The following is a 57021-nucleotide window of genomic DNA, read 5'->3' as shown; positions in this document are numbered from 1 at the left end:
TTTTTTCATGCTTTTTACAATATCACTGATCATGTTTTCATCAGGATAGACATAAATACAGGGAATGGATGTATCCCGCATATTTTCAATCACGCTGTAGAAATAAGTGATGATCATATCCAGTTTGTTCTGGGCTGCCAGCTCCCTGTACTTTACGGAGAGCGCAGCCTCCCGTTCATCCAGATCCACAGAGGAAGAGAAGTCTCTCCACTCCTCCTCGAACTCACGGATGCGCTGGGCGAACCGGTTGCTGACAAGAAGCTCTTTCAGGGTATGGCCGTCCTGAATAAAATCCATACCGATTCTGGAGAGTTTCAGGTGTTCATCCAGCACAATCTGCTGGAGCAGAATATGGTAGGTGTTCTCCACACTGATGTGGAAATAATCCACCACAGCGTCGGCTGCCTGCTCGCCAAGGGAATATATGGCTTTCATGGGGGCAATACCGCTGACAAGAAATCCTTCAAAATCATCTTTGATTTTCAGATAAATATTTTTAAGCTCGTCCAGAGTATCATAAGTGAAGTATTCTACGGAGACATCTTCGCTGATTCCAGGGAGATGATCATTATAATGCTGATAATAGTGCTGTTTCAGCAGCAGTGCAATTCGGTATCCCATAAGTTTTCCCCTTTAATATATAACAATAGTAAATCAGCCGGGCATATTTCTATTGTTTTGTTACAAAGCGATCATAAATATACCGGTTGGCCTCAATCTCCTGGCTGTCGTCGAGAGGGGCAAGTTCTGCCTTACCGTATTTGCGCTCCAGAGCGTTTGCAATGAGGTAATCGCAGATATGCGGGTTTTTGGGAAGGAGGGGGCCGTGGAGATAGGTGCCCACTACATTTTTATAGAGCACGCCCTCGGCTTTGTCTTCCCCGTTATTGCCGTTTCCGTAGAGGACTTTTCCGAAAGGCTCATTGTCTCCGATATAGGTGCGGCCTCCGTGATTTTCAAAGCCGACGATGGGAAGGCTGAATTTATGGTTTTCCAGGACGATATTGTCAATCAGACGGGGGCTGCCCTGCTCTGTATACAGGTCAACAAGGGAAAGACCCTCAATGCGCCCGTCATCCGTGTCGTAATAATGGCCCAGAAGCTGATAGCCGCCGCAGACAGCGATCACTACGCCGTTGTCCTCCACATAGTCTTTGAAATCTTTTTGTATGCTGCGGAGTCTGTCGCAGACCAGCATCTGCTCCCTGTCGGAGCCGCCGCCCAGAAGCACAATATCAAGGGCGGAAAAATCAATGTTGTCCTCAAGCTGGAATTCCACAGTTTCTGCCTCGATGCCTCTCCACTGGCAGCGTTTCATCATGCACTGGATATTTCCCCTGTCCCCGTACAGATTCAGGAGGTCCGGATATAAATGTCCGATTGTGATTTTCATGATTTTCTGCCCTCCATTTTCTTCAGTATGTTGTGAGTGGTATAAAGGCCGGTATAGTTTACAAGCAGGTACAGGTTTTTAGTTCCGTTTTTGAGTTTTGAGAGGATGGCCTTTTCAATATCCGGTTCCAGAGTGGACGGGATATCCACGTATTTCAGACGCAGGCGCATATCCTGGCAGCGGATGCCGCTTACGGTAATAGAGGCGGCATTGGCGTCCTTCAGCCTGTCAAAATCCACATCCCAGAGCCAGGATACATCTGTGCCGTCCTGACTGTTGTCATTGATCAGGATGATGATATCTTTTGGAGCCGTGTCTGTCATGACCGCGCCGATATTCTGGTTAAATCCTGCCGGGTTTTTAGCCAGGTTGAGCATGACCCTGGTGCCATCAATCTCAAAGAGTTCGTTTCTTCCGAACTGGGGCGTGTAGTCCCCCAGAATCCGGTTGAAGCTGTCAAGAGGGATACCCGCCAGGGAGGCGGCTCCGTAAACGGCCAATATATTATAAATATTGTAGAAACCGCGGTAATTTGCTTTTACATGAAAATCACCCACATCAAAGGACAGACCGTCTGACATATCAATATGGCTGCCGTCAAACTGGGGCACAGGGCGAGCAAATCCGCATTTGGGGCAGTGATAATCTCCAAGCTGGCTGTAGTGATAGAAGTTGTATTCCATCTTTTCCCCACAGCGTTTGCAGAAACGGCCTTCCCGGATCTCCCTGGAGTCCTGTTCCTGATATACCTGCTCACTGATGCCGTAGGTGGTGTACGCATTGTCATTGTCCATGGCAAGGAAGGTGGATAAGGAGTCATCCGCATTGACCAGAAGTTTCATGTCCGGCGCCATCTTCATGGCCCGGGACAGGAGATTCATGGTAGTGTCAATCTCCCCGTACCGGTCAAGCTGGTCACGGAACAGATTGGTGAGTACCATATAGTCAGGTTTGAAATGAGGAAATACACGGACTGTGGATGCCTCGTCAATCTCAATACAGGCGTAATCCGCCCGCAGATGTCCGTTTGCCCGGGCATTCAGGACAAAGGCGGAGACGACTCCGTTCAGCATGTTGGAGCCGGTGCGGTTGCAGACAACGCGGCAGTTATTTGCTTCCAGAACAGAGGCTAAAAGGTTGTTGGTGGTAGTTTTGCCGTTGGTGCCGCAGACAACGAAAATGTCTTTTTTGACCTCAGACGCCAGTTCTTTTAAAATTGGGGGATAGATGGACAGCGCTATCTTACCGGCCAGTGTCACACCCTGCCTGCCGGTGATCTGGCAGGCTGTCTTTATGAGCTTGGCGCTCCATACAGCGAAAAGTCTTCTTATATTCATATACAAAAGTTCCTTTGTTTTTATTTGCGGTTTATCGAGCCGCATTCAGGGTTTCCAGATTCCCCATTTATTATACATAAAGTGAGGAAAGAGTACAAGCGGCATTCTGAATTGAGAAAAAAATCCCCGGCCCTTTTCGGCCGGGGCAGGGCTAATCGTCGAAAAGCCCCATCTCTTTTGCTTTTTTAATGATGTTTTCCAGTATCTTATCTTCGTACCTGTCACAGATTTCGATAAATTGTTTTTTGTCGTATTCTGATGAATACTTTGGCTCCTCATGATTTGTCATAAAATATTCCCCCATTCCATTCTTTTGTTTTAAATATACTCAATATTTTGAGTATAGTCAAGAGATTGAGTATGATACTATTCAATAAATGCACTGGATAGGAGAAGGGATTATGATAAGCTACAAACCATTTTATGAGACACTGTTCAGAAGAAACTTCACAGAGTATCAACTAATCCATCACCATGGTGTATCAGCGAATACCTTACACAGAATTAAAAAAGGTGAGGCCATAACCACAAAGACGATTGATACACTGTGTGCCATCCTCAATTGTGAGGTACAGGATATTATACTTCATATATGAGGAGAGGCAGCAAAATGGGGGGAGAGAAAAAAGAGAAACACAGCTTTTACAGTGTGTTTCTCTTTTTTGCTATCTTACCAGCATATAAGCGGCGGCAGCCAGTATTACCTGGATGATCAGGAAGCGGACCACTACTTGTGTATCTGACCAGCCGCATTTTTTCCTTACGTGGTCATGAATGGGAGTTCTTGTATTTTTCAGGATAGAGATTTTCAGAAATCTCTTCAGAAATACTTTTACAAGACCCAGGCCGCCGTCAATGATCAGTACGCCTGCCAGCAGAAGGTAAATAACCGGGTGCTGGGATTTGATGGCGATCACTGCAATATAAAAACCAAGGGCCCTGGAACCGGCATCTCCCATGAGCATGCTGCTGGGCGAGGAATTAAAGTACAGGTATGCCAGCAGAACTGCGGCAAAAAGGAAGTTGGCGATCACATAAGTACCCAGAGTTTCTTTGAAAATCAGGCCAAAGGACAGCATGACAATAACACAGAGGCTGGCGCACAGCCCGTCCACACCATCGGTACAGTTTGTCACATTGATGGAAACCCAGAAGAGGATAATGCCCAGTATGGCATAGACAGCTTTGGGGATTTCCAGCTCGGTGAAGCCAAGGGAGATGGTGGTGCTGTTGAAATTCAGGAAAGTGAAGACCGCTACGGCTGATATGATGAGGTCAATCAGCCCCTTTTTGTATTCGTTCCATGGTGTCTCGGCGGCATCATCCAGATAACCGCTGAGCATAATGCAAAAAAGCAGTATGGCATAGACAATGTACTCTTTGCCAAGAGGCATAAAAAGTACGGTGCCGATAATAAAGCAGATGACAAATGTCAGTCCAACGCCTCTCGTTTTTCCTTTTGAGAGTGCGCCGTTTAGGGCAAAATCACGCCCCTGGTCACTGGGGAGAAAGGAAAACGGGTGCTTCAGTGCAAAAAATGTGATGAGAAAGGTAAGGATGATCCCCAGCATCACAATCTGTTTGGTGTCTAAATATTGATTCAGTAAATGGTACATAAGATTTTTTTTGCTTTACAGCAATCCTCCTTCTTTGTTTTAAAACACTTTTAGTATACCACATCCGGAAATGAGGGGAAACAAAAAATTTATCAGATATGTAGACCCGGAAAAGGCCAAAAAACCGGCTGTGCGCTGCAGGTAATTCTGCGTGTCACAGCCGGCTTGGAGAGCAGCGCATCTCAGGGGCGGAACATGGATTCCACATATTCCCGCATCTCGTGGCGGGAATTTACCTGTCTTGCCTTGTCTACCAGAGGCTTCTGTTCCGACTTGGAAAGTCTGGCAAAATGGTTCAGGATATCTGAATGCATGGCCAGTTCCATGGTGAAGCCGATGGGAAGTTCTTCGTTGTCAATCATTTCAGGTCACCTCGCTTCCTGTCAGCCTTCTCCGCCGGGGCCGTCTTTGCGCGGCACTTCGTCGGGGATCACGTCAGTGGCGTCAGACTCCCTGGGAAGGTCGATTTCAGGAATGTTTCCGTCATCATAGTCATTTCTGTAAGGTTTTTCTTTTAACATGGCAGTTTCCTCACTTTTTTTACTTGTGTTGGGAGGCAGCAATGTTGACCGCGCTGCAGAATTAGTATGCGGAAAAAAATTTTTTCTATGCAGAGTGTCACCTTTTGTCGTTTTCGTGCGTCTAATATATGGTTGGTTCATTCCCAGCAGAATTCTGTGACAGGATAGAATATGAAGAAAAATTTTCACATACAATAAAAAAATAGAAAGTATGACAAAAGCTTTAAATTTTTTTAAGGATTGATTTATATTTATCCGGTTGTAGAATTTTGTGTTATAATAGACAAGTGTTCGCGCTTATGTCGAATACTGGCGGCTGCGGCATGGAAAATCAGGTGAAAATAGCTGCAGGCCGGACAGAAATGTAATATCGGGGAGCAAATTAAATGAAGAAAAAAACACAGCAAAAGAAGATGCAGCAGGCAGAGAAAAAGGCAGAAGCTGCTGTCCGTCAAGGGGAGAAAAAGCAGACACAGCCTAAGTCAGAGATGGAAGCGAAAATCGACTCTGCCATGGAGAAGATCATCCAGGATACCATAGGAAGCCAGGAGGAAGCGGCTGCTTACCGGGAACCGGATAAAAAAGCTGAGAAAAAGCAGAAAAAGGCAGCTAAGAAAGAGATAAGGGCTGAGAAAAAGAAGGGTAAAAAGACCGGAATAAAAATTGCACTGGGCATCACAGGAGCTGTCATCATATTGGCAGCAGCCGGCTATGGCGCAGGTGCTTACTATTATAAAGATAAATTCTTCAAGGGAACGACCATCAACCATATAGCCTGCGAAAATATGACCGTGGAGCAGGCAGAAGACCTGATCCGGAAAAAAGTGGAGGATTATTCCATCCGTGTGCAGTTCAGGAATGACCAGACAAGAGAGATCAAAGGCCAGGATATCAGCTATGCCTATGTCAGTGACGGAAGTGTGCAGAAGCTTTTGGATGACCAGAACCCATTTACCTGGATCAAGGGATATTTCAGAGGAACGGACTATGAGACCGCAGAAAACATACAGTATGACAAGGAGGCCTTAAGGGCGCAGCTTCAGTCCTTTGACTGTATGCAGGCGGCCGGTATGGAGGCTCCCACGGATGCGTACATTGATTTCCGGGAAAATCAATTCGTCATTGTGGATGAGACGGCAGGGACCACTGTGCAGGAGGATGTCATGTTCTCTGCCCTGGAAACAGCAGTGGCAGGCAGTCAGGAATCCGTCTCCGCTGAGGAGGCAGGTGCCTATGCGGCTCCGGCTGTCACAAAGGAGGACCCCACGCTGCTCCATCAGAGGGATGTGTGGAATTCCTGTGCGGCGGTGACAATTACTTACACCTTCGGAGACAAAACGGAAGTGTTGGATGGCATGACCGTGAAAGACTGGATGACGTACGATGAGAACGGAAATTATGTGGAGGACCCGGCAACCCTGGAGGCCAGAGTGACGGAATTTGTGGCCTGGCTGGCTGAGAATTATGACACAGTGGGCAGAGACAGGACTATCACGAGCACTGCCACAGGGGAACCGATCACGGTCTCCGGCGGCAATTACGGTTTCCAGATCAACCAGTTAAAGGAAAAGGCACAGCTTTTGGAGGATATAGCAAACCATGTGGTGACGGTCCGTGAGCCTGTATACTCCAAGGCAGGCGTGACCTACGGGGATAATGATATCGGAGGCACCTATGTGGAGATTGACCTGACAAGCCAGCACCTGTGGTTCTACAGGGACGGCGCGCTTTTGATGGATACTGACTTTGTGTCCGGTACTTATGTCATGAGGGACAGAAGAACACCGGGAGGTGTGTATTCTCTCATGTATAAACAGACAAACCAGGTGCTTAGGGGACGTAAACTGGAGGACGGCACCTATGAGTATGAGCAGCCCGTAAAATACTGGATGCCCTTTAACGGCGGTATCGGCCTGCATGACGCCAACTGGAGATACAGCTTTGGCGGTTCCATCTACCGGACCAGCGGTTCCCATGGCTGTATCAATCTGCCGACCTCGGCGGCGGCAACCATATATGAAAATATAGAAGCCGGCTGTCCTGTGGTATGTTTTTACAGGGAATAGGGAAGAAATTAAGTCTTGCAGGGCACAGAGGATTGTGCTAAGATATAAGAAGAGACAGGAGACAAGAGGATAAAGCCGTATCACGGCTTTATTGTCTTGTCTTTTTAGAATCAAATGGTTTACTAGTTTACAGTACAGAAATGGAGCGTCTCATGAAACAACAGGAAATTCTGGAACAATTTGAAGACTGCCCTGTGGTGGCAGCCATTAAGGATGAACAGGGACTGAAGCAGTGCCTGGAGTCAGAGATTGGAATCGTCTTTGTGCTCTATGGGGATATCTGTAATATCGGAGATATTGTAGAGCGTCTGAAAAAGGGCGGCAAGACGGTTCTGGTACATATTGACCTTATCGGAGGTCTGAGCAGCCGGGAGGTTGCCGTGGATTTTTTGAAGAATACCACAGAGGCTGACGGTGTGATCTCCACCAAGCCGGGAATCATCAAACAGGCAAGGGAACTGGGGCTGTTCGCAGTCATGCGTTTTTTTGTCATTGATTCCATTGCTTTTGAGAGTATCAGAAGACAGACGGAGAGTGTGCACCCGGATATGATCGAGGTGCTGCCGGGGGTTATGCCGAAGATCATTGCAAAAATCTGCACGCACAGCAGAACACCTGTCATAGCAGGGGGACTGATCGCAGATAAGGAGGATATCGTGGCAGCGCTCAGTGCAGGAGCCGTATCCATATCCACCACCAACCAGAAGGTCTGGTTTATGTAAAAACATAGATATAACGCTGGAGAACAGAGACAAAGCGGAGGACACATGTAAGAAGCATGTGTAGTCGTTTTGTCTCTTTTTATTTTTTATGGAAAACAGGAGGAATGAAGAGATGAAGTATGATGTGGTGATTATCGGCGCAGGTGTTGTGGGAAGCGCTGTGGCAAGGGAACTGTCCAGATATGATTTAAAGACAGCCGTTCTGGAACGGGAGGAGGATGTGTGCTGCGGAACCTCCAAAGCCAACAGTGCCATTGTGCATGCCGGTTTTGACGCTGAGCCCGGTTCCATGAAGGCCAGGATGAATGTAAGGGGAAGCAAAATGATGGAGGCTCTGTCAAAGGAACTGGATTTTCCATATAAGAAAAACGGTTCTCTGGTCCTGTGTTTCCATGAAACGGACATTCCGAAGTTGGAGGCGTTAAAGACGCGGGGAGAAGAAAACGGCGTGGAGGGTCTCAGGATCGTGACGGGAGAGGAGATCCATAAATTGGAGCCGAACATTTCCCATGATGTAAAAGCCCTGTTATATGCGCCCACCGGCGGTATTGTATGTCCGTTCAAGCTGACCATTGCCCTGGCGGAGAATGCCAGTGTGAACGGTGTGGATTTCTTTTTGAACACAGAGGTTAAGGCAGTCAGAAAGCTTGAAAAGGGCGGTTATGAGATCGAGACTGACCGGGAATGTTATGAGACAGCCTGTGTCGTCAACGCGGCAGGCGTGTACGCGGATGTTTTCAACAATATGGTAAGCGGGAGGAAGCTTTCCATCACCCCAAGAAAGGGAGAATACTGCCTGCTGGATAAAAAGGCCGGAAATTTTGTGTCACATACCGTATTCCAGCTCCCCACCAAGATGGGAAAAGGTGTCCTTATCACCCCGACAGTTCACGGCAACCTTCTCGTAGGTCCTACTGCGGATGACATTGAGGACAAAGAGGGAATCCAGACAACAGCCCGGGGACTGGGAAAAGTGGCATCTCTGGCACGTGTCAGTGCCGCGGATGTGCCCCTGCATATGGTGATCACCTCCTTTGCAGGACTACGGGCCACGGAAAAAGACGAGGATTTCGTACTGGGTGAGGCAGAGGACGCGGAGGGATTTTTCAATGCAGCGGGCATTGAGTCACCGGGTCTGTCAAGTGCCCCGGCCATAGGGGAATATCTGGCGGAGCTTGCGGCAGAGCGTCTGCAGGCCAAAAAGAAAGAGAATTTCATCAGCACCAGAGAGGATATCCCCAATGTGGCACAGGCATCCCCGGAGGAGATCGCAGAGCTGATCAAAAAAGACCCGGCTTACGGCAATGTGATCTGCCGCTGTGAGACTGTGACAGAGGGCGAGATCATAAATGCCATCAGGCGGCCTCTGGGCGCCAGGTCCTTAGACGGTGTAAAGCGGAGGACAAGAGCGGGAATGGGCAGATGCCAGTCCGGCTTCTGTGCGCCCAGAACCATGGAGATCCTGGCAAGGGAGCTGCACATGGACCCACTGGAGCTGACCAAGGCGGGAAAAGGCTCAAAGCTTCTGACCGGCGTGATCAAAGAGGACGAAACGGGAATTACAGAGACATTCTAAATGGGGAAAGAGAGGAAGAATCATGCAGTATGATCTGATTATAATAGGCGGAGGCCCTGCAGGCCTTGCAGCCGCTGTATCTGCCAAAAAAGAAGGGGTGGAGAACATCCTGATATTAGAGCGTGACAGAGAACTGGGAGGCATATTGAACCAGTGTATCCACAATGGTTTCGGTCTTCATACCTTTAAGGAGGAGCTGACAGGGCCGGAATATGCCTGGCGTTTCATTCAGCAGGTGGAGGAGCTTCAGATTCCTTATAAGCTGCACACCATGGTGCTGGATATCCGGGATGGGGAAAACGGCAAAACAGTCATGGCTATGAACCGGGAGGATGGTCTTATGATGCTTACAGCCCGCGCTGTTATCTTAGCCATGGGCTGCAGGGAGAGGCCGAGAGGTGCCCTGAACATTCCGGGATACCGGCCGGCGGGCATATACACCGCAGGAACCGCACAGAGACTGGTAAACATGGAGGGATATATGCCGGGCAGGGAAGTTGTGATCCTGGGTTCCGGTGATATCGGTCTGATCATGGCCAGAAGAATGACTCTGGAGGGAGCCAAAGTAAAAGTGGTGGCAGAGCTGATGCCCTTCTCCGGCGGTCTTCAGAGAAATATCGTACAGTGTCTGGATGACTTTGACATCCCCTTAAAACTCAGCCATACGGTGATCGACATTCAGGGAAAAGAAAGGGTGACGGGAATCACATTGGCAGAAGTGGATGAGAACAGAAAGCCGATTCCGGGAACAGAGGAATTTTACGCCTGCGACACTCTGCTTTTGTCCTGCGGCCTGATTCCGGAAAATGAACTGTCAGGAAAAATCGGTGTGGAACTGTCCCGCATCACCTCAGGTCCAGTGGTGAATGAAAGTCTGGAGACAAATGTGCCCGGTGTATTCGCCTGCGGCAATGTACTCCATGTACATGACCTGGTGGACTATGTGTCCGAGGAGGCGGCAAGGGCAGGCGCCTGCGCGGCAGCGTATATCCGGGGTGAGAAGGAGAAAGAGGATACAAAAGAGATTCCCGTCTTCGCTGTGGACGGTGTGCGCTATACCGTGCCCCAGACAATACGTCCTGCCTGTATGGAGGATACCCTCACACTGCGTTTCCGTGTGGGCGCTGTTTACCGGGACTGTTATGTGAGTGTGTATCTGGGAGACCGGCGGATCTGGCATAAAAAGAAGAGAAAACTGGCACCCGGCGAGATGGAACAGGTTGTCCTGAAAAAATCGGATTTGACAGACCGGGAAAGTTTCGATAAGATTACTGTGAAAGTGGAGGAGGCATAGAGATGGAAACAAGAGAATTGATCTGTATTAACTGTCCTCTGGGATGCAGCCTCACTGTGACCATGGAGAAAGGAGCTGTGAAAAAGGTGGAGGGAAACACCTGCAAAAAAGGCGAGGCATATGGAACGAAAGAAGTGACCAATCCCACAAGGATCGTGACCTCCTCTGTCCGTGTGACAGGAGGCACACTTCCCGTAGTGTCTGTCAAGACAGCTTCCGATATTCCAAAAGGAAAGATTTATGACTGCGCGAAAGCTTTAAAAACCGTGGCAGTGAATGCCCCGGTACATATCGGTGACGTGGTACTTAAAAATGTGTGCGGTACCGGTGTGGATATGATCGCCACAAAGAACATTCCGGCGGTATCAAAATAAACAGGTTTTACAAGGAGAAAAAAATGCTGACAGATAAGAACGGTAAAAATGCAGAGAGCTTAAGAGACAAGAAACTGTATCTTCTGGATATGGACGGAACCATCTATAATGAAGATGAGATTTTTGAGGGGACACTGGATTTCCTGGATGAGATTGAGCGAAGGGGCGGACAGTACATATTTATCACCAACAATTCCTCCAAGTCAGTGAACGACTATGTGGATAAAGTGGCAAAGATGGGCATACGGGCCGGATACGAGAACTTCTACACATCCAGCCAGGCGACTGCCATGTACATCCATGAAAATTATCCGGGCCAGGTGGTCTACTGTATGGGAACCCGTTCTCTTGTCAAGGAGCTGCGCGAGGCAGGTATTCAGGTGGTTACAGAGGTGGATGACAGAGCATCCATTGTCCTCATCGGATTTGACACGGAAAATACTTCGGAGAAGATCAGGAATACCTGTATCATGCTTGGTAAGGACGTGGTGTATCTGGCTACGAATCCGGACTTTGTATGTCCGGTGAGCTTTGGATATATCCCTGACTGCGGCTCTATGAGCATAATGCTGAAAAATGCCACAGGAAAAGAACCATTTTTTATTGGTAAACCTGAGCCGATTATGGTAAACTGTGTATTAAAGAAGCTGGGAATGAAGGCAGAGGATGCTGTCATCATTGGAGACCGGCTTTACACAGATATCAAAACCGGAGCAAATGCCGGAGTGGATACCATCTGTGTGCTTTCCGGTGAAGCGACTACACAGGACATAGAAGAAGGAGATGTAAAGCCAACCTATGTCTTTGACAGCGTTAAAGAGATTTATGAGGGACTGACAGAAGCATGAGATATAAGAATATCAGGGAAGGGCGCTTTGTAAGCCGCCCCAACCGTTTTATTGCCCGTGTGGAGATTGACGGGCAGGAAGAAATCTGTCACGTAAAAAACACTGGAAGGTGCCGGGAATTGTTAGTTCCCGGTGCCTCTGTTTTTTTGGAGAAAAGTGACAAAAAAGAACGGAAAACAGCGTATGACCTGATCGCTGTGAGAAAAGGGGACCGCCTGATCAACATGGATTCCCAGATTCCCAACCGGGTAGTGGAAGAGTGGCTGCGAAATGGCGGCCTTTTTGGTGAAGGCGCATACATCCGGCCTGAGACAAAATACGGAACTTCCCGTTTTGACCTGTACATAGAACAGGGAGAGCGGAAAATTTTTATGGAAGTAAAAGGCGTGACCCTGGAGGAAGAGGGAATCGTCCGCTTCCCGGACGCGCCTACGGAGCGCGGCATCAAGCATATAAAGGAGCTGTGCCAGTGTATAAAAGACGGCTATGAGGCGTATATTATGTTTGTTATCCAAATGAAGGACGTGAGATATTTCGAGCCGAACAAAAAGACACAGGAGGCGTTTGCCCGGGCACTTTTGGAGGCAGAACAGGCCGGTGTGCATATTCTGGCCTATGATTGTTTTGTGGAACCGGATTCCATCTTTCTGGGGGAACCGGTGGAGGTACAGCTTATATGAAACTGGAAGAGATAATAAAGCCCCTGCTCTCCTGGTATGAGGAGAATAAGCGGGACCTGCCCTGGCGCAGGGAACCGACTCCCTACCATGTGTGGGTTTCTGAGATCATGCTGCAGCAGACTAGGGTGGAGGCTGTAAAGGGATACTATGAGCGTTTCCTTACAGCTCTTCCGCAGATTGAAGACCTGGCTGCCTGCCCGGAAAATAAACTCTTGAAATTGTGGGAGGGTTTGGGCTATTATAATCGTGTGAAAAATATGCAGAAGGCAGCTAAAGAGATTGTTTTGAAGTACGGAGGAGAGCTTCCCGCTGATTACGAGGAGATTCTGGAGCTTCCCGGCATCGGCAGTTACACGGCAGGTGCCATTTCTTCCATTGCCTACGGCCTGAAAAAGCCGGCCGTGGACGGCAATGTACTGCGGGTCCTTTCCCGGATCACAGAAAACGGGGAGGATATCCTGAAGCAGTCCGTAAAGCGCCGGGTGGAGCAGGAGCTGGAGGCAGTCATGCCTGCAGACAGGCCGGGGGCCTTTAACCAGAGCCTGATGGAGTTGGGGGCTGTGGTGTGTATACCGAACGGTATGGCAAAATGCCAGGTCTGTCCGGTACAGCATCTGTGCAGTGCCAGAGCTCACGGCACGGTTTTGGAGTATCCGAAAAAGGCAGCGAAAAAGCAGCGCAGGATTGAGGAAAAGACAGTCCTTCTCATACAGAACGGACAGGAATACGCTGTCTGCAGGCGTCCGGACAAAGGGCTTCTGGCAGGTCTGTATGAATTTCCGAATATGGATGGCTGGCTGACCGAGGAGGAAGTGATCAGGGCGGTTGAGGCGTTAAAGCTCATGCCTCTTCACATAAAACACGCCGGAGAGGCGAAACATATCTTTTCTCATGTGGAGTGGCATATGAAAGGATATGTGGTCAGAGTAGCCTCCACAGAGAAGAGGGCAGGAAATCTGCTCTTTATTGACAAAAAAGAGTCGAAGGGAAAATACCCGATTCCCTCCGCTTTTTCCGCATATAGAAAATATATTGAGGAGGACTAATAAAATGAAATTATTGTCCGTAACAGTTCCCTGTTATAATTCACAGGCATACATGGAGAAATGCGTGGATTCCCTGCTGGAGGGCGGGGATCAGGTGGAGATTCTGATCGTCGATGACGGGTCCGTGGATGACACGGCGAAGATCGCAGATGATTATGCAGCCAGATTTCCCGGCATTGTAAAGGCCATACACCAGGAGAACGGCGGCCACGGGGAGGCCGTGAACACAGGTCTTAAAAACGCCACAGGAATCTTTTTCAAAGTGGTGGACAGCGACGACTGGGTGAACAAGGAGGCTTATGACGCGATCCTGACAAAGCTTTCAGAGATCGTGGGAGGGCCCCAGACCCTGGATATGATGATCAGCAATTTTGTCTACGAAAAGCAGGGTGCCAGACGGAAGAAAGTCATGCGCTATAAGAAATACCTTCCCCAGGGAAAAATTTTCACCTGGGAGGAGATCAGTAAGATGCCGGTGGGCAAATATATCCTGATGCATTCCGTGATCTACAGGACCGGACTGCTGAGGGAATGCGGCCTGGAGCTGCCGAAACACACCTTTTATGTAGACAACCTGTTTGTCTACCAGCCCCTGCCCTCTGTGAAGACCATGTATTATATGGACGTGAACTTCTACCGGTATTTTATCGGCAGGGAGGACCAGTCAGTACATGAGGATGTGATGATACGCAGGATTGACCAGCAGCTTCTGGTGAACCGTCTCATGATCGATTCCGTGGCCGGCAAGAGGATCAGCGACAAACATCTGCGCCAGTATCTGCTCCGGTATCTGGACATTATCACAGCCGTATCCTCCATCATGCTGATACGCTCCGGCACGGAGGAAAATCTGGAGAAGAAAAAGGATCTGTGGAAATACCTGAGAAACGAAGACATCCATATCTACAGAAAACTCCGCCTGGGTATTCTGGGCAGAAGTGTAAATCTGCCGGGATGGAGCGGAAGGAATATTTCTGTGGCGATCTATAAAGTGGTGCAGAAGTTCTATGGGTTTAACTAAAGGATAAAGGGCAGCGGCATTTGCCGGTGAAGCCATATAAAAAGGACGTTCCAAAAGCGGAACGTCCTTTTTATATGCAGAATTGTGAATTGTTATTTTACAAAAGCAGGCTGTTTCTGTCGTGCCGGATGTTCTTTGTAGAACATCTGGTAGCAGAAGACATTCAGCGCAAATGCCGCCACCACATCCACAAGTGTATGCTGCTTCAGGAATACGGTAGCCATGATGATAAGTATGGTCAGAAGCAGGGTACCGCCCAGAAGGACGGGATGCTTTCTTGCTTTTGCGTTTTTAAACACTGCGGTACAGCAGGCCACGGAATTAAACACATGAATGCTGGGCAGTATATTGGTTGGAGTGTCGATCCGGTATAAATGCCTCACCAGCTCTATGAAGATGCTGTCACCCGTAAGCTTGGGACGCAGGTCCTGTCCGTTGGGGTAAATGTAGGAGATGACGAGAAACAGTGTCATGCCCACTCCAAGGGTAAATATAAGCTGGTAAAATTCCCGCTTGCTGTCATTAAATAATGAGAAGTACAAAACGGTCACTGCGATGTAGGCAAACCACAGCAGATACGGGACGATGAAATATTCACAGAAAGGGATATAGTCATCAATCTTCATATGGATGATATGAGGCCGGACATCGCGCTGTTCCAGATACTGGAAAGCTGTAAGATAAAAGATGCCGTATACCGGGATAATCCAGGTGTGTTTGTATTTTTTCAGCAGATTCACATAATCACCTTCTTTTCGATGCCGGAGCCTTTCTTTGTCCTGCCCATTATAGCACAGGAAAATCAAGATAACAATGGGATTTACAGTAAATTCAGAAAAGCTTCACATCCCATTCACACTCTGAAAAAAACGTCTGTTCATGCCTGTTTTGGCGGAAGAAAGCTGTCAAAAATGACGGAATCAAAACGCTTTTTACAGGTTTCATAGGCTTCCGGCGTGCGCAGTGTCCAGGCAAATACAGGTGTTTTGTACAGATGGCGGTTCAGACAGAAGCTCAGGTTTCGGCTGTCCTTATAGCAGTAGGCAATGAAGTCAGGGCGTCCGATGCAGTTGGTGAGCAGATGCTTGACCAGAAAGCTTAAGACATATCCGCCCTCAGCTACCGGACTTGTCAGGTTGGAGGAGAGCTGTCCTCTCACAACATCCGGCCGGTTGCGGCGGTACCAGAAAAGTGCCAGGGAATTAAAGGATTCGATACAGTAGCTTCCCTGATACCCTTGTAACAGTTTATCCACCAACGCACATGGATATGTATGGTGAGAGTGAAGTTTTATCTCGATCAGCAGGGGAACCCGTCCGTCCACAAGCTTCAGTACGTCCGAGAACAGCGGGATCTTCTCACCGGTATTCTGCAGGGAGAGCTTCTGCAGCTCCTCGTACGTCTTTGTCTCCAGCGGGAGGTCAATGCCGCACATACGGCCCAGTGTGTAGTCATGGAATACTACGATCTTGTTGTCCTTAGTCACCTGGACATCCAGCTCAATGGGATATCCGCACAGAACTGCCCGTTCAAATGCCGGCATGGAATTTTCCGGGATGCCCTCCCCGGGGTCGAACAGGCCCCGATGGGCAAAAAGCCTGTGCATAAAGGCGCGCGTCTGCGATTTTCTTGTAAAACGCGGCATGATACAGTAAAAGTAAAGTAAAAAACCGAGCAGTACAATGGAAGCGGTTATCAGCAGTAATTTCATAAGTTAAACCTTCTTTCAACTATCCGGTGATGACTGAGATCTGTTCCCGGGCTGTCGTTAGGGAAAGAGAATCCCTGAATCCAAAGGATTCCCCGTCACAGTGTACAGGGAGAGGACGCTGGCTGATGATCTCCACCACATGCCCCTTTTGTATTTCTATGCCGCGGAACCATATATGTTTCCCGATAAAGGCAGTGGGCAGCATGGTGATGATCTTTAACTTGGAGAGTTTCCCGGCTACACAGATATGTATATTTCCGTCTGCGTGATCCGCGTCCGGACAGAATTTGCATCCTCCGCCCTCATATTTCAGATTCATGCCCGCCACGAAAAAGCAGCGGGGAAAACGGCAGATCCTCTGCCTGTCCAGCCGGATATCCACACGGCAGGGGCGGTAGAGAAATAATTGTTTCAGGGCAATGGCAGCGTAGGTGAGCTTGCCCAGATGGTATTTGTTCAGAAAATCCTTGAGGCCGGAATTCAGCGCCTCGTGGCAGATGGAGGCATCAAAGCCAATGCCTGCACTGATGAGGAAATACCGCTTCTCCCCGTTCGACTGCGCGATTCCAATGTCCATCTTCTCTATGTCTGCCGGGGCCAGGATCTGTTCCACGGCTTTTTCGGTGTCTTTGGTAAGCCCAAGGCCTCTGGCAAAGTCATTGCCGGAGCCGGTGGGGATATAGCCCAGGGTAATGTGGGTGTACACGGTTTTCACAAGCCCGTTCACCACCTCGTTCACGGTGCCGTCACCGCCCACAACAACCAGGGTGCAGGGTATGGAAAGGGCAGCAATCTGGTGTGCCAGCTCAGCAGCATGTCCCTGCTTCTGGGTAAAATAGGCCTCATATTCCAAATTTTCCTCATCCAGACGTTTTTTTACACGGTCCCAGATCTCCTGTCCTTTGCCGGAACGGGAGCGGGGATTGATGATAAAATAGTACATATGCTTCTCCTTCTTTGCCATTATTGTAGCAGTTTCCCGTTGTGAGGACAAGTAAAATATGTTATGATAAAAAAACAGTGAGCTGAAAGGAGTTAAGATACATGGACAATGAATTTGTAACCTTTACAATAGGTAAGAAAAAACATATTGCGCTGATCGCCCATGATAATGAAAAACCGAAACTCATCGAATGGTGCAAAGAGAATTATGATATACTGAAAAACCACAGCCTTTACGGAACCGGCACCACAGCCAGACTGATCGCGGACAAAGCAGGGCTTCGTATCAAGGGATACAACAGCGGCCCTCTGGGCGGTGACCAGCAGATCGGCGCCAAAATCGTGGAAGGTGTTATTGATTTTGTGGTGTTTTTCTCAGACCCTCTGACGGCGCAGCCCCATGATCCGGATGTGAAAGCCCTTATGCGTATCGCACAGGTATATGATATTCCCATGGCTATCAACAAGGCTACAGCGGATTTCATGATACATTCCCAGTTTATGGACGCAGAATATGACCATGAAGTGATCAACTTTAAAAAGAATGTGGAGAGACGTGCGGATTCCATGTAGGGATACGTGTTCACTCTATAAAAACAGAAAAGATGTCTTCCTGCCGTAAAGCAGAAGACATCTTTTTCTTTGTTATCTCAGGTAGTGATCCAGGTGCTGTATCCTGCCCGCCGCAGGGTCTGCTCCATCCTGACGGCATTTGCCAGATACTGATAAGCGCCAACCTGCACTTTATAAAAGCCGTCCTCACTTAAAATGTATGCCGGAAATCCCTGGTCCTGCAGTTCATAGAGCAGGTTATCGGCGTATTGTTTTTCCCGGAACATGCCCACCTGTACCCGGTAAAGCACGGGCTCCCCTGCAGGCGGCTTCTCCACCTCTTCCTCCTCCAGTGTTCCCAGGATCGCGTAGGCGATGCTCTGGGCGATCTCATCAAATTTCTCGTCAAACAAAGCGTTGTCCGCGTCGTTGTTGATAAAGCCAACTTCAACCAGTACCGCGGGCATCTGTGTGCGGCGAAGGACTACCAGACCGGGCCTTGCCCTTACGCCCAGGTTCTTAAAGCCAAGTTCCCCCAAGGCTCCATTGATATTTTCCGCCATGTCAACCTTTCGTCCCGACAGGTCATAGACCAGGGATTCCACGCCGGAATACTGGTTGGGCTGAGGACTGGAGTTCCGGTGGAAGGAAATGAACCAGTCTGCCCCGGTCTGATTTGCGATGCGGGCTTTCTCAAATGGTGTCTGATATACATCGGTGGTGCGGGTGTACACCACATCCACCCCGTTCTGGGAGAGAATCCGGCCTACTGCCAGGGCCAGGCGGAGATTGTCATCTTTCTCCTGTCTGCCCTTATAGACAGCGCCGGGATCCGTTCCCCCATGCCCGGCGTCTATTACAACTTTATATGCCAAATGGTGACTCCTTGAATCGCTTTATGATTATTATATGCGCTGCCTCTGATTTTGTGCCCTGCACAGACGGCGGAATTTGAAAATCAGGGGCAGGATCATCAGGCACCAGATGATTGGCTCTGCAATGATGATCCCCATATACTGCAGAATGGGGGTCAGAAACAGGGCAATGAGCACCTTGCCTGCAAGCTCAATGAAGCTGGATATGACAGGGGTGATATGGTCCCCGATGGCCTGCAGGGCGTTTCTTAAGATATTGATCCCGCAGGCTACAAAGTACAGCAGAGAATTTATACGCAGATATTTGGATGCGTTCTCTATGACCGCCGGACTGCTGCTTCCTGTGACCAGATGGATCAGGAAGGGGGCGGCTGTGTAGCTTAAGAGGATGATAATAAAGGTCCATCCCCATGTGATGAACAGTGCCTGCCGGATACCGATCTTCACCCGGTCAAACTTTCCGGCGCCGAAGTTCTGTCCGCAGAAGGTAGCCATGGTCACGCCCATGACGGAGATGGGCAGGAAATAAAACTCGCAGATTTTTCTGGCAGCGGTATGGGCCACAATGATCTCCGTGCCGAAGGTGTTGATGGCACACTGAAGAGCCAGGGTACCGAAAAATACCAGGGACATCATAAGAGCCATGGACATGCCGGAGGAGTAAAGGACTTTAACCATGGTTCGGCTCAGCCTGAAGTCCCCGGGCTTCAGCCGGAAAATGGGATAGCGCCTCCACATGTACACAAAACTCAGCACAACGGATACGCTCTGGGCCAGGACCGTTGCCAGGGCAGCGCCTCTCACTCCCATATGAAACTGCAGGATAAATAAAAGGTCAAGCCCCACATTCAGAAGGGCAGCACAGACCAGGAACAGAAGCGGCGCTACGGTATCCCCCACTGCCCGCATGATCCCGGCCAGGGCGTTGTAGAGCATGGTGATGAGCATACCCATCAAAATGATTTTTATGTACCCGGATGCCTCTGAGAGGAGCTGGTCCGGGACCTGCAGCAGGGACAAGAAGCCATTGAGCCCCAAAAGGGACACCACAGTCAGTACCACTGTGGTCAGAAATCCCAGTAGAAAGGTTCCCGCAGCCGCTTTTCTCAGCCGCTCTTTCTTGTCAGCCCCGAAGCTCTGGGAGACAATGATGGAAAAGCCGTTGGTCAGGCCCTGCAGAAAGCCGATGAGCAGTGTGCTGATGGCTGTTGTGGCACCGACAGCGGCCAGGGAGGATTCCCCCAGTGTGCTTCCCACGATTCTGGTGTCAGCCAGACTGTAAAAAAGCTGGAACAGATTGCCCAGGCACACAGGCAGGGCAAAGGAGAGCATAAGCTTGGTTGGGTTCCCCTGAGTCAGATTCTTCATATTTTTAATCTCCAGTGATCGTATTTCTAAAAATCCTTTACCATAATATCACAAGTTGTGAAAATAGCAATAACAATTCTAAAATCTCCATAAAGTCTCGAAAAACCTCTTCCTTTCTCAATTTAGAAGTGATAAAATCTAAATCAGCATAAAAAAAGGACGGATGAGTGAATCAATGAAGAAACCACAGATGAAAGACGAAACAAGAAAAAAAGTTGACAATTTCTGGTACTATTATAAGTTCCACGTACTGATCGGAGCATTTCTGCTCTTTATGGTCATTGTGTTTATCAAGGATATGCTTGGGAAAGTGGATTATGATTACAATATTGCCTTTGTCACGGACTACATGATCGCGGATGAGGACAGCCAGGCGCTGCAGGGGTATTTTGAAGCCAATGCAGAGGATTTGAACGGAGACGGGGAAGTCCACGTACAGATCCAGAACTATGTGCTCCCTCCGGATGATGCCCAGGGATATGATCCCCAGATGCTGGCGGCAGGCCAGACGAAAATGACAGTGGATATGCAGGAAGGAACCAGCATGATATTCTTTATCAGCCAGCAGAATTTTGAAAAGTTCAAGGACGCCGGTGTTTTCCCGGAAAAACTGGAGGACTTTGCCAAGGTGGAAGACTGTGCCGCCTATGAAGAGATTGGCAGGCCTGCCTCTGTCAAGGATCTGTATGTCGCCATGCGCAGCCTGGAAGGGACTAAGATGGAGAAGGACGAAGAGATGACAACCTATTATGATGCCTGCGAGACACTCCTTGATCAGTTTGTCTCCGGCCAAAAATAAGAAAGAGATGATTGAGGAACCTGTCAGTTCAGTTCCCCAATCATCTTTTTAATATTCTGCATCTGGTTGTCCACAGCCGTGATGGTGTGGGCGCATTCCAGAAGCTCCATACTGATGAGTTCGTGGTCTTTGTTGCTTCCCAGTTCTTTTTTGTAGCGGAGCTGGTGTTCCAGGCTTGCCCAGAAATCCATACCTATGGTTCGGATCTGCACCTCAGCCCGCATGGGTGTCTTTCCCTCAGCGAAGAAAACGGGAATCTCCACGATCATGTGATAGCTTCTGTAGCCGTTGGACTTGGGATTCAGGATGTAATCCTTGATGCGGAGGATTTTGATATCGTCCTGTTCCGCCAGAAGATTGGCAACTGTGTAGATATCGTCTATAAAGGAGCAGATAACGCGGATTCCGGCCACATCGTTTAACTGTTCCCGGATATTGGTCTCCGTAAATTCGTAACCCAGTTTCTGCAGCTTGCTGTAGATGCTCATGGGCTTTTTGATCCTGGTCTTGATGGAGGAGATGGGATTTCGGTTGTATTTTACGGAGAATTCGTCATCCAGCACTTCCAGTTTGGTCTGAATCTCCCGTATGGCACAGCGGTACATCATCATGAGAGAGTTGTAGTAATCTGTATTTTTTATAAAGCGCTCAGGAAAGCGCACGTCAAAGTCCTGTGGAGCTATGTTCATATCCTCTGTTTTTTTCTGCAAAAATATGCCTTCTTTCATGTTTTTTTTCAGTATATCGGAAAAATAAGGTTACGTCAATGTGGGGATGGTATTTTGCAGAAACTTATAGTATAATAATATAGACTATGTCAAGAAGTAAGAACCTGCAGCAGGCAAGATGTTGCTGTTCACAGAACTGTGCTTTTAGCAGGGCTGTGAATAGTAACGGCAGGAGAAAGGCAGCTAAATCATATGTTTGGATATGTGACGGTGGATAAACCGGAGCTGAAAGTAAAAGAATTTTATCAGTACAAGGCATATTACTGCGGTCTTTGCCGGACTTTGAATGAGGAATACGGATTTCGGGGGAGAATGACACTCACCTATGATATGACATTTCTGGTGGTACTCCTTACTTCTCTTTATGAGAGCGAGACCAGGGAAATCAGCTCCAGGTGCCCGGTGCACCCTGTGAAGAAAATTCCCATGCTCCAAAATGAGATCACACAGTATGGTGCCGGGATGAATATTCTGCTCTCTTTTTATCATTTTGCCGATGACTGGCAGGATGACAAGAGCATGAAAGGACTGACAGGCATTCATTTGTTTAAGAAACAGGCCAGAAAAATCAGTCAGGAGTACCCAAGACAGAGCAGGGCGATTAGGATGAAGCTTCGTAAGCTCTCGGAGTATGAGAAGAAGCAGGAGACAGACCTGGATCTGGTGGCTGGCTGTTTCGGGGAACTGATGGCTGAGATCTTTGTGATTCGGGAGGATGTCTGGGAAGAGTATTTGAGAAAATTCGGTTTTTATCTGGGAAAATTCATTTATATTATGGATGCCTATGATGACCTGGAAAAGGATATGGAGAAGGGCAGCTACAATCCGCTGAAACCCCTCTATGAATCTTATCGGGAGGACAGGGAAGGCTACGAGAAGGAAGTATACAATATTCTTCTCATGATGATGGCTGAGGCCAGCGGTGCCTTTGAGAAGCTTCCCTGTATTAAGGAGTCTGAACTGCTTCGGAATATCATCTATTCAGGAGTATGGTCAAAATATAATAAATTAAAAAAAGAAAGACAGGAGATAAAAGAGAACCATGATCAACAATCCTTATGAAGTGCTGGGCGTATCACAAAACGCCAGCAATGACGAAATCAAGAGAGCATACAGGGACCTGAGCAGAAAATACCATCCCGATTCTTATGTGGACAATCCGCTGGCAGGTCTGGCAGAGGAAAAATTCAAGGAAGTACAGGAGGCCTACGACCAGATCATGCGCGAGAGGGACGGCGGCTACCAGAGCGGCTACGGCAGCAATGCAGGGAACAGCTACAGTTCAGGTTACGGCCAGCAGAATTACGCGTCCTCCGAGGACAATGTACAGCTTCAGGCAGCAGCCAATTACCTGAACGCCCGCCAGTACCAGCAGGCGCTTAATGTGCTGTCCCGTATACAGAACAGAAGTGCACAGTGGTATTATCTCAGTGCAGTAGCCAATATGGGAATGGGTAACAATGTAAATGCCCTGAATCTGGCAAGGCAGGCATCCAGCATGGAACCGGGCAATCCGGAGTATTCCAACCTGGTGAACCGTCTGCAGTGGAACAGCCAGCGCTACCAGGGCGGCGGCAGTCCTTACGCCAACAACAGCGGTTCCTCCTGTGGTACAGGAAATTTCTGCTGTGATCTGTGGTGCGCCGACAGTTTGTGTGAGTGTATGGGAGGAGATCTTTGTCCATGCCTGTAAATGGAAAGAAAATGGCCGTATCCGGCCTTCTGATGGCTTTGTCAGTGGTTATGATCGTACTCAGCGGTATTCTGGACTTTAATACTTTGTTTTTTCTGGCGGCAGCCGCCTTCTGTGTGGGTATCATTGTGAGAGAATATGAGCTGAAGACAGGAATCATCTTTTTCGGGGGAACCCTGCTTCTGGGATTTCTTCTGGCGCCTCAGAAGCTCTACTGTATTACCTTTGCCATGATGGGGGTCTATGTGCTTTTGATAGAGGGCCTGTGGCGTTTTCTGGGAAAACACCAGAATATGAAAAATCCTAAGCTGGTTTTTGCGGCAGGAAAGGTTGTGATCTTCAATATCATGTACCTGCCTGCGCTTTTTCTGTTTCCGAAGCTTCTCTTTGCAGGTGAGGTTTCTGGAAAGCTGATGCTTGTCTTTGTACTGGGAGGCCAGATTGCCCTGTATCTGTTTGACAAGGCATATGATTACTTTTTGATCCGCATGTGGGGGAATTTACGCGGAAAATTATTTGGGAGAGGTTAAAAAAATGCTGACAAATGAAATAATAGAAGATTATATTAAAATCCTGGAATCCGAGCTGGTTCCGGCCATGGGGTGTACAGAGCCCATCGCGCTTGCCTACGGCGGCGCCAGGGCAAGAGAAGTTCTGGGCCAAATGCCCGAAAAAGTTATTGCAAAGTGCAGCGGCAATATCATCAAAAATGTACGTTGTGTCACCATACCGAATTCAAAGGGGCTGGTAGGTATTGAGGCCGGCGTGCTTCTGGGTATTGCGGGAGGTAATGCACAGAAACAGATGGAAGTCCTGGAGGATGTTGCGGACGAGGATATTGAGAAGGCAAAGGATATGCTGAAAAAAGGTGTCTGTAAGGTGGAATTCCTGGACAGTTCCAGTGTACTCCATATTATTCTGGAGCTTTACACCGAAGAACACAGCGCCGTGGTGGAAATCCGTGACGGACATACCAACATCACCAGCATTCGGAAAGACGGGAAAGAGCTGCTCGAGGGTGCCGCTTTAGTTGAGCACGATGACACAGACGAGAGAAAAGTCATCCTGAATATGGAAAACATCAAAGAATTTGCCGACACGGTGGAGCTTTCCAAAGTGCAGCATTTGATAGAAAGACAGATCACCTGCAATATGGCGATCGCCAATGAGGGAATGAAAGGCGGATACGGCCTGGGTCTTGGAAAGCTTTTGGTGGAGTCTTATCCTGACACTACCTTAAATCAAATGAAGGCATATGCCGCGGCAGGCTCTGAGGCCAGAATGGGAGGATGCGATCTTCCGGTCATCATCAATTCCGGCTCCGGCAACCAGGGAATCGCCTCCTCTGTTCCTGTGGTGGTCTATGCCAGGATCAAGCAGGTGGACCAGGAGACACTTTACCGTTCCTTAGTATTTTCCAACCTTCTGACCATATACCAGAAGACATATATCGGCAAGCTGTCCGCCTTCTGCGGCGCGGTCTCCGCCTCCTGTGCCAGTGGTGCGGCTCTCACCTATATGGTGGGCGGGACCCTGGACCAGATCAAAATGACCGTGGAGAACACGCTGGCAAATATACCGGGGATTATCTGCGACGGAGCGAAAATCTCCTGCGCAGCTAAGATCGCCACCAGCCTGGATGCAGCCATTATGGCACATAACCTGGCAATGAAGAACAAAGTCTATGCCCCCTATACGGGTATTCTGCAGGAGGATACGCCTGAGACCATCAGTTGTGTGGGATACATAGGCAAGGAAGGCATGAAGCAGACAGACAAAGAGATACTGAAAATTATGATAGAACATAACGAATAGAAGGGATACAAATGAACTTTTTACGTTTACTTGCCGGGCCGCTCATCGGGGCGGTCATCGGCTACTGTACAAACTATATTGCAGTGAAAATGTTGTTTCGTCCCCTGTATCCGGTGAAGATCGGAAACTGGACCCTGCCCTTTACGCCGGGCATCATTCCGAGAGGAAAAAGCAGGCTGGCAAAGGCTCTGGGAAGCGCGGTGGGCGACCATCTGATCACAAAGCAGGATCTGGAGGACATGCTGCTGTCCGATGGTGTAAAGAATACCATTGTGGGCCGTATCAGCGAGGGTATCCAGAAGGTGCAGAAAAGCGATGACACAGTAGAGGGGTTCCTGCAGCACTATGTGGAGCAGGACGACTATGAGGCCATGCGGGAGAAGCTGGAAAATTTTATCACAGAACGCATCACAGAGGGGCTTAATAAGCTGGATGTGGGCTCCATCATTGCGGAGGAGGGTGCCAAAGAAGTGAAGCAGAAATTCCAGGGCTCCATGGTGTCCATGTTCCTTACAGATGATCTGATCAACTCCATTGCAGAACCCATCGGCAGAAAGGTGGGGGATTACATCCGTGAGAACGGCCATGACAAGATCCATCCGGTTGTGGTAGGAGAGATCGCGGCTGTGGAAAGCCGTAAAGTCAGTGAGATTGTGGAATCCATCCCTCTGGGCGAGGAGAGAATCCGTGGCCTGGTGGAGAGCATCTATGTAAAATTTGTAGGTGACAAAGCAGGAGAACTGGCGGAACAGTTCCAGATCGCCAAAGTAGTAGAGGAGAAGGTAAACGGTATGGATGTGCTGGAAGTGGAGAACATCCTCATGTCTATTATGAAGAAAGAGCTGAATGCTGTCATCAATCTGGGAGCATTGATCGGGTTTGTCATTGGGCTGCTGAATCTGCTGCTGTAGGGATGGCAGCCTGAGAATAGTGTGCCGGACAGAGATTATTTCTGTCCGGCGCTTTTTAATTGCTGTTTTCTTTTTCCAGATTCCGCAGATGAAGGTAGACGGTGTTTTTAGAGATGCCAAGGCTTTCCGCCGCCTTAATGACTGCGTCCTTCATATTAAAGATACCTTTTTCGTACAGGAGATGAATGATCTCCTTATTTTTATTGGTGGTGGAGATCAGAGGATTGGCGTATACTTTGTTTTTGGCCTCGTCCAGTGCAGAGGTGATCAGGTCGTCCACATTGTCGCTGAAGGTCTCTGTCACACCGGGGACAATGCTGTTTGCAGGGGTGAAGCTTGCCAGGATGCTGGCGAAGGACACCTCTGTGTGAAAATTGATGCAGAGAAGGCCGATGATGCGCTTCTTTTCCCCCAGGATAGGGATGGTAGCGGATTTTAATGTGTTTCCGTTTTTCTTATTAAAATAACACAGGGCCGCGGGCTCCTTTTTCTGTCGGATATTATCCAGCATTTTTAAAGCAAGGTCCGTGATGGGGGCGCCCTCCACGCGTCCGGTATAGTGGCCGTTGATGATCTTGATGACGGAGTGCTCCAGATTCTCCAGACTGTGAAGAATCAGTTCATATCCATCGCCTAAATATTCTGCAAGTCCGTCCAGGACTGTCTTATATGATTCCAAAATAGCTTTGTCTGTTTCTGTCAGGGTAAGGTAATTCATGGTAAAATCCTCCTTTTACCCATTATAACTTTTTTACGGGGGAAACGCAACCTGGACTGAAAAATATTTCAGTCAAAATGATGAAAGAATGAAAAAATAACTATTGACTAAAAAATAGTTTAGTGATATACTCTTTAATATGATAAAACGACAGAGAAATGGGGGGACTGAAATTATGGAAATCATCAGTACAGAAAAAGCACCGGCCGCAATCGGCCCATACTCACAGGGAATGAAGACAAATGAACTTTTGTTCACTTCAGGTCAGATACCTATTGACCCGGCTACCGGCCAGGTAGTGGAGGCGGAGATCACCGCTCAGGCAAAGCAGTCTATTGAAAATGTAGGTGCCGTGCTTGCAGCAGGCGGAAGCAGTTTTGAAAAAGTGATCAAGACGACCTGTTTTCTTGCGGACATGAAGGATTTTGCGGCATTTAATGAAGTTTACGCAAAATACTTTACCACCAATCCGGCGCGCTCCTGTGTTGCGGTTAAGACGCTGCCAAAGGGTGTGCTCTGTGAAGTCGAGGTGATCGCCGAGCGTTAGAAAGGGGGGAATGGAAGCATGCATTTGCTGGAGACTTTTTTGGAGAAGACAGAACGCGTACCGCTGATGCCCGCTCCCACGCCGCTTCACCGTCTGCACAGGCTGGAAGAGCAGTGGGGCTGTCCAAAAATCTATATCAAACGTGATGATATGACAGGCATAGGCCCCGGCGGCAACAAGATCAGAAGCCTGGAATACATACTGGGAGAGGCAGTAAAAGAGGGCAGTAAAGTGATTCTGGCTGCAGGACCTGCCCAGTCAAACCTGTGTACCCTGACAGCTGCAGCCTGCGCGAAAGTGGGACTGGACTGTGAACTGGTCCACAATGGCACCGAGCCGGAGAAGAAGCAAGGAAATCTGCTGCTGAATCAGATTCTCGGGGTGAAATCCCATTTTCTCGGGGACGTGGATTCTGACGCACGCAATGCCTTTGTGGAGGAGCTTTTTGAAAAATACCGCAGAGAGGGGAGAAATCCCTATGTAGTGAGAAACGGGGCTACCACGGGAAGAGGCGCTCTGGGCTATACGGCAGCCGTACCGGAGCTTATGAAACAGTGCGAGGCACAGGGAATCACCGGCATGACAATCTTCGCACCGGGTGGCAACGGCGGTGTGGCAGCAGGGCTGGTGTATGGAAATGCAGTTATGGGAAATCCCTTCCGGATCGTGATCGTGAGTGTGGAGGACGACAGGGAAAACCTGAAGAAACACATTGCGGACACTGTGCGGGAAGTGGAGGCTATAACCGGAATCCCTGCAGGGAAGTCCGTGGAAGAACTCTGCAGTATTGAGGACGGTTTCCGGGGCCGGGGCTGGGGCGTAAATACCAGCGAAAGTGCCCGGGAGATTTTTGAATTTGCCAGGGCAGAGGGTATTTTCATTGAAAATATCTACAACAGTAAAGTTCTGGTCGGCATGAGGGACTGGTTGGAAAAGGGGAAAGCAAAGGGGCCTGTCTGTTACCTGCATACAGGAGGGTTTGGCTCTTTGTTTGCCCAGTATTGACACAAAAGAGGAGGGAATACTATGGATTATGGATTTTTGACATTAATTCCGCCGATCATTGCCATTGCATTTGCCATTGCGTTTCGTAAGGTGGCGCTTGCTCTTTTGATCGGTATTTTTTCCGGAGAACTGATTCTGTGCGGATGGAATCCCATCACCGCTGTAAATGAGCTGGTGAACCAGATTCTAAATGTATGTGCAGATACCGGAAATCTGAAAACGTTTTTGTTTACCACGCTGATGGGCGCATTTGTAATACTGGTGCGTGTGTCAGGCGGCGTCAATGGCTTTGTGACGTATCTGACTGAGCAGGGGAATAAAGTGAGAAGTAAAAAGATGGCTATGATGATCGCCTATATTATCGGTGTCATTATTTTCATTGACGGCCTTTTAAGTATCATGTTCACCGGCGTTGTGACAAGACCGCTGATCGACAAATATAAAGTTTCCAGAGAAAAGCTGGCTTATATCTGTGACTCCACGTCAGCGCCCATCAATGCCATTATTCCGCTGAACTCCTGGGGTGCCATGCTCATGGGACTTATCGGGGCGGAGATCACTGCCGGCGTTATCGCCGGAGATCCTATGAATCTTCTGATCCGGAGTCTTCCGTTCCAGTTCTACAGTATCGTGTCTCTCGTTATGGTATTGTTCTACATACTGAGCGGAAAAGACTGGGGCCCTATGAAGAAAGCTGAGGAGCGTGTGCAGAAGACAGGCAAGCTGTACGATGACGGAGTGGTTCCTCTGTTAAACGACAGTGAAGGATTTGATGAGCTGGTAGAGCCGGGCAAGGAGAACAAGTGGAACATGATGCTTCCGCTTATCGTGCTGATTGGCGGTACCTTCATCGGCCTGCTGGTCACAGGAAAAGGAAATATCACAGAGGGTGACGGAACCACATCCATCCTCTATGCAGTTACCATTACACTGCTTGTTATGGGTGTGCTCTACACAAGACAGAAGATCATGACCGGAAAACAGTTTGGGGATTATGTGCTGAAAGGTGTCAGCAATATGCTCACACTTGTCGTCCTGCTGGTTCTGGCATTTGCCATCGGCGGTGTGATCAAGACACTGGGTACCGGTACCTTCCTTGCCAGCCTGATCGGAGGAAAAGTCAGCGGAGCCTTCGGACCTGCTATCATTTTCCTGTTGGGTGCAGTTATGGCATTCAGTACAGGTACAAGCTGGGGAACGTTCTCCATCATGATGCCTATTGCCATTCCAATGGCGGTTGCCATGGATTCCAATATTCTGCTGGCAATCGGAGCGGTTGTTTCAGGAGGTATTTTCGGGGACCACTGTTCTCCTATATCAGATACCACCATTCTGTCCTCCATGTCGGTGGGCACGGACTTGTTCTCGCATGTGAAGACACAGCTTCCCTACGCACTGGTGACGGCGGCGATTGCTACGGTGCTGTATGTGGTATGCGGCTTGGTAATGTGATATTGCATGAAATAATGCGGCGTCTGCCTTCCCGAAGATGGGGGGCAGGCGCTTTTTCTTTTGTTATACTTAGAAAAATCCGTGAACTTTTTAGCCGCAGGCGGCTGCGCTCAGGAGCGGGAGTCCGCAAACCGGACTCTTTCTTCTTTTTGTTTGATGCAGGAAAGGGTTTTCGGTTTGACAAGAAAGAGGGTACAGGGTAGACTGGTAGAAAAGGAAAAATGGAGGCAGTTATGGCGAAAGCAAATATGAAGATCCAACTGTCCGCCAGCGCGGAACAGGTCTGGAAGGTGATCACGGATAATAAGAATTACGGCTGGCGCAGTGATTTGGACAGGATAGAAGAGATGGGGGATGGGAAGACCTTTGTGGAGTACACAAAGAGCGGGTTTCCCACTACATTTACGATCACAAAAAAGGTACCGTTTTGCCGGTATGAATTTGACATGGAGAATGAAAACATGAAGGGCCACTGGACAGGCCTGCTCCGTGAAAGCGGAAATGGCACGGAGATAGATTTTACTGAGGATGTGGAGCTGAAGAAACCGTTTATGAAGTTTGCAGCGGGGATGTATCTGAAGAGGCAGCAGAAAAAGTATGCGGAAGATTTGAAAAAAGAGCTGGGAGTATAGAGGTGACAGAAGTGTCCCCTGCTTTACGGGCAGTCCATCTATTACATACCGGATGCAAAACATAGCAGCAGAGTAGAGTTTCTGCCGGAGTACACTTACAGGGGGCTGGAAGGGGAGAATCTTGGGGAGCTTCAGGGAACAGAGGGATTTGACAATTCCTTGTTGTTTGATGAGAAGGGAAGAACAAATACATATATAGTGTTTTATGCGGAAATACATGGAGAGATTGCAGGGCTTGCCGGGGCCTCCATAGAATCCGGAAGGGTTTGGGAGATCGGCGTGGATGTAAAGGAAAGGTATCGGAAGGGTGGACTGGCATCAGTGCTGGTGAATCATCTGAAGCATGATATTCTGGAGAGGTATATTCTGCCTATTTACTGCGTCGCTTCCTCAAATGCAGCATCCCAGGCAACAGCATTCCGGGCGGGATTGAAGCCTTGTTGGATCAGTACATATAAAATATACTGGATGGGAGTTCGGGGTATGATGAGTTGGCGCGGAGGCTGTACCTAAAATAGGGTATTTTTCCTGACCTGGGATGTAGGGCATTCCCATGTGGATTCCAAAGAGTATGAGAGCTTTATTTTGGAGCATGAGAAGAAATTGGTACATTTTCATATGCATGATGCGGCCGGAAATAAGATTCATCTGGCTTTGGGGACAGGAGAAATTGACCTGAAAGAGAAATTTGAGATTGCCGGCAAAAGAAACTGCAGATGTGTGCTGGAGACAAAGACTGTTCAGGCACTCAGAGAGTCTGTGGTATGGCTGCAGGAAAATGGTATGATGGACAGGTAAATGAGCGGAAGGGGGATTGGCAGCAATGGTTCAGGAAAAATATTCGGATATTATCAAAGAACAGACAAACAGGGCATTGTGGGAAGTGGAAAATGTAGTTACCTGCATTCCGGATGCGATGTGGGAAAAGGAATACTGCGGAATGCCTTTGTGGAAACATGTGTACCATATGCTGCACTCTCTGGATTTGTGGTTTATAAATCCAGATGACCCGGGGTATGTAAAACCGTGGTTTCATGATAAAGATTTGAATAATCTGGATGTGGTTACGAATAAACTGCTTTCTCGTGAGACTTTGGAGGCGTATTTTCTGGAGATTGAGAAGAAAATTAAGAATTATACGGAAAATCTGGAGGATGATATGCTGCTTTTGAAACCGGAAGGATGTAAGTATACGAGATTTACACTTATACTGGCACAGCACAGGCATCTGCATACGCATATGGGAATGATTATGGGCGTTATAACAGCAGAGACAGGCCTTTGGCCCAGAGTCCTGGGACTGGAAGGTAAATTCCCGGATGGGGAATATGAGAAATATTTTTGAGGCGAAGATGCTTTTCTGGAATAATTGGATTAAGTGTGTTATAATGATATAGCGCTTTGGTGGTGCGAAACGTAAGTGGACATTAATTCCTTAGGGGATTCGCACTGGAAAAAGCGCATTTTGATAGGGGGATTGGTGGAGGAATGGGGTGGAGAATATAAAACATTAGTTGATTTGTATAAGGAAATGTGTAGAATATAGATGGAAATTGGTAATAATTGCCGTCTCCGGCTTCGCGCTGGAGTGGATTGAAATCAGCAGGACTTCCGTCCGCCTTCGGCGGGGCCCCGTCTCCGGCTTCGCGCTGGAGTGGATTGAAATAAGGCAGATAGAAAAGAAACCAGCAAATGTACAGTCTCCGGCTTCGCGCTGGAGTGGATTGAAATACCTGATAACTACCATCAGAAGTAAACTGTGGAAGTCTCCGGCTTCGCGCTGGAGTGGATTGAAATAGCGGACTGTCAGAAGAACAGCAGCAATTGATCATGTCTCCGGCTTCGCGCTGGAGTGGATTGAAATTCCCGGGTTTCCCCATACTGAGGCAGCCACCATGTCTCCGGCTTCGCGCTGGAGTGGATTGAAATCCACGTTTCCCGCAGGTTACGGAATCTGCAACCAGTCTCCGGCATCGCGCTGGAGTGGATTGAAATACAACGTATGAGACAGGTTTTATATTTCAGTCTGGTCTCCGGCATCGCGCTGGAGTGGATTGAAATCTGATAAATCCGGTTCAGTTTAAATGCAATATTTGTCTCCGGCATCGCGCTGGAGTGGATTGAAATAAAGCTGTTGTCCCCTCTGCTTGTGCATGTATAGTCTCCGGCTTCGCACTGGAGTGGATTGAAATATGCAACATCTGCTTCTACTCTTGGACAATTAAGTCTCCGGCTTCAAGCCGAAGCAGATAGAAATGCTTGTAGGAATACAACCACAGTTTTGGGTATTGTCTTTAGCTTCACACCGAAGACAGTCACAATAGTATTAACACTAAATACACCGGACAAAATTCATACCTTGAAATTAACGTCCACTTAAATTAGAATCAAAACAAGATCACCTACAATTTATATTTACGTTTAATAAAGACATAAAGATAATAATCAGCACTGCAAATTCAAATTTTTATCGCATTTATGCATAAAAATCATCTTGCAAATGATTCCCCAACAATAATACATCCCAGGAGGTTTAAAGCGTTATAACGTGACCGGAATCTGTATACCAGAGAAACATTATATGGTAGACATATCACAAAAAGTAAAACAAATTGTAGAAGAATACATTGAACCAGGGTATTATTTTGCAATTAACAGAGGCAGGCAATACGGGAAAACCACAACGCTGTATCAGTTAGAAAAATATTTGCAGGATCAGTACATGATTATCAGTATCAGTTTTGAAGGCGCAGATGATTTATTTGATTCCAGAGAAAATTTTGTAAGAGGATTTGCGCAGCTGGTCACCAAAGAATTGGAAAATGAAAGTTTAGATGCTAATGTAATTGAACAATGGAATCATTATGAAGAAGATGAGCTGACTTTTCAGAACCTCGGCGATAAGATAAGCCGGTTATGTACGGATTCAGATAAGGAAATCATCCTTTTGATTGACGAAGTTGACAAAAGCTCAAGCAATCAGATATTTCTTTCTTTTCTCAGTTTACTTCGAGACAAATACCTGGACAGAGAAAAGGGAAAAGAGAATTTTTTTCATAACGTGATTCTTACGGGTGTTTACGACATAAAAAATTTAAAATTGAAGATCAGGCCGGATGCAGAGCATAGATATAACAGTCCATGGAATATTGCAGAAAGTTTTGATGTAGATATGTCCTTTTCGCCGAAAGAAATAGCTACAATGCTGGAAGAGTATGAGGCAGATTATAAATATGGAATGGATATAGACAAATTAAGTAATGAAATATATGCCTATACGTCCGGATATCCATACCTTGTATCACAAATCTGCAAATTGCTGGATGAATCAGTCTGGAAAAATAAAGATTTTGGTGACAGAGCCTCTGTGGGGTGCCCGGAAGGAGTAAGAGCTGCTGTTAAATATATGCTGATGAGCCGGAGTATACTATTTGATGATATTAACAAAAATCTTGACTTGTATCCTGACTTAAATGAGATGCTCCATCATATACTTCTGGGCGGAAAATCGTACCCGTTTTCGCTTGCGGATAATACAATTCAAATAGGCACAATGTTTGGATATTTGAAAGAAGAAGACTATAAAGTAGCCATAACAAACCGTATTTTTGAAACGTATCTGTATGATTTATTTTATCTCAATGAAACAAAGAACAGCAGGCTGGCAGATGCTGCGGCAGTTGAAAGAAACCAGTTTGCCGAAGTGGTCATATAGGAGGAACATGCGTTGATATACTTAGAAACAGAACGCCTTATTTTACGGGATTATACAAAGGATGATGCAGAAGAGTACAGCAGACTTATGGCAGACGATGAGGTGATGTATTATCTTCAGGATATCCAGCACCATTCCAGGGAGGAATCGGAGAAGTATTTTGCGGATATTCTGCAGGATATCCGGGGGAAAGACAGGTGCAGATATTTTCTGCACATGCAGAAAAAGGATACAAAAGAACAAATCGGCAGTATCGGATATACGGTCATGGATACAACACCTGTGGGAAAGCTGGTGCACCTGGGGTATTTTACATATCCGAAATTCTGGGGCTGCGGTTATGTGACAGAAGCGCTGGAAAAGGTGATGGACTTTGCTTTTTCAAAGGGCGGCGTATACCGCATCACCACCGGATGCCTCAAGGAAAACAGAGGCTCCGAGCGTGTTATGCAGAAATGCGGCATGATCAGGGAGGCAGAACATGTGGACTACGAATGGCATGACGGTAAAATGAAAACACGTATGGAATACCGCATGCTGAAAAGCGATTGGGAGAGTATCCCTTGCCGTGTAAAGCGTGCCTGCCGCAGGCATGAATGACGGAATGCGCTTTGGGGTATGCCTTAAGATTCCACAGGGGTCAGTCCCAGCAGGTCTACAAATGTATAGGACATCATAATAAACAGCCTGACATTGGCATTATCCAGATTAGTATGGATGATGCCGTTTATTTTTTTCAGTCTCTGGTACAGGGTGTTCCTGTGGATATAGAGTTTCTGCGCGGTCAGAACCGCATTTCCTCCGCAGTCCAGATAAGCCCTCAATGTTTCCAGAAGATTTGTTTTATTCTTAGAATCATATATATAAAGCTGCACTACACCGGGATGGCACAGATGTCTTCCGTCGATTCGGCTGGTGCCGTAGTGCATAAAATAGTGCAGCACATAGTCCTCAAAATCATAGCACCACTCATGAGGACTATATTTTTCTCCCATCTCAAGAGCTCCCAGAGTCTGTTTATAATAGCTGGAAAAAGTGCTGAAATCAAAGAAAATATAACTGATGCCGGCGTGAAATAATCCTTCCCTCAGGAAAATAGAGAGCATATGGACAGCATCCGTCTTGGTCAGGCGGGCCTGGTCCAGATTGATAACAGTGAGAAGATTGTCTTCAAAATAAAAGGCAAAGCTTTCAGGTATCTGTTTTTCAATATTTCCGCAGATGTTATTGTAGATAGAATTGATCTTGTCGAAACGGTTAGTCTGAAAGGTAACCAGCAGGTAATTGTCCCCGTTTTTCCAATTCATAGCCAGCAGATAGCGGTCTATCACGGCCTGTTCAATCTGCGTGTCGTACAGAAGCTCTTTCAGAAAATCCTCAAACCGCAGAGAATGTCCGGAGCTTAAATGATTTCTTCCCAGGGCAAGCCGCAGAATACCGGAAAAGTACAGGGCAAGCTGCCGGTGTACCCGGGTGAGAGGGCAGTTTGTCTCCATAACAGCCAGGGTCAAAGGGGAGCCGCTTCCCTCCACAGGGGCAAAAAGCGTATTGTATGCAAAATATTCCTCCGATACAAAACAAATATCAGAGGATTCAGAAGCTCTGCGGTATTCCGGAGAAGTCTTGATGGCATTGACTGTATCAATGGAGAGCATTTTGGAATCCGACCATTTGTCACACACCAGCTCCAGTTTCTCCAGGCGGGAATCCGCTTCCCCTAAAATGCAGTAATTTTTATCGAAAAGAATGAGAGGGTTTCCGAAGAGGGCCTCACCGATTTTCAGTATTTCCTGCAGAGGGGCGTTTTTCATGACAGCAGAACTGAGCCGTGTGTCAATCGCCTGGTATTTTAGGAAAACGGAATTAAGCGCATTGAACATGTCGCTGAATGTGCACTGTGCATCCCCTCGATTCAGTATCAGAATATCCGCGTCTGCTGTATCCGGCAAAAGCCCGGCTGTATTTCCCATGACAGCCAGTGTGATGCCAAAAGGGCAGCTAAAAGAATCCGAAATACTGTCTGCATCCACGGCATAACAGATTTCCGGCGACAGGGAGGATTGGGAATGGTACAGGCCGACACCCTGCAGGTTTGGCGCTGTAGTATCTGATTTTTTCCTGCCTGCCCGTCTGGGGGAGAAGGCAGATAATTCTTCTGCGATGATATCCAGATTGATTTTCATACGAATATACTCCTTTGTCAAAATATTATAATTTATGGCTCTATTTGTCAAGAAAAAGTATGGGCAGAGTGCCTATAAGGAGTGGAAAAACAGATACAGTCTGTACATTTTCTGAAAACATGGATTGTTATACAATAGAACTATAAAAGTAACTATTCAGCTGGCTGAATAGTTACCTATAAAAAGTTTTCGGAAGACAAAGGAGGAAACGATCATATGAATCTGCGGGAAAACGCTATGGCAATTTATAACAGGGAACAACCTGATTTTTACGGGGATTTGATGGATGCCGTCGTACTTGTGCCGGACCCTGTGCTCATGGGAGACATGTGCCCTCAGGATGGGCTGGAGCACAAGGATTCCTGGGGAACGGTCTATGTTTATAAGCCGGGTGCCCCCGGCCCTCATCCAAGGGTGAACAGTGAAAATGCTGTCATCAAGGATATTGAAAAATGGGAGGAGCAGCTCACCGTACCGGATCTGGATCATCTGGACTGGACGCTGGTGAAAGAGGAAGCGGCGAAAGTGGACCGCAGGGAAAAATTTGTGGGATTCATGTGCGCCGGAGGCCTTTTTGAGCGCTCTCACCATCTGATGGGAATGGAGGAGGCCCTGGTAAATTATCTGGAGTATCCGGATGAGATGGCAGCACTGCTCCGGGTGATTGCTGATTATAAAATAAAGTATATCAAGATGGTGGCAGAACAGATCCACCCTGACATAATCTTTTATCACGATGACTGGGGTTCCAAGCAAAATGTTTTTCTTCCGCCAAGGGTATGGCGCCAAATCATAAAACCTCTGCAGAAAGAGATCGCGGATACCATACATGCCTGCGGTATGATTTATATGCACCATGCGGACTGCATCTGCCAGCCCATTGTCACAGATATGGTGGAAATCGGCGTGGATATCTGGCAGGGTACGATCGCGCAGAATGATATTGTGGAAATCCAGAGAGTGACAGAGGGAAAGCTTGCTATGGTCGGAGGCATTGACGGCCCGAAAGTAGATATTGAGAATATCACGGAGGAGGAGATCAGGGCAGAGGTCAGAAGAGCGATTGATACCTATTGCCCGGGCGGAAGATTTTATCCATCCATACCAAACGGCATCTGCTTCAGGGAGTGGAATAACAGCATTGTCATGGATGAACTGCACTCCTACGGAAGAAAATATGCGCAGGAGCATCCGGTTGGAAAATATCCTGGCTGATCAGTCCGGCAGTATCCCGTAAGATACCGCGCATCAATATGGCGGAAGCGTGAAAGGCAAAAGAATAGAATACAGAAATGAAAAAAGGAAGCAGATTTTTATTTTCTGCTTCCTTTTGCACTATTATATTACCACAAAACAGGGTTTTTTTCAAGGCTTGTAATGGACTTTCTGCGACTGTATAATGAGCGTTACCATTCATATCCACTGTCCTGCCAAGTGTTTTTTGCCCAAAGTATGCAGAGACCGCGGCGGCCGGTGAGATATGGAACAGAATGTTCTGTGTCTGTGTATCGCGAAGCGCACTGCCGGGCACAGAGTGAGTAGTAATAAATGAGCAGCTATAGAAACCGGCCGGTAACTGTCTGGCCGGCTTAATAGTTCCGCCGGTTAAATGTTTTCAGGAAAGGACAGGTAGATAAGTCATGGAAAAACAGATTTTTGAACTGCTTACAGAAAAGAGGCAGAAGGATGAACTGGCTTTGCTGGACGCGTACAATCAGAAGACGGAAAAATTCGGGCTTACACTTACGGAGCAGGAGGCAAAAGAATTGATCGTAAGGCGAAATGAAAGTCTGAAAAAGTACGGCAGAGTTGAGTTCGGCAGGGGGATTTTAGACAAGATCGTCTATAACTTCTGCGATTCCCAATATGTCAGCCAAGATAATTATCTCGCTGTTCTCACCAGACTGCAGGACATCTTTTATCATTTTAAGAACGAGTCTCAGGATAAAATGACAGATGATGAGCTTTTGAATTTTATGAGGCAGCAGTTTGAATCTGTGTGCTTCGGGGACCTGGATTATCTGGAAGATACGTGCCTGGAACGCTTTGCAAAGGCTGTCAGAGAAGGCTATCAGGGGTTTACGGAAAGCGGTGGATTCGACGAATATGAATCACTCAGTGAGGAAAAAAGATGGGATGACGAACTCTATCAGTCTGTCCTGAGGGAGCTTTTCTGGGAGTAAAAAGAGGGTGTTATCTGTAATTTGGAAAGGGGAAAAAGCAAATGGAATACCAATTGGAAGAATTACTGCCGCTGACAGCACGGCTTGCGGAGAAATACACCTCCAAGGAGAGCAGTTCTGTGACGTATGAGACAGCGCAGATGCTGATGGAGGCAGTGCTCTATTGTGTGAGGGAATGCCGGGATACCTCAGAATATACATTAGTGTCCGAACATACAGTGAAAGCGGAAGATGCATATAGAATCGGCTATGACAGGGTAGTAGAAAAGACCCGCAAGGCAAAAGAAATCTACGATAAACTGATCAAAGATTTCTGTGATTACGGCTGCAGCAACTACAGGGAGACGATACTGAAAGGAATGCCTGCATTTTTTATTGCCTATGATGCCAGATTCAGGCCGCAGGACCATTTGCTCACACTGGATTATCCGACAGTGAATATTCACAGGGAAATGTGCGGAATTGATGTCATCTATCAGTATTTATGTGATATAGTAGTGGAGAAGGATTTTCTGGAATGTTTTCCGCAGCAGGCTGTGAGGCAGCTTCTGGAACGTGTTCAGAGAGGGAATAGTACTGGATATATGGGGAATCTCAGTGAATTGGTGCTCGTCACGGCATTTGGCTGCATGATAACGGACAGGCAGCTTTCACAGCTTCGGCTCTGCAGTCAGGATATGGAGGCAGCAGAACAATATTTCCGGGGGGATGATCTGCAGAGGACAGAGGGAAAACTGAGAATGCTGCTTCGGGTTCTTGCTGAAAAGTCCGGCAGACAGATATGGACTTCTTACTTTGACAGCCTGTGTCATGAATATGCTGTCCGGATTCAAAACGGCTTAGCCTACGGCAATCTGGAGACTGTATTTTTCGGATAGGAGACAATATGGAACGTAAGATAAAATATGCGCTTCCCTGGATCATTTATCTGGGGAGCCTGTTGGGATTCGTACTTGCCAGGTTTATCCTGCGGGGGATTGGGGTTGAGTTCAGATTGTGGGTGCAGGCCCTGTTCTGGGCGCTGGTTTTCCTTTTTCCGGCCCTGCTTATCGGATATTACCTGACCAGAATAAAGTATAAGGTGCTGGCTGTTGTACTGACAGTTATTTATGCTGTTTTGGCAGTGATTGTGTTTATAGGAGGCTTTGTTTACTTCCTGTTGACATCGCCCTCGGAGCATGATATCGGCCTGGGTATGATCTGCGTGGCAGAGCAGTCAGGTGGTTATACAACAGGCTATACCTATTGGGATAAGATATCTTTCTTCGGAAGAAGGCAGTTTGAATGGGACGAGGAGAGAGATATCAGGCTTCTTGAGGACAAATACGGAATGAAATTTGCGGAGAATTCCGGCGCGTATGTGACGGAAGAATATCCGCAGATCGCGGTACATATTTTAGGCTATCCCACCGTTTCCGGCAGCGGGCTTTCTGATGATTTTATAGAAAATATTGCGTGTGATTATTTTAAAAAGACCTATGAAGCGGAGGCGTTTCAGACAGAGTGGAGTGAAACAAAGGAGAACGGGACCGAAGGATACCATCTTATTGTGAAAAATGAATCGGAGATGAAGCAGGCGTCAAAAGAAGCTGCCGCTATGATTTCCGATGCCATGGAAGATTCCATATTTAAGAAATTTACCGGCGTTCTGCAGGTACAGATTGAGGTAAAAGAGAATAAAAGAATATGCAGTCTGTACTTCGGAGGTGAATCGGAATCTTCAGATCTGGAAAAGCGCGGTGATTATTATGCGGATGCCGAAAATACAGAGAAAACGCTGGCACAGACATACAATGAACTGCTGCAGTCCATGGAAGAGAGTGAAAGGATAGAGCAGATCACAGAAGACACGGAGGATGAAAATAAAAAATATTTTGACCGTATGGAGCGTTCCTATGACCTTCTGTATGAGAAAAAACTGTCAGAGCAGTATACGACATCAGAAAAAACGTACAATGCAAAAGGAAACTTTTACGCTATTTTGGGAGGCGATATTGCCGAGTACGAAAATGAGGCGGACAGGCCATACGAAGTGACGGTAGTGTATGACAGAGTTTCAGATGACGGGAAGTCTCTTCTGTTTGTGATGTATAAAAAGTATCATGAAAAATCGGATACAGCTACAGGGTATTCTGTTGATCTGGATGCGGAGAAGGTGGAGGAGTATGATGTTCCGTGGTTTTGATCATGATATTATACTGAAAAGGAGGACGTTAAATGAAATTAGAAATGCACACCCACACAGCAGAAGGAAGCCCCTGCGCCCGGATTTTAGCAAGGGAAGTGGTAAAGGCGTACAGTCAGACGGATTATGACGGTATAGTTATAACGAATCATTTTGACAATGACCTTTTAAAAGATTTCGGAAGTACAGACCGTGAGCGTATGGAGCGTTATCTTCTGGGATATGACACAGCATATGAGGCAGGCAGAGAGTGCGGACTAACGGTGATACTGGGAATTGAAATCCGGCTGGAGCCTTATGCCGAGGATTTCCTTATCTATGGGGCGGACAGAGAGTTTTTGTTTGCCCATCCCAATCTGTGCTTTTTTACACAGCAGGAATTGTATGAGTTATGCCATGAAAATGGAGCACTTCTGTATCAGGCACATCCATTCCGTCCACCATGCAGTCCGCAGAATCCTGCGTATCTGGACGGAGTGGAATTTAACCAACGACCGAATGGAAATAATCACAATGACCTACTGGAGAAATGGATCTGTGACCATCCTGATTTGAAACGGGTGTCCGGCAGTGATTTCCATGTTATGGACAATCTGGGATTTGGGGGCATTATACTGGAACAGCAGGTGAAGGATTCCGGAGAACTGGCAGATTATCTGAAACACCACAAACCACATCTGATCATAGAAGGGAAAGAAAGTTCATGAATAGAAAGAATATCTACATAAGAATGGCAGTACCGGAGGATGCCGGAACACTGCTTAAAATTTACGAGCCATATGTAAAAAATACCTGCATCACATTTGAATATCAGGTACCTTCTGTAGAGGAATTTACACAGAGGATCCGGGAAACCCTGAAAAAATATCCATACCTTATAGCAGAGCAGAATGGCGAAATCCTGGGCTATGCCTATGCATCACCTTTTAAGGGAAGGCCGGCTTATGACTGGGCTGTGGAGACAACGGTATATCTCAAGGTAAATGTAAGAGGAAATGGAATAGGCCGGCAGCTCTATACTGCTCTGGAGGATATTCTCAGAAGACAGAATATAACAAATGCCAACGCCTGCATTACATATCCGAATCCCGAGAGTATAGGATTCCATGAAAAAATGGGGTATCGGACAGTGGGACATTTTACGAAATGCGGATATAAGGGCGGACACTGGCTTGATGTGGTGTGGATGGAAAAATTCCTGCAGGAACATTCAGATAAACCGGGGGTGGTGATCCCGGTGGGGGAACTGCAGTTGTGAAAATCTCAGACAAAAACCTGTCGAAAAACTACATATCAAAGGGGGAACAAAAGCATGACAAGTGATGAAATCCTGTCAGAATTAAGAAAAATGAGTTCAGAAAAATACAAAGCAAATGTGGTGAAACTGGGCATACCGGAGGCGTGCAGCATAGGCGTATCCACTGCGGATGTGAGAAAACTTGCAAAAAAGGCGGGCAAAGACAATGCTCTGGCTCATGAATTGTGGAACACAGGTTACCATGAGGCGAGGCTGCTTGCCGTATTGGTAATTGACAAAAAGAAGTTTACACTGCAGGAGGGAGAGGCATTCATGCATGATGTCATCTCCTGGGATCTGTGCGACCATCTGTGCAAGAATCTGCTGATCAAACTGAAAGGATACGAGGATCTCATTGAAAAATGGTGCGACGCGGAGGCAGTATACGTCAAACGCGCTGCCTATACCCTTATGGCATCCGCTGCCATCCATGAAAAGAATCCGGAAAACGAGACACTGGACCATTACCTTTCCCTCATCCGCACATACTCGGATGATGAGAGAGAGCATGTGAAAAAATCCGTATCCTGGGCATTGAGAGAGATCGGAAAAAGAGATTTTGATTACCAGGAAAAAGCAGTGCTGCTGGCCCATGAGCTGATAGAAAACGGAGACAAGGCCCAGAAATGGATAGGAAAAGATGCCCTGAAAGAATTGGAAAAGCTGGTCAAAGTGGAGGGGCGCAGCCGTCTGATCGCTTCCGATTCAAAGATGGGGAAGGAAAACGCAGCGCCTCTTCCGGCACAGCAGCTTTAGTCGTCTGCTTTAGACTGATAAGCGATAAGTACAATATCCTTATCCGTCTCTTTATTTAATCTGTTCTGAAGCTCATTGATTTCAGAGACACAGTCCTCTGAAATAGAAGCTACCTGATAATCATTTTCCATTTGTGATCACCTCCATGCATATAGTTTGCGGAGAATGTGATAAATTATAACAAATGCGGAATGAAATTTACAATATTTTTTGAAGCACATGCCTTGGCAGGCCGCCGTATAGACGGGTGGTCTTTACAATCTCATAGCCACTATTCAGCATATTGTTCAGACTGAAACGATTGTCAGGATGTACGGTTGCCAGAAGCCGGTTCCTCAAAACAGGGGAGCCGGCAAGAACCTCCTCAGCTTTATGAAGCATGCGGGACTGAAGGCGGTTTCCCTGATATGCCGGATGCACCACCGCCATATCCATATGAACGGTTTTCTCCAGTTCTTCTTTCGTATAGCCAAGTAAGTGACCGAGGTTTTCCTCTGCAAGCCCCGGGAATTTTATAAGAAAAAATCCTGCCAGGGAAGACTGGGAGATAGGTTCTGCGACAATGGTAAAGCCGCATGTCTCAATGTGTTTTTTCATATATTCTTCACAGTCGGAACAGAACCACTCCGGGTGTTCCATGGCCTTCTGAGCTTCGGCCATCACCTGCATAATGGCAGGAATATCACGGTAATCTGCTTTTCTTATTTGAAACTCCATTTCATTTTCCTTTCTGCGCAGCCTCTCAATCCCATCTGCAGGGCAAAATGCCTGTAAAATATAAAAAATATGTGAGGGCCAGCATATCCGCGCTTCCGCCCGGACTGATATGATTTCGTACAAAATGATCATCCAGCCGGGGAAGAACGGCAAGCTGTTCTTCGTAAGAGGCATGTTCTAAGAATCGTTTTAATTCTCTCCGGATTTTCGCCGCTGTTTCATAGCCGGAGCGGGTGATCAGATTGGAATCTTCTGTCTCTGCCATATAGTGCAGAAGTGTGATGCATCCCGCCTCATTCAGGGAACCGCCATGGGCCAGTACCCGGAGAAAGAGGGGATATCCCATGTGAAAGAGGGATGGGAAACCAAGATGAGCCTCCCCGCGGATTCCGGTGATGCCATACTGTCTGTACAGCCGCTCTCCGTGGCTTGCGGCATGGGAGGTGTCAAGCCTCTGAAAGTCATCCGGAAGATGAACCAGCATCTGCCGCACTGTGGTTTCCAGATGGGGAAAGGCCTCCCCGGGATTGGCGTATTTCAGGCGGAAAGAGCCGCCCGCGTCTCTGGAAACCATATCATAGCCAAGCGCACAGCAGAGAATGCCCCCGGAAAAGATCATGCCTTTATGGGTGTTGACCCCGCCCGTAGCCTGTTTCATAGCCGTCTCCGCAGCTATGCCCAGGGGACGGATGGATGCGAACAGCTCCGGCAGGTCCTCCTCCTTTCCCTCCTTAAGGGCGAATTCCATCCCCTGCCTGGTCACCTCAATAAAATAAGAAGTAAGAGCATAGGCACTGTCACGGAAGGTGTACCGGTCCATATCTGTGTGCGCACCGTTGTGCATAAGGTCTACAAGGCCGGGCTTTAAAGTGGTATTGACCTCATAAAAAAGCGCTTTCTGCATCAGCAGTCCGATATGGACGGAAAAACGTTCCACAAAAAAATCTCTCATAAAAGAAATCTCCCGCTCCACCAGCTCCTGAGCTGTATGTGTCCGGGAGCGTCCGCACAGAAAGGCAGGTCTGTCACAGAGCAGACAGGTGCGCCCGGCATATCCGAGGGATTCCCTGGAGACTTTAGTTCCGTCAGGCATCAGCACGTCAATGTCAAAGAGACGTCCGAGAGGATGGGTTTCCTCCAGTTTTGTGAGATGTGTTTTACATATACGGGCAAGACCGGACTCCTTTTTAACAGAAAAGAATGCCTCATATCCTGTAACTTCCCGAACCTCCCGAAAAGCGGTGATATCCGCTTCCAGCCAGAGAAGGCATTCCCGGATGGCTTCCAGACCTGCTTCAAAGGCCAGAATGGTATAGGGGAAGACCTTGATTGGCCCTACAATATTCAATGTAAAGCTGATCAGGGCAGTGTTATCACGCTGTATATCTTTCAGCATTTCTCTTTGAATGGCTGCCCGCCGTTCTCTGGCATCCAGCACCTGATCCAGGGTAATGGGAGTGCCGGAGCATAAATCTGTATGGTTCATGACTGTCTCTCCAATAGTTGTTTTCTGAGGGCAATCCCCTCCTGTGATACCAGATAGCGGTAAGTATTGTCCGGCACCAGTGGACGAAGGGATTCCATATGACCTGCCAGGAATTTCTCCCGGACAAGGGTTGCACTGATAATTGTATCTCCGCATGTCTTCCGTGGAATTTCCACAACCTCGATCCCACAGGCCGGAAGGGTCTGCTTCATCTGTTCATTATACGCTCTTGTGACCGGGGAAAAGGGTTCCTCCCCAACAAAACGTTTTTTAATATGAAAGGCATCTCTGAAATAGTCTGCAAAAATTTTCAAATCCAGCTCCGCGGCTTTGTCCGAAGCCCCTGCCTTATCCTTCAGGAAATAGTCGGGAAAGGTGGCATGGGAGATGAGATATTCGGAACTGCCGTGGACCATGACATTTTCAAGATCCCTGCATCCCTCCCTGACAAGGCGAAGCCTGACATCAGCGGGAAACTCCGAAGCGTCAGCGGAGAGCACAAAGACATGGAGCACGTCAGACGCCTGTGCCGCGGTTTCGATCAGATAACGGTGCCCCCTGGTGAAGGGATTGGCATTCATGACAATGGCACCCGCGTCTTTGCAGGGAGGGAGAGGAAATTTGGCAAGCTCCTCCTTCAGATAATGGGAGATACCATCCTTTCTGTTCTCCAGCAGCAGCATGGTATCTGTTTCCGTTATGGGGTAGAAGCCCATATCCTCAAAAACAACCCGGTATTTTGGTTTGGTAAATAAAAACAGATGCGGAATGCCGCAGGTATAAGCCTGTTTGATAAGCTGTGTGACGATTCGCTGCAGAAGCCCTTCCCCCTGATAAGTTTCATCCACAGCAATGCATTTCAAAATATTTTCATGTCTGGAACCGCAGCCTATGATCTCCCCGTCCCCCCTGCACAGCAGGACAGAGTAGATGATCTGCGCGTCATAGGTCAGGCCGCTTTTTTCCAGAAACTGTTCCATTTTTTTTCTCTTTCGGCCCCGGAAGGGAAAGCCCTCCTCCAGGTAGCTGTTTGCCAGTTCCATAGTAAAACCTCCTGTCTGTTACTCATTATTTAAGAAAAAACCATTTCCGTCAAGAGTTTCTTGGAAAATAGACAAAAAACCAGAGGGATTTCAACGGTTTTTCAACGGAAGTGATATACAATAGACTCATCAGACAATGGACAGACTGAAAAACGCACAAAGAGGCGCAAAAGATATAAGAAAAAAGCAGGAGAGGGTGAATAGAATGCTGCTCAGATGTATGATCAACGGAGAACAGGTAGAGAAAGAGACAGAGCCGACAAAACGTCTGCTCGATTTTCTGCGTGAGGACTGCGGACTGACCGGTGTGAAGGAGGGCTGCAGTGAGGGTGAATGCGGTGCCTGTACGGTACTGCTGGACAGAAAAGCTGTGACAAGCTGTACGGTTTTTGCAGGCCAGGTCATGGACCGGGAAATCACCACCATTGAGGGCCTGGAGCAAAACGGTGAGCTGGACGCGCTGCAGAAGGCGTTTATCCGGATGGGAGCTATCCAGTGCGGTTTCTGCACACCGGGTATGATATTGTCCTGTAAGGCACTGCTCTATGAGAATCCCCACCCCACAGTGGAGGAAATCAAGAGAGCCATCGAGGGAAATCTGTGCCGCTGTACAGGGTATGAGAAAATCGTGAAGGCTGTGAATGCCGTGGGAGAGGGGGAAATCAAGTGAGTTTCCGAATACCGCAAAATCTGGATGAACTGGCTGCTGCCCTCAGGGAAAAAGATGAGAATACTTATCTCTGCGCAGGGGGAACAGACCTTGTCATCCACTTGAGAAAAGAAAAAAAATTTCATTATTCATTGATTGACCTGACACATCTGCCGGAGCTGTCACAGATCACAGAGACAGAGGATTCCGTGATCATCGGCGCAGGTGTCACCATGACAGAGCTGGAACAGTGTCCCCTTGTCAGGACATGGATACCGGCTCTTTCTAAGGCCGCATCCATGGTAGGCTCCACCCAGATCAGGAACCGGGCCACCCTGGGAGGAAATGTGGCAAACGCATCCCAGAGTTCAGATACTACCCCGGTGCTGCTTGCCTATGGCGCAGAGGCAGAGATTCTGGACGGGACAGGTGCAGTGACAAAACGTCTGGTGGATGATTTTGTGGAAGGCCTGGAGAAGACCACCCTGGGAGAAAGAGAAGTCATCCTTAAGTTTATTGTGAAGAAACAGCATGTGCTTTCAGCATTTGCAAAAGTAGGTGCCAGAAAAGCAGTTACCATTTCAAAGATAAACGGCTGTATCTGTACAGAGATAAAAGAAGGATGTATGATGCACCCTGTGGTATATCTGGGGGCCGTGGGCGCAAAAGCGGGCCGTGCCCGTCTGATTGAAGCGTGCCTGGAGGGACAGACACTTTCCGGCTGTGACGAGGAAAAGATTCGGGATGCCGTGTACGCCCAGATAGAGGAGAATATTCCGAACCGGCCGTCAAAGCATTATAAAAAATCAGCCGCTTTCGGGGTTATTGACCAGATACTGGATGACCTTCGCAGGGCAGAAGAGGAGGTGGGCAGATAATGGATACAAATAAAAGCGATTTGAAATATGTGGGAAAGAGCTATATCCGTGAGGATGTGTATGACAAGGCCAGGGGAAAGACAAAGTACACCTGTGACAGGCAGATTGCCGGCATGCTCTATGCCAAGCTGGTTCTGAGTGAAAAAGCCAATGCGGATATTTCAATCCGTACGGAGAAGGCAAAACAGGTACCGGGCGTCCGGGCAGTGTTTACCCATGCGAATGTGCCGAAAATACCTTACAACCCGCACAACTGGTCTGCCTGTCTGGATGCTCCCATGGACCAGTATATTTTAAGCGAAAAGGCCCGTTATGTGGGAGACCATCTGGCCCTTGTCGTAGGGGAAACCAAGGCAGCCGTGGAGGAGGCAGTCAGTCTGGTGGAGATTGATTATGATGAAGCTGCCCCCGTCATCGGCCTTAATGCTGCCAGGAAAACAGAGGGTATGCTTGCATTTGAAAAAGAGGTTAGCTGCGGGGATTATGAGGCGCTTACCGGAGATGGGGAAGCAAAAGATGAGCTGATCGTGGTGAGCACAGAGGGAAGTACCCAGAAAATCCACCACAGCGCCATCGAACCCCATATTGCACTGAGTGAGATTGACGAGAACGGCAATCTGGTACTCTGGACCCCGTGCCAGACGGTTTACCAGGTCAGATACCATATCAGCCATCTGCTGGGCATCCCTTATACAAAGGTCCGTGTTATAAAAGCTGTGATGGGCGGTTCTTTTGGAGGAAAGGGGCAGACCGTGGTGGAGCCGGCCTGTGCATTTGCCACATGGATACTGAGATGTCCGGTCATGCTGTATATGGACAGGCAGGATGCAGTCATGGGAACCAGAAGCAGAAATGCCACGGAAACCCGTGTAAAAACAGCGGTTACCAGAGATGGCGTCATTAGAGGACGCAGAATAGATGCGGATATTGACGGAGGTGCCTATTATACCAATGCTTCGGCAATTGCCATGGCGTACTGTAAAAAACTGTTCCGCATGTATCATGTTGAGAACCAGACCTGCCATGTGCGGACCTTCTATACAAATACCATTTCCGGGGGCGCCTGCAGAGGCTACGGTTCTCCCCAGGCTCATGCTGTCACGGAGGTAAATCTGGACCAGGCAGCAAATGCCATCGGTATGGACCCTTGTGAACTCAGGCTGAAAAACATTGTACATCCTATGGATGATGACCCCACAGGGGGAACGAATCTGGGAAATGCCAGGATAGAGGAATGTATCCGGAAAGGCATGGAGGCCTTTTCCTGGAAAGAAAAAAGAGAACATATCCATGAGAAGGATACCAGACGGTATGCGTATGGAGTAGGCATGGCCTGCGGTGCCCATGGAAATGGCTATAAGGGCGCGTATCCGGAGTTTACAAATGTGACCATATCCCTGCATCCGGACGGAACCGTGGAGGTGCAGATCGGAATCCATGACCAGGGCTGCGGAACGGTTATGACCATGCAGCAGATAGCAGCAGAAGCGCTGCATATGGATGTATACCGGATCAAGATCCACGAGGCCGACACTTTTATCACCCCATATGACGCGGCGGGAACACAGGCCAGCCGTGTCACCTATGTGTGCGGACGGGCAGTGCAGAAGGCAGGAGAACAGCTTCTGGACAAAATGAAACAGGCTTGTGTGGAGATGTATCAATGGGATCAGGACAAGATAGAGGCCGATGACGGAATCCTTCGCTGCGAAAAGGAGGAGAAGTCTTATAAACAAATAGCGCTTGACTATGAACTTAAGTGCTGCCGTTACATGCACACAGAGCTGGAATACGAGCCGCCGTCCAACCCGGGAACTTACTGCTGTGCCTTTGCTGAGGTGCGGGTGGATAAGTATACGGGGCAGACAGAGGTGCTGGACCTGCTCTGTGTACATGATGTGGGACAGGTCATGAACCGGACGCTGTCTGAAGGCCAGGTGGAGGGTGGTGCCCAGATGAGTCTGGGGCAGGCTCTTTTTGAAGAGATTTCCTATGATGCAAAGGGAAGGGTCAAGACCAAAAACTTCTCCAAGTATCATATTATCAATGCGCCGGATATGCCAAAGGTGCGCTCCATCTTTGTGGAGGATGGGGAGCCGGATGGCCCATACGGAGGAAAGAGTTTGGGAGAAATCGCAGCCGTGGCACCGGCGCCGGCAGTGGCCAATGCCATAAACTACGCGCTGGGGAGCTGTTTTGCAAGTTATCCCATCACACCGGAGAAGGTAGTGGCATATCTGGAAGAGAAACGTAAGGAGGGCAATTAACATGCAGGAGAAGGTAATTCGGCTGACCGGAAGTGAGCTGACGATTTCCCAGATCAAGGAAATCGCATTTGAAAATGCAAAAGTGGAAGTGGATGCAGAAGCCATGGACAAGGTCAGGAAAGCCAGAGAGCTGATTTTTGAGCTGGATAAACGCGGTGTTGCAGTTTACGGGCTGAATACAGGTGTGGGCTGGAACAAGGACAAGGTGGTGTATGCAGACCGATACGACGCCTACAACAAGAATCTTTTGAGAAGCCATATGATCGGTGTGGGGCCGGAGTGCAGCATTCCGGAGACAAGAACCATCATGGCTGTCCGTTTGAACGGTTTTCTCTGCGGTCACACAGGTGTGGCCCCGGAGATTGTGCAGTATTATGTGGAATTTTTAAACAGAGGCGTCCATCCGGTCATGAAGAGCCGGGGCAGCGTGGGGGAAGCAGATATCGCAACCCTTCCCGCCATTGGACTGACAGCCATCGGGGAAGGCGAAGCTTATTACCAGAACCAGCGCATGGAAAGTGCGAAAGCGCTGGAGCTGGCAGGTTTGGAGCCGCTGAAGCTGGGACCAAAAGACGGCCTGGGCATTGTCTCCTCCAATGCCCAGGGAGCCGCTTTCGCAGCCATGGGAGTCATTGAGGCGGAACAGTTTATTGAGCGTTACAGAAGGGTATTCTGCCTGGCGCTTGAGGGGCTGAACGGCGTGCTTGACCCCATGGACGAGAGCGTGAACCGGGAGAGGGGCTATCAGGGCCAGATAGAATCAGCCAGAAAATGTAAGGAGCTCTTAAAGGGCAGTTATCTGGAAAAACCCTGGGAGGGCAGAGCCCTTCAGGACCCATTGAGCTTCCGGTGCCAGAGCGCCATCACAGGTTCTGTGATGGATGCCCTGGGCTACCTGAAACAGCAGCTTAGTGTGGAGTTAAATGCCACAGATGACAATCCATGCCTGCTTCCTGAGGAGGACAGAATGTGCGGAAGCCCTAACTTTGAACCGCTTACCTGGGTACTGGCTGTGGAGATGGCGAGCACGGGACTGGCACATATGTCAAAGATGATCTCCCAGCAGATTTTAAGGATCGGTGACCCGGGCTTTACAAAGCTGAACCGTTTCCTGACACCTGTGGAGGGCGCGGTCATTGCCTACGGAACCATTCAGAAGACCGTGTCTTATCTGGATACGGAGAACCGCATGTATGCCAATCCATGTTCCCTTGATTTCCTGAGCATGGCAGGCCATATAGAGGATACCGCAAGCAATTCCACCATGGCAGCGGCAAATATGCGCAGGATCATTGACAACCTGTACTACATGGCAGCCATTGAGCTGATGCATGCAGCCCAGGCCGTGGATTTAAGAGAGAATCCCATGCTTGGGGAGGGGACAAAGCCATTGTTTGAGTCCTACAGGAAAGTGGTCCCCTATCTGGACAATGACAGGAACATGTCGGTGGACATCCAGAAGACTTATGAGTTCCTGAAATCTTATAAGACAGAGTAAATAAGACTGCAGTAAAGCGGAAAGACCAATCCGCATTACATAAGCGGCTGTCCGGTCATATACCGGGGAGCCGCGGGAAAAAATTATATCACCAGGAGGGTATTCTATGAGTGGAGAAAAGAAACAACAAAAAGCTGTTCGATGGAGTGTGTTTATTCCTGCGTTCATTATCATCGGCGGCGGAGCACTTCTGGGAATCCTGAAAAATGAGTGGCTGACGGAAGTCTGCTCAGCTATTTTCGGATGGTCCCTGAAGAGCTTTGGATGGCTGTATCAGCTGGTAGCTATTTTCTGTCTGGTTGTGGTAATGATACTTACATTTTCCAAACTGGGCAAGGTCAGGTTCGGAGGCCGCAATGCCAAGGCAAAGCACTCCTTTGGTTCATGGTTCGCCATGACGCTGACAGGCGGTATCGCTACAGGATGTATCGTGTACGGTGCCAATGAGGTAATGATTTATTACGGCAGTATTTACGGGGAACTGGGAGGCTACGGCATTGAGCCGCTGACCCAGGAGGCTGCCATGTTCGGTATGGGCCGTGTGTTCTACAACTGGACATTTATCCCTTACGCAATGTACTCCATCGTTGGATGTGCAATGGCTTACATTTATTTCAACAAGAAGGAAGAACTGTCTGTGGCAGCTTCCCTGACTCCTCTCTTTGGACAGAGAGTCAAATACGGTGTACTGAGAAGCATCATCGACGTAATTTCCATCGTGGCTCTGGCACTGGGACTTTCCAGTAACCTGGGTATGGGACTGGCTCTGATCGGCTCCGGTCTGGAGGCAGCTTACGGTATCAAGCAGGGACCGGTTGTGTGGATCACCTTGTTCGTGATCATTACGGCCACCTTTACCATTGCCTCTGTGGCTGGCCTTGATAAAGGTATCAAGTGGCTGGCGAACGGAACTTCCAAGATCTTCTATGTGCTTCTTGTATTCCTGCTGATCGCAGGACCGACGGTGTACATACTGAACATGATGAATACAGGTATCGGATACTGGGGCGACCACTTCCTCTCATGGGGACTTGACCCCGGAAATGTAGGCGGTGAGGCACTGGTTACCTGGTGGACCATGTTTGACTGGGCGTGCTGGATCGCTTATGCGCCGCTGATGGCTATCTTCTTTGCTATGATTTCCTACGGAAGAACCATTCGCCAGTTCATGATCGTAAACTGGATCATGCCGTCTACCTTTGGCCTTATCTGGTTCTCCGTATGGAGCGGAACTGCACTCAACTGGCAGGATATCGGAAAGGCGGATTTGATTGGGGCGATCCAGAACGGCATTGCGGTGTCCGGTCTGTGGGAGCTGCTTAAGAAGATGCCGATCAGTTTTATCCTCATTCCTCTTATCATGATCACCATGATAGCGGCGTTCTCAACCACGGCGGATACCATGTCCACCACCATCTCCCAGATTTGTACGGAGGGTTCCAGCTACGATGAGGAGCCTGCAAACTGGCAGAAGATCGTATGGGGCGTTTCTATCGGTATCATTTCCGTGATCATGGTAATCTTCGGCGGAGGACAGCAGGGCGTGGAAGGCGTGAAATATCTGTCGGGTGTAGGCGGATTCTGCGTACTGCCTATCTTCATCCTGCAGCTTGCGTCCACCTTTAAGATTTTCTTTATTGATAAGATCATTGAGGATGTGGATGATGTGGTCGATGTGGAGCCTCAGGTGCTTGAGGAACATGCAAAAGCCTGAACTTGAGTTTTTGTCTGCTGCTTTACAGATAAGATTTTTTGCGGTATAGTTTAAAGGATAGGAGTAGTGAGCGTATGAAAAAAGAACCGGAAAGAGTGGAGATGGATCTCCAGAAGATATTTTTGACACCGCCTAACACCATGAAAGAAAAGATAACGCTGGTGATCATGATGGTTGTCGTATTTGTGATGTTTTTCGGGCCGGTTACATTTACGGAAATATCTCCCGTAAAAGGGATTATTTTATCAGCATTTCCCGCCCTTACAATTTCCTGGGGCTGGATGGTGCTTTTAAGAAGCCTGTTTCGGAAGAGGGAATTCTGTAAGAACCCTGAGCCGAAGGCAAAGAAAGGGGAAAAACGTCATGAATGCCAGTATCACTGTAAGAAACGCTGAGCAGTATCAGACTTCTGTCTGGTCAGGAGGAACCACAACACAGCTCTTTATCTATCCTGAGGATGGGGATTACAAGGAGGGCACCTTTCAGGCACGCATCAGCAGTGCCACAGTGGAACTGCAGAAATCCAGTTTCACAAGCCTTCCCGGAGTAAAACGCTATCTGATGACTCTGAAGGGACATCTGGATATGATTCACGGTGTCAACACCAAAGCAGAGCTGGAGCCATATGAGGTAGACTGCTTTGACGGAGGTGTGCCCACAGTCAGCTACGGGAAAGTGACAGATTTTAACCTGATGCTGAAAAACGGCGCGGACGGCAGGATGGAGGCCGCTATACTGGAGGCCGGACAGTCCTGTATGCTGGAGCCGGAAGGCATGTTTGACCTGCTGGCTGTCTACGTGGGTGAGGGATGTATCTGTGTTTCAGATCATACGGTGAAAGAGGGCGAACTGCTTCTGTGCCAAAACTGGGAAGAAGCGCTTGCCGTACAGAGTACGGGTGATACCGCCGCAAAACTCGGTATCTGTAAAGTAAAAAAAGCAGAATAAAGATGATCGGCAGCAGGGCCGCCGCTTTGGTGAATTTCCGAAGCGGCGGCCTTTTTGCTTTACTTTATGTCGGATTTTGTATAAAATGGAGTGCAGAAGCAACAGGTTTTTCGGAAAGGAGAAAATTGTGTCAACAGTTCAGATATATGTGTTACAGACACCGCAGATTTTACTGGATGGGGAACAGGTCATACTGCCTTATAAGAAGGCAGAGGCGCTTCTGTTCTATATGGCCATTGAGAAAAAGGCCACAAGGGACCAGATTGCGGCCCTTCTCTGGGATTCCTGTGATGAGGCCACCGCAAAGAAGAATCTGAGGCATGCACTGTACACCATTCGCAAAATATTTCATACAGATCTTGTCTCCTCACCGACAAGGCAGACCCTGGAGCTGAATCCGGAACTTATGTTTCTTGTGGATTACGATGCATTCATGGAAAAAAGAGATCCGTCTCTCTACCGGGAGGAGCTTCTGGGCGGATTTTATATAAAAAATGCGTACCCTTACGAAGAATGGCTGACCATGAAAAGAGGGCTGGCAAAAGAGGCATTTTTGAGAGCCATTTATGAGAAGATGCAGAGCGAAGCAGATCTGTCCGTGGCGGAAGGGGAAACCCTGTTCGAGCGCTATGTACAGGAGGACCCTTTAGACGAGCGGGTATATCTGCGCATGATGGAGATATATGAGAGTGCGCATCTTTACTACAAGGGCATCCGCCTGTACCAGCAGCTTGTGAATCTGCTGAATACAGAGCTCAGGGTGGCGCCCCGCAGGGAAATACGGGAACTTTACAGGAAGCTTCTCCACGTCTGGTCAGAGGAGGGGGAGAAGGAGGAGGAACATTCAGGGGAAGTATGTACAGGCCGCGAGCGCGAACTGCAGCTTCTCCAGGCCTCATACCGTCAGTTCTTGTCCGGTTCGCCCACCTCTGTTCTGCTTTCCGGCAAAAGCGGTGTGGGCAAAACTTATCTGGCAGAGCGGTTCCTGGAAGAGATCACAGGGGAAAACACAGTCATTTTACGGGCCGTCTGTCTGGAAAATGAACAGAATATCGTGCTTCAGCCATGGAATACCATTATGATGCAGGTAAATTCTCTTCTGAAAAAGCAGGATTTTGCTCTGGACAAAAAATATCTGCAGGCAGCAGAGCTTTTGTTTCCGCTTTTCGATACCCAGGATGTGAAAGAACCGGTATTGGGTGATACCACGATTTCCTACAGCTACCGGGCAACCAGGAATCTGCTCATAAAATTATTTGAGGAGATCGGGGAACAGGTGCTGGTGGTACTTTTTTTCGATAATATACAGTTTATGGATGAGACGAGCCTGGAATTTCTCTCCCTGCTCATACGGGCCAAGAATCCCAATATTATGGTACTGGCCACCAGTCCCTGTATCTTTACCCAGCCTTTGCGGACAGCCCTGAAGCCTCTTTTGAAGGAGGAATGTCTTCAGGAGATCACGCTGTTTCCCTTTACCAGGGAGGCTGTCAGAAAAATTCTGGCAGGGAGACTGGGGGAGGAGCGGGTCAGCGAAGAGTTTTTAGACACTATTTACAGCGAGACATCCGGAAATGCCCTGTATCTGAAGACGCTGCTGGACTGCTGCGGGGACGGAAGGCTGGAGGCCGGTGATATCACGCCTCTGAACCAGGTGTGGGAGCAGAAGATGGCAGCCCTGCAGAAAAAGACAAGACAGGTGCTGGAACTCATATCCTCCTGCCAGGCCTGGGCGGATATGGATGCCTGCATGCAGATTCTTAAATGTGATGAGATGGAGATCCTGGATGCTGTGGATGAACTGAAGGAGCAGGGATTTATAAAAGAACAGCAGGACAGTGAGAAAGTGCGGTTCTTTTTCTGCCATGACAGCATACAGAAGTTTGTACATACAAAAATGTCCCCCTCCAAACGCCGTGTATTCCACAGAAAACTGGCAGAATATATTGAGGGGCTGCCGCTCTATGAAGCCAACAGATACGAGCGTCTGATTTACCACTATACTCTCTGCGGGGACAGGGAGAAGGCGCTGGAGTACAGGATTCGGGCACTGACAGAATATTCTTACAGGTATTATGAGCTGTATCCTCTCTTCCCTGCCGGAGGGAAAAAGGAAGTGCAGATGGATTCCGTGCTGGATTACTGCAGGCAGCTTGAGGAAGAACTTCTGGAGCTGAGTCAGAGAAATCCTCAGAAGGAGTCATATCTGAAGCTGCATGTGAGCCTTATGCAGGCTACAGCCCAATACTGCATTCCTCAGGGATATTACGAGGAGGGGGCACAGTATATTGAAAAGGCCCTGAAGTCCAATGTCCTTGCAGGAGATGACCCGGCAGAAAAGATCAGATGTCTGCGTTTTCTCATATATCAGCAGACCAATTTGTGGAAGGTAGAGCACACGGAAGAGTATCTGGAGGAAAGCCTTGTGCTGGCAAAAAAGAACGGACTGCAGGAGGATTATGCCATAACCTGCCGTCTCTATGGACTCTATCTGTCTATGAAGGGCAGGTTTGAGGAGGGGATGGAGTATCTGGTAAAATCCCTGGAATTTTTTAAGAATGCTCCGCTTAAGTCCAGAATTTATGCGCTGAATATTGCTGCGTGCTATAATTACATGGGCGAAATACGGAGAAAACAGAGGGATTTTGAGGAGGCAAACAGATATTACAGACAGGCGGTTGCCACCTGCGACAGCAACCACTGTCCCTGCAACGCCACGTTCTATTCCAATATGGGGCGCTCCTATCTGGCAATGGGGAAGACGAGACAGAGCGAGGAAGCTCTTTATCAGGCAGACCGTGTGTACGAGGAGTCCTTTACCCTTATCGGGCGTTCCATTACCAAAGGGTATCTGGCGGTTTTGGAGGCAGAAAAGGGAAATAAGGCGGAAGCGGTCCGGTATCTGGAGGAAGCCATGAAGAGCGCGCACCAGTTTGCCTCACCCTATGCGAAAGGGCTTCTGGCACTGACTGAGGCAGAACTGCTGGTACGTTTTCCGGAGGATTTCAGGGATATCCTGACAGAGCCTGTGGAGGTGTACAAAGAGAGGGCAAGACGGTGTCTGGAGGAAATACCGGGGGCCTATGAAATCCGCTGGCTGGAGGATATTTGAAAAATTCGACGAAATTAAGGCAAAAATAGTTGATAATTCACAAAATTTTAATAGTTTCGGCGTCTTCTTCGACGCTTTCTTGACTAACTGTATGGTAAAGTCTATATAAAGATTCGATGTAATAAACAGGAAAAGGAGAAGATGAGAG

Annotated in this window: 60 protein-coding genes and 1 CRISPR repeat array (1 of these 61 only partly in view); of the genes, 41 read left to right on the top strand and 19 right to left on the bottom strand. The window is 48.1% G+C overall.

Annotated elements, in window-relative coordinates:
- The 4 genes from V8Q34_RS08425 to V8Q34_RS08410 all read right to left on the bottom strand — a co-directional run.
- Positions 1 to 621: the beginning of an HTH domain-containing protein gene (locus V8Q34_RS08425; protein WP_103732145.1), read on the bottom strand. 717 nt of this gene lie to the left of the window's left edge; only the first 621 of its 1338 coding nucleotides appear in the window; the start codon lies at positions 619 to 621; its stop codon lies beyond the left edge, outside the window.
- Between the two features lie 49 nt (positions 622 to 670).
- Positions 671 to 1393 carry a type 1 glutamine amidotransferase gene (locus tag V8Q34_RS08420; protein WP_227210057.1) on the bottom strand — a complete coding sequence of 241 codons (723 nt, stop codon included), beginning with the start codon at positions 1391 to 1393 and terminating at the stop codon, positions 671 to 673.
- A complete protein-coding gene (locus V8Q34_RS08415) occupies positions 1390 to 2730 on the bottom strand; it encodes a MurT ligase domain-containing protein (protein ID WP_033141352.1) in 1341 nt (446 codons plus the stop codon). The genes V8Q34_RS08420 and V8Q34_RS08415 overlap by 4 nt, the downstream gene beginning before the upstream one ends.
- A gap of 151 nt (positions 2731 to 2881) precedes the next feature.
- On the bottom strand, positions 2882 to 3019 hold the full coding sequence (locus tag V8Q34_RS08410) for a hypothetical protein (RefSeq protein WP_156120846.1): 138 nt from the start codon (positions 3017 to 3019) through the stop codon (positions 2882 to 2884).
- Positions 3020 to 3131: 112 nt separating this feature from the next.
- Here V8Q34_RS08410 and V8Q34_RS08405 point away from each other — a divergent pair, with 112 nt between their 5' ends.
- Positions 3132 to 3326 (top strand): helix-turn-helix domain-containing protein, encoded by a 195-nt coding sequence (locus V8Q34_RS08405; RefSeq protein ID WP_335835226.1) that lies wholly within the window; start codon positions 3132 to 3134, stop codon positions 3324 to 3326.
- Between the two features lie 69 nt (positions 3327 to 3395).
- Here the strand turns inward: V8Q34_RS08405 and V8Q34_RS08400 are convergent, their stop codons facing one another.
- The 3 genes from V8Q34_RS08400 to V8Q34_RS08390 form a co-directional block, all read right to left on the bottom strand.
- Positions 3396 to 4346: a phospho-N-acetylmuramoyl-pentapeptide-transferase gene (locus V8Q34_RS08400; RefSeq protein ID WP_033141344.1), complete on the bottom strand. Its 951-nt coding sequence runs from the start codon at positions 4344 to 4346 to the stop codon at positions 3396 to 3398.
- A 182-nt stretch (positions 4347 to 4528) separates the two neighbouring features.
- The gene (locus V8Q34_RS08395) at positions 4529 to 4708 is read right to left on the bottom strand and encodes a hypothetical protein (protein WP_033141343.1); all 180 of its coding nucleotides are present in this window, start codon (positions 4706 to 4708) and stop codon (positions 4529 to 4531) included.
- A gap of 21 nt (positions 4709 to 4729) precedes the next feature.
- Positions 4730 to 4867: a hypothetical protein gene (locus V8Q34_RS08390; RefSeq protein ID WP_181014426.1), complete on the bottom strand. Its 138-nt coding sequence runs from the start codon at positions 4865 to 4867 to the stop codon at positions 4730 to 4732.
- Positions 4868 to 5253: 386 nt separating this feature from the next.
- Between V8Q34_RS08390 and V8Q34_RS08385 the strand changes: the two genes are divergently transcribed.
- From V8Q34_RS08385 to V8Q34_RS08345, 9 genes are all read left to right on the top strand, one after another.
- Entirely contained in the window at positions 5254 to 6933 is a 1680-nt protein-coding gene (locus tag V8Q34_RS08385) for a L,D-transpeptidase family protein (protein WP_033141342.1), read from the top strand.
- 152 nt (positions 6934 to 7085) lie between these two features.
- Positions 7086 to 7655, top strand: coding sequence for a glycerol-3-phosphate responsive antiterminator (locus V8Q34_RS08380; RefSeq protein WP_081960317.1), 570 nt, complete (start codon positions 7086 to 7088; stop codon positions 7653 to 7655).
- Between the two features lie 112 nt (positions 7656 to 7767).
- On the top strand, positions 7768 to 9231 hold the full coding sequence (locus V8Q34_RS08375; protein WP_335835225.1) for an NAD(P)/FAD-dependent oxidoreductase: 1464 nt from the start codon (positions 7768 to 7770) through the stop codon (positions 9229 to 9231).
- A 22-nt stretch (positions 9232 to 9253) separates the two neighbouring features.
- Positions 9254 to 10525 carry an NAD(P)/FAD-dependent oxidoreductase gene (locus V8Q34_RS08370; protein WP_207727911.1) on the top strand — a complete coding sequence of 424 codons (1272 nt, stop codon included), beginning with the start codon at positions 9254 to 9256 and terminating at the stop codon, positions 10523 to 10525.
- Positions 10526 to 10527: 2 nt separating this feature from the next.
- Positions 10528 to 10899: a DUF1667 domain-containing protein gene (locus V8Q34_RS08365; RefSeq protein WP_335835224.1), complete on the top strand. Its 372-nt coding sequence runs from the start codon at positions 10528 to 10530 to the stop codon at positions 10897 to 10899.
- 23 nt (positions 10900 to 10922) lie between these two features.
- Entirely contained in the window at positions 10923 to 11747 is an 825-nt protein-coding gene (locus V8Q34_RS08360) for an HAD-IIA family hydrolase (protein WP_181014425.1), read from the top strand.
- On the top strand, positions 11744 to 12427 hold the full coding sequence (gene sfsA, locus V8Q34_RS08355) for a DNA/RNA nuclease SfsA (RefSeq protein WP_033141337.1): 684 nt from the start codon (positions 11744 to 11746) through the stop codon (positions 12425 to 12427). Before V8Q34_RS08360 ends, sfsA begins: the two co-directional genes overlap by 4 nt.
- Complete coding sequence (gene mutY, locus V8Q34_RS08350; RefSeq protein ID WP_227210054.1) at positions 12424 to 13473, top strand: A/G-specific adenine glycosylase; 1050 nt, start codon at positions 12424 to 12426, stop codon at positions 13471 to 13473. The genes sfsA and mutY overlap by 4 nt, the downstream gene beginning before the upstream one ends.
- 4 nt (positions 13474 to 13477) lie before the next feature.
- The gene (locus V8Q34_RS08345; RefSeq protein ID WP_033141335.1) at positions 13478 to 14494 is read left to right on the top strand and encodes a glycosyltransferase family 2 protein; all 1017 of its coding nucleotides are present in this window, start codon (positions 13478 to 13480) and stop codon (positions 14492 to 14494) included.
- Positions 14495 to 14586: 92 nt separating this feature from the next.
- On the opposite strand, the gene V8Q34_RS08340 is transcribed toward V8Q34_RS08345, so the two are convergent.
- From V8Q34_RS08340 to V8Q34_RS08330, 3 genes are all read right to left on the bottom strand, one after another.
- Positions 14587 to 15234, bottom strand: coding sequence for a phosphatase PAP2 family protein (locus tag V8Q34_RS08340; RefSeq protein ID WP_033141334.1), 648 nt, complete (start codon positions 15232 to 15234; stop codon positions 14587 to 14589).
- A 137-nt stretch (positions 15235 to 15371) separates the two neighbouring features.
- Positions 15372 to 16205: a glycerophosphodiester phosphodiesterase family protein gene (locus V8Q34_RS08335; RefSeq protein WP_244806618.1), complete on the bottom strand. Its 834-nt coding sequence runs from the start codon at positions 16203 to 16205 to the stop codon at positions 15372 to 15374.
- A 19-nt stretch (positions 16206 to 16224) separates the two neighbouring features.
- Positions 16225 to 17148 carry a diacylglycerol/lipid kinase family protein gene (locus tag V8Q34_RS08330; protein WP_335835223.1) on the bottom strand — a complete coding sequence of 308 codons (924 nt, stop codon included), beginning with the start codon at positions 17146 to 17148 and terminating at the stop codon, positions 16225 to 16227.
- A gap of 101 nt (positions 17149 to 17249) precedes the next feature.
- Between V8Q34_RS08330 and V8Q34_RS08325 the strand changes: the two genes are divergently transcribed.
- The gene (locus V8Q34_RS08325) at positions 17250 to 17720 is read left to right on the top strand and encodes a methylglyoxal synthase (protein WP_033141331.1); all 471 of its coding nucleotides are present in this window, start codon (positions 17250 to 17252) and stop codon (positions 17718 to 17720) included.
- A gap of 77 nt (positions 17721 to 17797) precedes the next feature.
- Here the strand turns inward: V8Q34_RS08325 and V8Q34_RS08320 are convergent, their stop codons facing one another.
- Complete coding sequence (locus tag V8Q34_RS08320; protein WP_033141330.1) at positions 17798 to 18574, bottom strand: N-acetylmuramoyl-L-alanine amidase; 777 nt, start codon at positions 18572 to 18574, stop codon at positions 17798 to 17800.
- A gap of 30 nt (positions 18575 to 18604) precedes the next feature.
- Positions 18605 to 19942 (bottom strand): MATE family efflux transporter, encoded by a 1338-nt coding sequence (locus tag V8Q34_RS08315; protein WP_103731568.1) that lies wholly within the window; start codon positions 19940 to 19942, stop codon positions 18605 to 18607.
- Between the two features lie 175 nt (positions 19943 to 20117).
- Here V8Q34_RS08315 and V8Q34_RS08310 point away from each other — a divergent pair, with 175 nt between their 5' ends.
- On the top strand, positions 20118 to 20741 hold the full coding sequence (locus V8Q34_RS08310; RefSeq protein ID WP_033141328.1) for a hypothetical protein: 624 nt from the start codon (positions 20118 to 20120) through the stop codon (positions 20739 to 20741).
- A gap of 23 nt (positions 20742 to 20764) precedes the next feature.
- Here V8Q34_RS08310 and V8Q34_RS08305 read toward each other — a convergent pair whose 3' ends face one another.
- Positions 20765 to 21430, bottom strand: coding sequence for a GTP pyrophosphokinase (locus V8Q34_RS08305; RefSeq protein WP_033141350.1), 666 nt, complete (start codon positions 21428 to 21430; stop codon positions 20765 to 20767).
- A gap of 231 nt (positions 21431 to 21661) precedes the next feature.
- Between V8Q34_RS08305 and V8Q34_RS08300 the strand changes: the two genes are divergently transcribed.
- From V8Q34_RS08300 to V8Q34_RS08280, 5 genes are read left to right on the top strand one after another with little or no spacing between them, the layout of a single operon-like run.
- Positions 21662 to 22531 carry a DUF5685 family protein gene (locus tag V8Q34_RS08300; protein WP_033141327.1) on the top strand — a complete coding sequence of 290 codons (870 nt, stop codon included), beginning with the start codon at positions 21662 to 21664 and terminating at the stop codon, positions 22529 to 22531.
- Entirely contained in the window at positions 22512 to 23162 is a 651-nt protein-coding gene (locus V8Q34_RS08295; RefSeq protein ID WP_335835222.1) for a J domain-containing protein, read from the top strand. The genes V8Q34_RS08300 and V8Q34_RS08295 overlap by 20 nt, the downstream gene beginning before the upstream one ends.
- Positions 23153 to 23692, top strand: coding sequence for a hypothetical protein (locus V8Q34_RS08290; RefSeq protein WP_148393582.1), 540 nt, complete (start codon positions 23153 to 23155; stop codon positions 23690 to 23692). Before V8Q34_RS08295 ends, V8Q34_RS08290 begins: the two co-directional genes overlap by 10 nt.
- A 4-nt stretch (positions 23693 to 23696) precedes the next feature.
- Positions 23697 to 24977 carry an L-cysteine desulfidase family protein gene (locus V8Q34_RS08285; RefSeq protein ID WP_033143906.1) on the top strand — a complete coding sequence of 427 codons (1281 nt, stop codon included), beginning with the start codon at positions 23697 to 23699 and terminating at the stop codon, positions 24975 to 24977.
- Between the two features lie 11 nt (positions 24978 to 24988).
- On the top strand, positions 24989 to 25888 hold the full coding sequence (locus V8Q34_RS08280; protein ID WP_033143907.1) for a DUF445 domain-containing protein: 900 nt from the start codon (positions 24989 to 24991) through the stop codon (positions 25886 to 25888).
- Positions 25889 to 25943: 55 nt separating this feature from the next.
- On the opposite strand, the gene V8Q34_RS08275 is transcribed toward V8Q34_RS08280, so the two are convergent.
- Positions 25944 to 26606, bottom strand: coding sequence for a helix-turn-helix transcriptional regulator (locus V8Q34_RS08275; protein WP_033143908.1), 663 nt, complete (start codon positions 26604 to 26606; stop codon positions 25944 to 25946).
- A gap of 175 nt (positions 26607 to 26781) precedes the next feature.
- Between V8Q34_RS08275 and V8Q34_RS08270 the strand changes: the two genes are divergently transcribed.
- The 9 genes from V8Q34_RS08270 to V8Q34_RS08230 all read left to right on the top strand — a co-directional run bounded on the left by V8Q34_RS08270 (position 26782) and on the right by V8Q34_RS08230 (position 34557).
- A complete protein-coding gene (locus tag V8Q34_RS08270) occupies positions 26782 to 27153 on the top strand; it encodes a RidA family protein (RefSeq protein WP_033143909.1) in 372 nt (123 codons plus the stop codon).
- Between the two features lie 39 nt (positions 27154 to 27192).
- The gene (locus V8Q34_RS08265; protein WP_335835220.1) at positions 27193 to 28158 is read left to right on the top strand and encodes a 1-aminocyclopropane-1-carboxylate deaminase/D-cysteine desulfhydrase; all 966 of its coding nucleotides are present in this window, start codon (positions 27193 to 27195) and stop codon (positions 28156 to 28158) included.
- A 21-nt stretch (positions 28159 to 28179) separates the two neighbouring features.
- The gene (locus tag V8Q34_RS08260) at positions 28180 to 29610 is read left to right on the top strand and encodes a Na+/H+ antiporter NhaC family protein (RefSeq protein WP_335835219.1); all 1431 of its coding nucleotides are present in this window, start codon (positions 28180 to 28182) and stop codon (positions 29608 to 29610) included.
- A gap of 233 nt (positions 29611 to 29843) precedes the next feature.
- The gene (locus tag V8Q34_RS08255; RefSeq protein WP_227246978.1) at positions 29844 to 30242 is read left to right on the top strand and encodes an SRPBCC family protein; all 399 of its coding nucleotides are present in this window, start codon (positions 29844 to 29846) and stop codon (positions 30240 to 30242) included.
- Positions 30243 to 30401: 159 nt separating this feature from the next.
- The gene (locus V8Q34_RS08250; RefSeq protein ID WP_335835218.1) at positions 30402 to 30755 is read left to right on the top strand and encodes a GNAT family N-acetyltransferase; all 354 of its coding nucleotides are present in this window, start codon (positions 30402 to 30404) and stop codon (positions 30753 to 30755) included.
- A gap of 42 nt (positions 30756 to 30797) precedes the next feature.
- Positions 30798 to 31040: a hypothetical protein gene (locus tag V8Q34_RS08245; protein ID WP_335835217.1), complete on the top strand. Its 243-nt coding sequence runs from the start codon at positions 30798 to 30800 to the stop codon at positions 31038 to 31040.
- A 25-nt stretch (positions 31041 to 31065) separates the two neighbouring features.
- Entirely contained in the window at positions 31066 to 31587 is a 522-nt protein-coding gene (locus V8Q34_RS08240; RefSeq protein ID WP_335835216.1) for a hypothetical protein, read from the top strand.
- Positions 31588 to 31810: 223 nt separating this feature from the next.
- Positions 31811 to 32434: a CRISPR direct-repeat array (repeat unit 32 nt; unit sequence GTCTCCGGCATCGCGCTGGAGTGGATTGAAAT).
- A gap of 389 nt (positions 32435 to 32823) precedes the next feature.
- The gene (locus V8Q34_RS08235) at positions 32824 to 33957 is read left to right on the top strand and encodes an AAA-like domain-containing protein (protein WP_335835215.1); all 1134 of its coding nucleotides are present in this window, start codon (positions 32824 to 32826) and stop codon (positions 33955 to 33957) included.
- A 12-nt stretch (positions 33958 to 33969) separates the two neighbouring features.
- Positions 33970 to 34557, top strand: coding sequence for a GNAT family N-acetyltransferase (locus tag V8Q34_RS08230; protein WP_335835214.1), 588 nt, complete (start codon positions 33970 to 33972; stop codon positions 34555 to 34557).
- Between the two features lie 23 nt (positions 34558 to 34580).
- Here the strand turns inward: V8Q34_RS08230 and V8Q34_RS08225 are convergent, their stop codons facing one another.
- Positions 34581 to 36140 (bottom strand): PucR family transcriptional regulator, encoded by a 1560-nt coding sequence (locus V8Q34_RS08225; protein WP_227246988.1) that lies wholly within the window; start codon positions 36138 to 36140, stop codon positions 34581 to 34583.
- A gap of 216 nt (positions 36141 to 36356) precedes the next feature.
- On the opposite strand from V8Q34_RS08225, the gene V8Q34_RS08220 reads away from it, so the two are divergent.
- The 7 genes from V8Q34_RS08220 to V8Q34_RS08190 all read left to right on the top strand — a co-directional run bounded on the left by V8Q34_RS08220 (position 36357) and on the right by V8Q34_RS08190 (position 42561).
- Positions 36357 to 37355, top strand: coding sequence for a uroporphyrinogen decarboxylase family protein (locus V8Q34_RS08220; protein WP_335835213.1), 999 nt, complete (start codon positions 36357 to 36359; stop codon positions 37353 to 37355).
- A gap of 425 nt (positions 37356 to 37780) precedes the next feature.
- Entirely contained in the window at positions 37781 to 38323 is a 543-nt protein-coding gene (locus V8Q34_RS08215) for a DUF6323 family protein (RefSeq protein ID WP_148393591.1), read from the top strand.
- A 41-nt stretch (positions 38324 to 38364) separates the two neighbouring features.
- The gene (locus tag V8Q34_RS08210; RefSeq protein ID WP_335835212.1) at positions 38365 to 39201 is read left to right on the top strand and encodes a DUF6179 domain-containing protein; all 837 of its coding nucleotides are present in this window, start codon (positions 38365 to 38367) and stop codon (positions 39199 to 39201) included.
- A gap of 8 nt (positions 39202 to 39209) precedes the next feature.
- Positions 39210 to 40508 (top strand): hypothetical protein, encoded by a 1299-nt coding sequence (locus V8Q34_RS08205; protein ID WP_335835211.1) that lies wholly within the window; start codon positions 39210 to 39212, stop codon positions 40506 to 40508.
- Between the two features lie 32 nt (positions 40509 to 40540).
- Positions 40541 to 41215 carry a PHP domain-containing protein gene (locus V8Q34_RS08200; protein ID WP_227210036.1) on the top strand — a complete coding sequence of 225 codons (675 nt, stop codon included), beginning with the start codon at positions 40541 to 40543 and terminating at the stop codon, positions 41213 to 41215.
- Positions 41212 to 41766, top strand: coding sequence for a GNAT family N-acetyltransferase (locus V8Q34_RS08195; RefSeq protein ID WP_335835210.1), 555 nt, complete (start codon positions 41212 to 41214; stop codon positions 41764 to 41766). The genes V8Q34_RS08200 and V8Q34_RS08195 overlap by 4 nt, the downstream gene beginning before the upstream one ends.
- A 54-nt stretch (positions 41767 to 41820) precedes the next feature.
- Positions 41821 to 42561 carry a DNA alkylation repair protein gene (locus V8Q34_RS08190; RefSeq protein ID WP_335835209.1) on the top strand — a complete coding sequence of 247 codons (741 nt, stop codon included), beginning with the start codon at positions 41821 to 41823 and terminating at the stop codon, positions 42559 to 42561.
- Here V8Q34_RS08190 and V8Q34_RS08185 read toward each other — a convergent pair.
- The 4 genes from V8Q34_RS08185 to citC all read right to left on the bottom strand — a co-directional run bounded on the left by V8Q34_RS08185 (position 42558) and on the right by citC (position 45807).
- A complete protein-coding gene (locus V8Q34_RS08185; RefSeq protein WP_255611251.1) occupies positions 42558 to 42692 on the bottom strand; it encodes a hypothetical protein in 135 nt (44 codons plus the stop codon). The genes V8Q34_RS08190 and V8Q34_RS08185 overlap by 4 nt on opposite strands.
- 67 nt (positions 42693 to 42759) lie before the next feature.
- A complete protein-coding gene (locus V8Q34_RS08180) occupies positions 42760 to 43278 on the bottom strand; it encodes a GNAT family N-acetyltransferase (protein ID WP_033143922.1) in 519 nt (172 codons plus the stop codon).
- 25 nt (positions 43279 to 43303) lie between these two features.
- On the bottom strand, positions 43304 to 44764 hold the full coding sequence (gene citX / locus V8Q34_RS08175) for a citrate lyase holo-[acyl-carrier protein] synthase (RefSeq protein WP_335835208.1): 1461 nt from the start codon (positions 44762 to 44764) through the stop codon (positions 43304 to 43306).
- Positions 44761 to 45807 (bottom strand): [citrate (pro-3S)-lyase] ligase, encoded by a 1047-nt coding sequence (citC, locus tag V8Q34_RS08170; protein WP_335835207.1) that lies wholly within the window; start codon positions 45805 to 45807, stop codon positions 44761 to 44763. The genes citX and citC overlap by 4 nt, the downstream gene beginning before the upstream one ends.
- A gap of 205 nt (positions 45808 to 46012) precedes the next feature.
- Between citC and V8Q34_RS08165 the strand changes: the two genes are divergently transcribed.
- The 8 genes from V8Q34_RS08165 to V8Q34_RS08130 all read left to right on the top strand — a co-directional run bounded on the left by V8Q34_RS08165 (position 46013) and on the right by V8Q34_RS08130 (position 56873).
- Positions 46013 to 46477: a (2Fe-2S)-binding protein gene (locus V8Q34_RS08165; RefSeq protein WP_033143933.1), complete on the top strand. Its 465-nt coding sequence runs from the start codon at positions 46013 to 46015 to the stop codon at positions 46475 to 46477.
- Positions 46474 to 47334, top strand: a complete 861-nt coding sequence (locus tag V8Q34_RS08160) for an FAD binding domain-containing protein (RefSeq protein ID WP_244806605.1) — start codon at positions 46474 to 46476, stop codon at positions 47332 to 47334. The genes V8Q34_RS08165 and V8Q34_RS08160 overlap by 4 nt, the downstream gene beginning before the upstream one ends.
- Positions 47334 to 49601: a xanthine dehydrogenase family protein molybdopterin-binding subunit gene (locus V8Q34_RS08155; protein WP_335835206.1), complete on the top strand. Its 2268-nt coding sequence runs from the start codon at positions 47334 to 47336 to the stop codon at positions 49599 to 49601. Before V8Q34_RS08160 ends, V8Q34_RS08155 begins: the two co-directional genes overlap by 1 nt.
- A gap of 1 nt (position 49602) precedes the next feature.
- On the top strand, positions 49603 to 51099 hold the full coding sequence (locus V8Q34_RS08150) for an HAL/PAL/TAL family ammonia-lyase (protein WP_033143927.1): 1497 nt from the start codon (positions 49603 to 49605) through the stop codon (positions 51097 to 51099).
- Positions 51100 to 51205: 106 nt separating this feature from the next.
- Positions 51206 to 52813, top strand: coding sequence for a BCCT family transporter (locus V8Q34_RS08145; protein ID WP_054353703.1), 1608 nt, complete (start codon positions 51206 to 51208; stop codon positions 52811 to 52813).
- A 74-nt stretch (positions 52814 to 52887) separates the two neighbouring features.
- Complete coding sequence (locus V8Q34_RS08140) at positions 52888 to 53208, top strand: hypothetical protein (RefSeq protein ID WP_033143993.1); 321 nt, start codon at positions 52888 to 52890, stop codon at positions 53206 to 53208.
- Complete coding sequence (locus V8Q34_RS08135; protein ID WP_033143992.1) at positions 53177 to 53761, top strand: HutD family protein; 585 nt, start codon at positions 53177 to 53179, stop codon at positions 53759 to 53761. The genes V8Q34_RS08140 and V8Q34_RS08135 overlap by 32 nt, the downstream gene beginning before the upstream one ends.
- A gap of 127 nt (positions 53762 to 53888) precedes the next feature.
- Positions 53889 to 56873 (top strand): AAA family ATPase, encoded by a 2985-nt coding sequence (locus V8Q34_RS08130; RefSeq protein ID WP_335835205.1) that lies wholly within the window; start codon positions 53889 to 53891, stop codon positions 56871 to 56873.
- Positions 56874 to 57021 lie beyond the last annotated feature (148 nt).

Origin of the sequence: Blautia sp. JLR.GB0024, assembly GCF_037000545.1 — a bacterium.
GTDB lineage: Bacteria > Bacillota > Clostridia > Lachnospirales > Lachnospiraceae > Blautia > Blautia celeris.
Note: the sequence above shows the minus strand (reverse complement) of the source record. Positions and strands in the feature narration are given on the sequence as shown.

Coding starts and splice junctions, on each gene's coding strand:
- V8Q34_RS08395 (WP_033141343.1), bottom strand. CDS start 4,708: ATGATTGACAACGAAGAACTTCCCATCGGCTTCACCATGGAACTGGCC.
- V8Q34_RS08380 (WP_081960317.1), top strand. CDS start 7,086: ATGAAACAACAGGAAATTCTGGAACAATTTGAAGACTGCCCTGTGGTG.
- V8Q34_RS08195 (WP_335835210.1), top strand. CDS start 41,212: ATGAATAGAAAGAATATCTACATAAGAATGGCAGTACCGGAGGATGCC.
- V8Q34_RS08420 (WP_227210057.1), bottom strand. CDS start 1,393: ATGAAAATCACAATCGGACATTTATATCCGGACCTCCTGAATCTGTAC.
- V8Q34_RS08280 (WP_033143907.1), top strand. CDS start 24,989: ATGAACTTTTTACGTTTACTTGCCGGGCCGCTCATCGGGGCGGTCATC.
- V8Q34_RS08260 (WP_335835219.1), top strand. CDS start 28,180: ATGGATTATGGATTTTTGACATTAATTCCGCCGATCATTGCCATTGCA.
- V8Q34_RS08150 (WP_033143927.1), top strand. CDS start 49,603: ATGCAGGAGAAGGTAATTCGGCTGACCGGAAGTGAGCTGACGATTTCC.
- V8Q34_RS08295 (WP_335835222.1), top strand. CDS start 22,512: ATGATCAACAATCCTTATGAAGTGCTGGGCGTATCACAAAACGCCAGC.
- V8Q34_RS08390 (WP_181014426.1), bottom strand. CDS start 4,867: ATGTTAAAAGAAAAACCTTACAGAAATGACTATGATGACGGAAACATT.
- V8Q34_RS08215 (WP_148393591.1), top strand. CDS start 37,781: ATGGAAAAACAGATTTTTGAACTGCTTACAGAAAAGAGGCAGAAGGAT.
- V8Q34_RS08205 (WP_335835211.1), top strand. CDS start 39,210: ATGGAACGTAAGATAAAATATGCGCTTCCCTGGATCATTTATCTGGGG.
- citX (WP_335835208.1), bottom strand. CDS start 44,764: ATGAACCATACAGATTTATGCTCCGGCACTCCCATTACCCTGGATCAG.
- V8Q34_RS08290 (WP_148393582.1), top strand. CDS start 23,153: ATGCCTGTAAATGGAAAGAAAATGGCCGTATCCGGCCTTCTGATGGCT.
- V8Q34_RS08225 (WP_227246988.1), bottom strand. CDS start 36,140: ATGAAAATCAATCTGGATATCATCGCAGAAGAATTATCTGCCTTCTCC.
- V8Q34_RS08410 (WP_156120846.1), bottom strand. CDS start 3,019: ATGACAAATCATGAGGAGCCAAAGTATTCATCAGAATACGACAAAAAA.
- V8Q34_RS08135 (WP_033143992.1), top strand. CDS start 53,177: ATGAATGCCAGTATCACTGTAAGAAACGCTGAGCAGTATCAGACTTCT.
- V8Q34_RS08360 (WP_181014425.1), top strand. CDS start 10,923: ATGCTGACAGATAAGAACGGTAAAAATGCAGAGAGCTTAAGAGACAAG.
- V8Q34_RS08375 (WP_335835225.1), top strand. CDS start 7,768: ATGAAGTATGATGTGGTGATTATCGGCGCAGGTGTTGTGGGAAGCGCT.
- V8Q34_RS08325 (WP_033141331.1), top strand. CDS start 17,250: ATGGACAATGAATTTGTAACCTTTACAATAGGTAAGAAAAAACATATT.
- V8Q34_RS08285 (WP_033143906.1), top strand. CDS start 23,697: ATGCTGACAAATGAAATAATAGAAGATTATATTAAAATCCTGGAATCC.
- V8Q34_RS08270 (WP_033143909.1), top strand. CDS start 26,782: ATGGAAATCATCAGTACAGAAAAAGCACCGGCCGCAATCGGCCCATAC.
- V8Q34_RS08405 (WP_335835226.1), top strand. CDS start 3,132: ATGATAAGCTACAAACCATTTTATGAGACACTGTTCAGAAGAAACTTC.
- V8Q34_RS08345 (WP_033141335.1), top strand. CDS start 13,478: ATGAAATTATTGTCCGTAACAGTTCCCTGTTATAATTCACAGGCATAC.
- citC (WP_335835207.1), bottom strand. CDS start 45,807: ATGGAACTGGCAAACAGCTACCTGGAGGAGGGCTTTCCCTTCCGGGGC.
- V8Q34_RS08140 (WP_033143993.1), top strand. CDS start 52,888: ATGAAAAAAGAACCGGAAAGAGTGGAGATGGATCTCCAGAAGATATTT.
- V8Q34_RS08235 (WP_335835215.1), top strand. CDS start 32,824: ATGGTAGACATATCACAAAAAGTAAAACAAATTGTAGAAGAATACATT.
- V8Q34_RS08145 (WP_054353703.1), top strand. CDS start 51,206: ATGAGTGGAGAAAAGAAACAACAAAAAGCTGTTCGATGGAGTGTGTTT.
- V8Q34_RS08200 (WP_227210036.1), top strand. CDS start 40,541: ATGAAATTAGAAATGCACACCCACACAGCAGAAGGAAGCCCCTGCGCC.
- V8Q34_RS08185 (WP_255611251.1), bottom strand. CDS start 42,692: ATGGAAAATGATTATCAGGTAGCTTCTATTTCAGAGGACTGTGTCTCT.
- V8Q34_RS08310 (WP_033141328.1), top strand. CDS start 20,118: ATGAAGAAACCACAGATGAAAGACGAAACAAGAAAAAAAGTTGACAAT.
- V8Q34_RS08155 (WP_335835206.1), top strand. CDS start 47,334: ATGGATACAAATAAAAGCGATTTGAAATATGTGGGAAAGAGCTATATC.
- V8Q34_RS08305 (WP_033141350.1), bottom strand. CDS start 21,430: ATGAACATAGCTCCACAGGACTTTGACGTGCGCTTTCCTGAGCGCTTT.
- V8Q34_RS08210 (WP_335835212.1), top strand. CDS start 38,365: ATGGAATACCAATTGGAAGAATTACTGCCGCTGACAGCACGGCTTGCG.
- V8Q34_RS08400 (WP_033141344.1), bottom strand. CDS start 4,346: ATGTACCATTTACTGAATCAATATTTAGACACCAAACAGATTGTGATG.
- V8Q34_RS08315 (WP_103731568.1), bottom strand. CDS start 19,942: ATGAAGAATCTGACTCAGGGGAACCCAACCAAGCTTATGCTCTCCTTT.
- sfsA (WP_033141337.1), top strand. CDS start 11,744: ATGAGATATAAGAATATCAGGGAAGGGCGCTTTGTAAGCCGCCCCAAC.
- V8Q34_RS08220 (WP_335835213.1), top strand. CDS start 36,357: ATGAATCTGCGGGAAAACGCTATGGCAATTTATAACAGGGAACAACCT.
- V8Q34_RS08190 (WP_335835209.1), top strand. CDS start 41,821: ATGACAAGTGATGAAATCCTGTCAGAATTAAGAAAAATGAGTTCAGAA.
- V8Q34_RS08365 (WP_335835224.1), top strand. CDS start 10,528: ATGGAAACAAGAGAATTGATCTGTATTAACTGTCCTCTGGGATGCAGC.
- mutY (WP_227210054.1), top strand. CDS start 12,424: ATGAAACTGGAAGAGATAATAAAGCCCCTGCTCTCCTGGTATGAGGAG.
- V8Q34_RS08300 (WP_033141327.1), top strand. CDS start 21,662: ATGTTTGGATATGTGACGGTGGATAAACCGGAGCTGAAAGTAAAAGAA.
- V8Q34_RS08335 (WP_244806618.1), bottom strand. CDS start 16,205: ATGAAATTACTGCTGATAACCGCTTCCATTGTACTGCTCGGTTTTTTA.
- V8Q34_RS08255 (WP_227246978.1), top strand. CDS start 29,844: ATGGCGAAAGCAAATATGAAGATCCAACTGTCCGCCAGCGCGGAACAG.
- V8Q34_RS08415 (WP_033141352.1), bottom strand. CDS start 2,730: ATGAATATAAGAAGACTTTTCGCTGTATGGAGCGCCAAGCTCATAAAG.
- V8Q34_RS08275 (WP_033143908.1), bottom strand. CDS start 26,606: ATGAATTACCTTACCCTGACAGAAACAGACAAAGCTATTTTGGAATCA.
- V8Q34_RS08370 (WP_207727911.1), top strand. CDS start 9,254: ATGCAGTATGATCTGATTATAATAGGCGGAGGCCCTGCAGGCCTTGCA.
- V8Q34_RS08180 (WP_033143922.1), bottom strand. CDS start 43,278: ATGGAGTTTCAAATAAGAAAAGCAGATTACCGTGATATTCCTGCCATT.
- V8Q34_RS08330 (WP_335835223.1), bottom strand. CDS start 17,148: ATGTACTATTTTATCATCAATCCCCGCTCCCGTTCCGGCAAAGGACAG.
- V8Q34_RS08240 (WP_335835216.1), top strand. CDS start 31,066: ATGGTTCAGGAAAAATATTCGGATATTATCAAAGAACAGACAAACAGG.
- V8Q34_RS08165 (WP_033143933.1), top strand. CDS start 46,013: ATGCTGCTCAGATGTATGATCAACGGAGAACAGGTAGAGAAAGAGACA.
- V8Q34_RS08385 (WP_033141342.1), top strand. CDS start 5,254: ATGAAGAAAAAAACACAGCAAAAGAAGATGCAGCAGGCAGAGAAAAAG.